This window comes from Bartonella sp. MM73XJBT.G, from assembly GCF_028618435.1.
Taxonomy (GTDB): Bacteria; Pseudomonadota; Alphaproteobacteria; order Rhizobiales; family Rhizobiaceae; genus Bartonella.
The window spans coordinates 115,343-163,862 of record NZ_JAQISW010000004.1 but is presented as its reverse complement, the minus strand read 5'-3'; the positions used below and the strand labels follow the sequence as shown (position 1 = coordinate 163,862).

Here is a 48,520-nt window from a genome sequence, read left to right as displayed (position 1 = left end):
TTGATAAAACAGGTGGGTATACAACAAAAATAGATTGCGAACTTTTTGATAAAGCCCAAGAAGATGCTGCAAAAAACGTAGCAAACACCATACCAGACAAAGACGATACCCTTGATCCAAACGCCCCTCCCAATGCATGCGACGAAGGAGACGGCGTCATCCATATGGACGAAGAGGATATATAAATAAAACTATCTGATAAAGAAATCCAATTTTTATTTTACTATTCCTAAAAATACAGCCAAACAACGTTCAATTTCTACCATTTTATCTACAGGAATGAAACCGAAAGCTGGACTAATTTTTTCACATCTTACCGTCATAATTTTATCAATCATTACTTGCGAAGGCTTTTGTAAACCATTCTTGTCATTTGGCTGAATCGTAATGCGAAGTAATGGAGCATCAATAAGTGTACTTGTAATTGGTAAAACCGTCATGCTTGTATGTTCACTAAATTCATTCGCTTGAATGATCAATGCAGGTCTTGGTTTACCAAAATCACCTTGCATAGCTATTGTTACAAGAGAACCCCGCATTATTCTGTCCAGCCATCAACATCCGTTAAAGATTGATCCATAAATAACTGTATAGATGTATCAGATTTATCCATTTTTGCCACTAAACGGGATTGACGACGGCACTCTTCTGTAAAGTCTGGTCTGCGTGTATCTGGAACCCAAATTTGCATTAAGCGCAAACCTGCTTTTCTTTGTGCATTGCGATGTTTTTGAACCCGTTCATTAACGTTCATTGTACCCATAACAAAATCTCCTTTTGTTTCATGTAACGTATAACACAGAAAAAAGTTACATGAAACGAGATTCTTACAATACGCGATAATTACAATTTTCGATTTTCACTCAGCCTCACCTTGTGTGGGGCTTTTTTATGGAGAATTTTATGCGAAAAATATCACAAGAGGGTCTTACACTGATCAAACAATGGGAAGGCTTGCGCTTAGGCGCTTATAAAGACGCCATTGGGGTATGGACAATCGGTTATGGGCATACCAACAGTGCTGGCAAACCTTTTGTCCACAAAGGCATGACAGTCACTGAACAACAAGCAGAAGAATTGCTTCGCCAAGATTTAAAACAATTTGAAAATGCCGTTGAACAAGCGGTTCAAGTTGCCTTAACAGATGAACAATTCGCGGCATTGGTTTCCTTTTGCTATAATGTAGGAACAACAGCTTTTTGCAATTCTACACTGCTAAAAAAGCTCAATCAAGGTGAATATGAAGCAATCCCGGCCGAATTACAGAAATGGACCAAAGCCGGTGGTAAACGCTTGCAAGGTCTTGTCCACCGACGTGTCGCAGAAGCAGGCTTGTGGGCGAAAGGGGCGTTTGTTTCCTCCAACTATCAAACCGTAGAAACACAAGCACCAACAGGGCTTTTCAAAGCCGAAGCCATTGCACCAATTATTGGTTCTTTCTCAGGTCTTGGCGGCTTACTAGCAGGCAATGGTCCAGTGCAATGGGCTTTGGCAACCATTATGATCTTAGCGGCATGTGCTGGTATTTTCTTTGTTGCTAAACGTTTTCAAGAGCACCGCCTATGATGTTCTGGATGAAAAGAAATCTGCTGTTAACAGGCGCGGCTTTAGCCGCTTTTTTTATGGCTTTGGCTAAAGCTTTTACCCTTGGCAAAAAAGCAGAACAGCAAAAGCAAACAGAAAAAACGCTAAAGGCAGCAACAACACGCCTGGAGGTGGAAAATGAAGTTAATCAAAAAAACGACACTGATGTGCGCACTGCTCTTTCTCGTTGGTTGCGCGACAAATAAGTATGTCTCTTGTGTTGGTTGGTTGCCTATTTATTTAGAGAGGCAAGATGTTAACGTCATCAGTTCAAACTTAGCAAGAGATATCTTAAAACATAACACCCTAGGTGAACGTTTGTGTGGATGGGAACATGGCTAGAAGAAAAACAAGAGACGATATAGAGCTTACAGAAGCGGAAAAAGAAATCCTTCAAGAAATCATTATGACCTATAAAAGTGTAAAGGTGATGTCTCGTTATACGAAATGGATTGTACTGATTATACTCTTATTAGCGCTTGATTTTTCACGTATTATGGATGCATTAGTAAGTATTTTTACACAAAAACCAAATATCCGACTCTAAATACACTTTGAGACGTGCAAAATTTTCTAGCCAATAGATTTTTAATTTTGCACGTCTCATGAAAGCGATCAATAATATTTTTACACATTTTACAGTGTTTTTTTTAAATTTGACACATCAAATTTCCCCTCAAAATAGCTAAAAAAATACGCAAAAAAATTTGTTAAAACTTTGCTCTAAAAAATCTGTTTGCATATAAGCTATTTCTACCTCATACAGCATTTTGATTGTTGATGATCAATGGCAAAACGGAGTGTTGATATTTAAGAGTTTTATTATACCTTTGTTTTTACAAAACGAGCTGTTTAAGCGTCTCTCGACACTTCTCTGAGTCATGACAGAACTCTTAAGAGAATACACCGGAATCCTATCATCTTTACAATTTTCACACCATTTCCCATCTTTAATTTTTTTATGGTGAAATCCTGATTGGATCATACAAGCATGAATTATCGACCATTCATGAAAACCTAATTTGCTATTGGCTATACTACTACTAGAAGGAGATAGCGCACCACACTCTAACAGTGCTTTTCCTACCTCAGTAGAATTTACACCTGGCTTTTCCCATATAACAAAGTATGTTGAAGGAGGCTTTGAGTAACATCCAGCCATATTTAATAAAGCTATGCAGCTTAATAATTTTAAAGTTTGTTTCATTTTTCCCCTTTTTTAATGGATTTATTGACTATGAGAAGGCTTTAAAGCCTGTTGATTAGATATTTGTTAATGACGTCGTAAAAGGGCACTGGGCGCTAACAAATACGGCGATAAGCCCATCCGTTACACTTTCCCTGCAAAGGTATTGTATAGTGTAACCACACCCGACAAAATCACTATATGCTACAAAGCATGTGATGAGTCAAAGTTTTTAAATTTCGGCGGGAAGAGACTATTTCGGTAATCTATCCGCTTATCGTTCGGTGTCTTTCAGGCACCTGATTTGACAATACACATCACAGGAATAATATCAAGTCGCTCCTGTTATAAATGCAGCCCACTGTTCCAAGAGAACATGTCGCTGTTCTAAAAAATCCGTTCGCATATAAGCTTTTGTCACTGAACTCCCAACGGAATGCGCAAGAACAGTTTCGGCAATCTCAAATGGTGTTGACGTTGTTTCTGCTATCCAGTCACGAAGACTAGATCTGAAACCATGGGGGCGATAAGTTAAACCACAAACTGTCATATATTTTGCCATGCTTGCATCAGAAATTGGCTTGCCGGTAAGACCAGAAAAGAGAAACCCTTTTTTCTCAAAAGGGAGAGATTTTTCAATCATTTTCAAAGCTTCATGACTTAATGGCACGCGAAAATCTGAAACTTTTCCCACAATACCCTTCATATTTTCTTTTGGTATAGTCCATATCTTTTTATCAATTTGTTCAAGGCGCAAATAGCGCAATGGATATGACCGTACCCCTGTCAAAATAAGAAGCTTCAAGGCTAAATTTGAAAGGATATTATCATCCAAGCTTTGATAAAATGCCGGAACCTCTTGCCATGGCATAGCAGGAATATTTGTTGATGTAGTACGGGGCTTTCCTAAAAGAGCACGTGCTTTCATACAAGCTTGTAGATCAACATCTAAACCAAGAGCCGCAGCATATTTCAAGCAAATGTTAATACGATTAAGTGCTTTTCGTGCTGTATCTGCTTTTTCATGCCAAAGGGGTGAGAGAACATTGCGAATGATATTGGCTGTTAATTTTTCTATAGATAAGCTACCTATCTGCGGTATGACATGTAATTCTAACGGAGAAAACCAACGCCCATTTTTGCCTTCATTTTTTAATTCGGCTTTTTTACTTTCAAAAGCTGCCTGCGCAATTTCTTTAAACATATTGCTTTGCTGCTTTAAGACAGTTTGTTCTCGAAAGACAATAGGATCATTGCCTTCTTTCAGAATATCGCTATAATATCTTGCAAGTTCTCGCGCTTCTTTTAAAGAGAGTTTCGTAACAGGACCAAGTCCCATTTCTCGGCGCTTATTGTGGTGCGTATAGCGAAAAAACCAAGAGCGTGTATTGTCTTTTCGAACATTCAACCACAGCCCTGCCCCATCACAATATTTACCTTGAGGAGATGCCTTTACGAATGCAGCTGATAATCTATGAATCCCCCTCACTTAATTTACCTTCTCGTCCACCTTTTTGGGTCCACCTTTTAGACCACCTTAAATTTTTGATTTGAGATTTTTTCTTTAATTCTTAATTTTTTTATTGAAACATAAAAAACTATACACATCAATACGCTCTTACACATCTTTATATACTTTGAATCTTGTTGATAAGCCCCTGCCTGCCGCGTCTGGGCACAACTTTTTGTTTTATTAAGTATAATTTATTGTTTTTACTAGTATTTTTAAAGGCTGAGGAATACTAGAATAAAAGTGAGAGAATATGATTTCCCAGCGTGTCTCTTAATTATTGTGTTGTCAAGACTTCTTCTTGAGGTATGTTTATTGATTCGAACACTCAAAATTCTTTTATTTTTAACAAAATGAATTCTTAAAAAATCTTTCTAATTTCATTATAATTATTTATACTTCAACGTTAATTTGGTCCTGAAAATTTTCGATGATATGTGCTATATTAATGGAATTATCTATATCAAAGTTATCCAACGGGATAATGACTTTTTCTAAGAACTAAGAAATACAAAGCCTTCAATAAAAAATTATTAAAAGCATCAAAGAAAGCGATAATGCGTTTTTACAAAAATTTTTTAAATTTATATTAGTCCTTTTAAACATACAATATATTAATTTTCCATAATAATTTATCGTTTTGTCTGTTAAATGAAAAACCTGAATATCATAGATCTCTCATTTTAAATTTATTTATATTCAATCAATTAAAATCTCTTTCTTGCACATCGCAAGGGGAGCTAGCATGTGAATAGAAAACATTTTACGAACCATCTAAGTGCCAAGAGCTATAGCAACATTGAAACTGACAAAAATGTATGATGGTATCAACTTTCTCCTTCATAACTGAGAGATGCTGGTGTCCGAATATTATGATTCGTGGATGCTTTAGCATTATAGCATTCACAAGCATCGTCACAAAATAGGTGTAACGTGTCTTGAGAAATGCCTTTTGAAAAAAAAACTCGTAAATTAACAATAATAAGTAAATCATGTTTGAGCTGTTCTCTTTGCAAGTGAAGGACATAATCCTATTAAAAAACATGAGGCATAAAAGCATAAAGTAATGCGTAATTTTCAATTAAAAAGATATTGATGTGGGTCCTTTTGAAAGTCGGAAAGCCAGATTAAAAGGAAGTGATCAAACGATTGATCATTTTGTACCTATCCCACATCCTTTTCTCTAAAAAATTTATAAACCTTCTTTCAACAAGGTAAAATTTTAAAATCAATTGGTGCAAAGTTCAATAACAATTATTCTCATTGTTTTACAAAAATATCAATATTTTTTAAAACTTATTATAAAATTTTATTAATTAATAGTTAAACATCATGTTATTTATTATATTATGATAATAATTATTTCCTCTCTAAAAAAATTAAATAATCTACCATTTGAATATGGAAAATATTGAAGAATATAAATATATTCCTAAATTGATATATATACGTTTTGCTGTTTGAAAAACATAATTTATATTTTTCCAAAATACACTATGATCACTAGGATGAGTTAGTAAAATAACTTTATTTAATAAATGACTGCTTTGTTTACTAAAAAATAAGTTTGATTTATAAATAGGATTATTAACAGTAACAGACGTTTCTTCTGCTAAAATTGTATATTCAGATGCTTTCACAACAGATAAAAAAATTAATAATATAGCACATATGGCAAATAAATATTTTATAATCATTTTTATAATTTACCTCCATTAATAAATATTCATAATGGAATTAACATAATTATATTTTTGTGTCTATATTATATTTAACAAAAGATGAAAATTATATAATATATTCTATTTTTATAACTAAAAAAATCAGATATTTATAATATACATTAAAATACGATTAGATGTATTTTTTTAATTAATTATATTAAAAATATGTATAACTTTTGTTTAATAATCTATTAAAATTTATGTATAAAACTAAAAATAAAACACGAAAATATTCCTTTATATGAGTAACTGTTTCATATTGATCATTATTAGTTATAATAAATTATTATTTACTGGATATTCTTTTTCATTAAAATGAAAAGAAATTTATCTTATTACTATTTTTATTCTAGCTTTCCCATGCAAGGTAATGCAAAACTGTAGTTAAAATTATAACTATCCTGTCTTGGAATGAATGAGAGGGATGTTTTTTTTAATGGTAAGCGCGACAAAAGATGCAATCAGCACTTTTATAAAAGCACCAATTAACAAACCTAATGAACTTATTAAAACTGTTAGCAAAGAAGCCTGTGTCATATAAGCCACCCAAGGTATTCCAAAAGAATAGACAATTCCAATACCACCCACCATATTTATCAAAAATAATATTATAAAGTTTAACCGTTTCCAAAATAACTCAACCATAAAGCCAATAAAAAATGCTGCAAATGGAAAACTGATTAAATAACCACTGGTGACACCTGAAAACACACTGATTCCACCACGCCCTCCTGGCAATAGAGGCAATCCAATTGCAATAAGAACAAGGAAAAGAAGTGATGCTAGAGCTCCTCTTTTTGCCCCCAGTATAGATCCTGATAACATCGGAGCCATAGACTGCGCTGTGATAGGTACCCCCAGCAAAAAAGGCAGATGAATAGATGGAAAAAGACTTAAAACTGCGTAAATAGCAGCAAATAGAGCAATATAGGTTAGATCTTTTGTATTCACTAAACCATTCCTTCATTATGAAATAATCTTTAGTTATTGTTATCATTGATCTACAACAACATTCTGAGTTAAGAATACACTTTTACAGAACGATAAATGTCTCAAGATAATTCAAATATAATTAATAATATAAATTATATGATATAATAAAAAATCAAAAAATTAATGCCTTTTTGATGCAAAAATAAAATATTACATATATCAATAATATTTCCTATATTTTAAATATATCCAAAATAAAAACTACTCTTCCTTTTTATAAATGAGAGGAACAGATTTTTTAATTGCAAGTGCAACAAAGGATACAATCAGTACTTTTAAACTATCGCCTATCAAAAAAACCGATGATGCTATTAAAGCTTCTAGTAGAGAGATTTTCGTCATATATGCTGTCCATGGAACACCAAAAGCATAGACAACTCCTATACCACCTACAGCATTTATCACAAATAATGTTATAAGATTTAACCGTTGCCAAAACAATTCAACCATTAAACCAATAAAAAAAGCAGCAAATGGAAAACCTATCAGATAGCCACTAGCAATTCCTGCAAAGACACTGATTCCACCACGACCACCAGGTAATAGAGGTAATCCAATCGCAACAAGGACAAGAAAAAGAAGTGACGCTAAAGCCCCCCTTTTTGCTCCAAGTATAGATCCTGCTAACATTGGTCCCATCGACTGAGCTGTAATAGGTACCCCCAGCAAAAAAGGAAGATGGATAGGTGGGAAAAGACCCAAAACAGCGTAAATAGCAGCAAATAAAGCAACATAGGCTAAGTCTTTTGTATTCATTTATTATCCTTTCATTATGAAAAGCTTTGATTATTATTAGATACTTTATCAATAGTATCAGTATCATAAGAACGCGCTTCCAATGCTTCCGCTACTTCTGAAGCCATTCTTATGGTTCGTATAATTAAAGGTATTGCAAGAGCGACAATATTCGTATTCAGTCCACGTGCTTGCTGTGCTTCACGCACTTCATTAAACTTTTCCATCAAAAGAGGAATAAAGCGGATAGCCATAGAGATAACCATACTTACTTTTGATGGATTTATACCAAAATACCTAAATGGCTGAAGCCCTGCTTCAATTGAAGCCACCATATCTGAAACTTTTGTTGTAAATGAAATAAGTGATGATAAAGAAAAAAGAATGATAAGGCGTAATATGACCTCGACCCCTGTAAGTAGACTACTAAAAAGAGTCTGAAATGCAAAGAGAAGAACTAAAAGTAATCCTATCGATTTAAACTGTTTTATCACAGTACGAAAAGGGATCTTGGCGATTCTATAGAATAAGACTAAAAGTAATAAAAATAGCCCAAGAAGCGGCGTAGATGAAACCATTATTATAGTAGTTCCACACACCGTAAGAAATAATAATTTAACCCACGGACTAAGCCTATGAATAAAGGTATCCCTTGGAATATATAAACCGATCATGACATTCTTCTTATATACTCCTTGATAGCAACAAAAGGTACATCATCAATTGCTATCTCCCCTCTCTCAAAAACAAGAACTCTATCAAATTTTTTGAGAAATTCCAAGTCATGTGATACAACAATTGCTGTTTGTGATAACTCTTCTATAACCTGTGCAACACGGAGCTTATTTCGTAAATCAAGTAATGTCGTTGGCTCATCAAAAACAATGTAGTCTGGTTTCATTGCTACTACACTGGAAATGGCTACAAGTTGTTTTTGTCCACCGCTTAATAAATGAACTGGGTGATCTCTAAAAGCTTGAAGATCATAGCGCTGTAAAATTTCATCTATACGCTTTTTAATTTCATCTTTACTCAGTTTTAGATTTTTGAGACCAAAAGATAAATCTTCTTCCACTAATGGTAAAACAATTTGATTATCAGGATTTTGAAAAACAAATCCTACTTTACGCTTTACCGCCTTTGCATCACGCTTTGTATCAAGCCCATCAACGCTTACAGAACCATGAGACGGTAATTGTAACCCATTGATAAGACGAACAAATGTACTTTTTCCAGAACCATTCGCACCAATAACAGCTATTCGTCTTTCGGTAAGCTCTACAGAAATACCCCTTAAAACACACAAATCACCAAAGACTTGTGTCACCTTATCAAATTTTATAATTTCCAAGATTTATTCCAATCAATCCCTTTATATTACCTCTTTTACCGTTAACGCTTAAGCTTATAGCCTAAAAGTAAAAATAAGCACCATAGAGGAATAATAATAACTGCCAAACTCATATCAGGCATCTGTGCAGGAATATATGTTGCAAGAAAAGGTATTCTTATTCCTACCATCTCCAAAAATCGAGCCATTAATCCATTTTTCCCAAACCCACTTATAAACATTATACAAAATAATAAAGCAAGAAAGCATAAGCAAAGATAGTTCGCGTAAGGATATAAACCAAATGCATAAATAAAGTTTCCCTTTTTGTTCTTATGGGACTTTCGGAACTTCAAATGAACAATAACAATAATAGCCCAAGTAATAAGTGCAGCAGCAGTTGCAAGAGCCATAATTCGCATAAAACTATTGTCAGGAACGAAAGCATTAATAACGACGATTATTGCCGTACACAACGATGAAAAAAGAATAGCAACATAAGGAACACGAGCAGCATTCAATTTACTGAAAATATGTGGAGCATTTTTTTGTATCGCTAAACTATAAAGCATACGACCATTCGAATAAATGCCACTATTGTAAACAGAAATAGCTGCCATAATAACCACAAAATTCAAAATATGACCCGCAGCGGGAATTCCTACAGTTTCAAAAATTGTAACAAAAGGACTACCATTTTTTCCAATCATATTCCACGGGCTGATTATCATAATAACGCTGATAGAACCAATATAAAAAATTATAATTCTCCACATAACTTGACGAATAGCCGCCGGAATTGTTTTTTGTGGATTAGATGCTTCTCCAGCGGCAACACCAATAAGCTCGGTTCCTCCAAAAGAAAACATTACTACAGAAGTCGCCAAAACAACCCCTATGACTCCATACGGAAAAAAACCGCCGTTATCCCAAAGATAATGGATATTCGCTTGATTTTCCCCTATTCCAGTGACAATGAGAAAAATCCCAAAAATAATCATACCAATAACAGCAGCAACTTTGATTAAAGCACAACCAAATTCAAATTCGCCATAAAAACGAACATTAGATAAATTAACTAATGTAACAAATAAAAGTACAATGAAGGATGACTTCCAATGATCAATCAAAATCCAATGATCTAGATAAAATCCAATCACTGTAAGTTCAGTCATACTGACGAGAATATAAAGAAACCAATAATTCCAACCTGTTATAAAACCTGCTAAACTTCCCCAATATTTATAAGCAAAAAAACTAAAAGCACCCGATGTTGGTTCTTCTACAGACATTTCACCAAGCATTCGCATAATGAAATAAATAATAATCCCCCCAAAAAGATAAGCTAGAATAGCCGAAGGACCCGCTAATTGAATTGCCTCTGTTGATCCATAAAAAAGCCCCGTTCCTATAACGCCACCCAAAGCAATCATTTGAATGTGGCGATTTTGAAGATTACGCTTTAATTCACTATTCTCATCCTTAAGCATTATCCTTCACTCCCCCTCAATATTGATTGTAATCTTTACACGGAGAGTCAATAATACCTTCGACATATTTTTTTTCAACAGAAATTATAAAACAGAACATAAATCTATTTTTTTTCATAATGCAACTCCTTATATTTCTGTGCATTATGCAAATGTTCCATTAAAACGACAGGAAGAAATATGCTTCGCTCTTTATTCAAATTAATGGCTTTCATTTTTGTTACACTAACAATTATAACGTTTGTTATTGATAATGCACACTCCGTCATCACATCACACTGGACGATAACCCCCCTTAATAAAATTCTAGTAAATCTTCTGAAAACAGATATCTATAGCCTTAAGCAATCTCTCTGTAAGACAATGCCTGACTTTTTATCCTGCATTTGTATTACTCTCACTTATCTACCAGCATGGATTATCTTTGCTGCTTTAGCAATAATATTTTGTATCTTAACTTACGAAAAACAAAAACCTTTTCAAAAAATATCATATACATATAATGGAGAATACATTTAAATTTGAAAAAGGTTTCTCGAGCTCACTGTACTATACACAACCGATGCAGCCTAGAGTCCCTCACTCTATCAACACAACTAAAAGCCATTTGATCATAAAAACGGGTTAAAACGCTTTATTATAGTAAATATATATGTTCAATCATGATTTTTAATCGATAGCGACCTCATCATTTTATTTGCGTAAATTCAAAGAAATTAGCAAATAAATTTAATCCTCACCTATAAGAAAACTCTGCATAGAAAAATTGAAATACATTGAAGCCTCTAGATTTTTCTGTGGCTACATTTTATACTTAAAAACCTTTCTTAAGTTTAGTACTAGAAATCATATATAAAAAGTGTCTTTATAGGAGCATAGACCTCACGTAAAATAAAACACCATTGGGTTACACACTCACACGCTTGTTTTAAAACAACATATCTCAATATGCCCAAGCCTATTTCATGACATCGACCATGAATGATATGATGGTAAACCCATTCAGCACCTCAATCTTTACGCCGGTAGAGTAACAAGCCGACACTCTCACATACTTTGCAAACCTTAAAATGTTGCTACAGCGCTTGGTACTTGGGGTGATTCATAAGAGGTATTTTTAGCCCTTTAGTAATAGTTTTTTATCCACACAAACTCATCCCGCTTGTAACGTAGAAAAGACATGGGTTTGACTTATTTTAAGGAAGATTTGAAATAAGAAAATCTTACAGTATTCAAGATTTTAATTTAAATTGAATAACGATAAATTATTACTAATAAATCAGTATGTTGCTTTATTGAGAAAATGGTAAAACAATAGCTTCAGTAAGGCTTTGCTCTTCTAAATCTGAAAATCGTCTCGCCAAAACATCAACTTTTTTAGAGATCTCATCTAAACTTTTCCATTGATCAGTAACTACGCAAGAAAGTTCCTCAATGAATTTTTCTTGATAAGCTAACTTCATTTCTAATTCTATCAGCCGATTTTCATCCGACATGATTCCAACTCCATCTTAAGTAAAAAACGTGATTAATTTCATTAACTCTACCTCTTTTTTTCTGTAAAATTAAAAAGTAGCTTTAATTCATTTTGCTCTTCTTATTTTCACATTATATAAGGTTTATGATAAATTTTAGTTTCCTGAACACTTATTCAACAAATCTCTTCTTTAGTCTCTGCTAAAATAACCTAAAATCATTTTCTCTCCTAAAAATCTAGGTCTCCAGCTTCATAATTTGAACACTATCATAAATCGGAAAACATTTTATAGCACTACAATCATAAGAATATTGCCTCCATGACTTTTGTACAGTTCTCCTCCTTCAGTTATTATCATATCTTATAAATTATTGAAAAAAATACATACTTGCTTTTATACATACTTTTAGCTATTACTCTTAAATTAGTTTTATCTCATTGACTTACAAGCCTGCGCCGCATTAGCTCAGTTGGTAGAGCACATCATTCGTAATGATGGGGTCGCTGGTTCGAATCCGGCATGCGGCACCGTTTTTTGCTTTTAGTGCATTGAAATATATAGATTTTCTCTTTAATTATCTGTTTCAAGACCACCTCTTGTGGCTTATATAATTTTACTTAATTTGTTGTTATTTTCTCCGTATTTTTTTGAGTAAAGGCTAGCTGCTCTTTTTTCTCCATTTCACTGCTAGACCTTACTTATATGACTCTGGAAGTAACGCTTTGAAGCCTCCAAGTACGTATTGTTTGTGGAGACACTAAAAAGCTGTGCAAATTCATGGGGTGAAACATATCTATCACCATTATCACAAAGCATCTCGTTACCTTTGTATTTTTTATGTTATGTAAATGGCTAAAAATGCTGAGAGGAAACAATTCCCTTTCTAACTTCAAACTTTTACAAAAATCTTTTTTAACCCTTGTGTTATTGCACCTAAAAAGATTTCAACAGCTTGATTAATTGGTTTAAAATGTTGTTGGAAACGTAGCCAATACAACATTAGACAAGATAATATCATTGACCAAAACGCTTCATATGAAGAAGTTGAAAGCGTTACACATATGAAAAAATACATAACCAAAACTACCGTTCAAGTCTGTTACAGTACAATATTCTTTAAAAAATTATTAAATATCATTGATTTATAGATTGAATATGCTCCTCTAATATATTGTTTCATTTAGGAATAGACTATAAGAGAGATAACATATCCATTATGTTTTCATATAGATATATTTTATTTATAAAAAAATTCACGTAACTGGTTCTTCAAAATCCTTTATGAAGGTATTTTTGAAGTAAATTAAGAAGTTAGAGAAAAAAGAAGGAAAACTTAAATTAACTATAGCTTTTTTGATTGAATATATATAATACGTTATGTATTCGATATATTGATTCTAAGATAGTTTATAGGTAGATAGTATTTAATTGTAATATCTCTTTTTGTTTTTATAAAAGTTTCCATGGAGTAGATTATGGATTATAAAATAATTTAAGGATTAATGCCTATTATTTCATTAATTATTATATTTCTTACTTTTTTTGAAAAGAGATTTTTGGTTAAAGGTATTGAAGTTTTTAAGTAATTTTGCTCTAAATTATTCTAGATCAATGTATTTATAGGTGAAATATCTGATTGTAAGTTATAAATTCGTTTGACAAAAATTATTGTATTTAGGCTTAAGAGGAAATTAATTAATACAAAGTGAAATTAATTAAGACGATTTTTCTATAATAAAAATTATATGGTTTTTAATAAAGTTCATTAAGGTGGTTTTGTATCAACTAAACCCTTTCACTTTTTTGTGCTTTAAAATTGAATAGATGTAAGTTTTGAATTTACGCCTTGCTTTATATAGGCTTTTTATAGGATTAAAAATAATGCGCAAAATATCAACAGAAGGGCTTGCACTGATTAAACAATTGGAGGGGTTACGTTTAAAAGCCTATGAGGATTCTGGTGGAATATGGACAATTGGTTATGGGCATACAACTGCAGCTGGCGCTCCAAGTGTCCATAAAGACATGCAAATTACGGAAGAAGAAGCTGAAAAAATCCTTTGTCAGGATTTGAGAGAGTTTGAAGCCGCTGTTGAAAAGGCTGTTACCGTTTTTTTAAATGATGAGCAATTCGCAGCTTTAGTATCATTTTCCTATAATGTAGGAATAACCGCTTTTTACAAATCTACACTTTTAAAAAAGCTTAATAACAGTGAATATGACGCGATACCAACTGAATTGCAAAAATGGACAAGAGTAGGTGGAAAACGTATCCAAGGTCTTGTCAATCGTCGAGCAGCCGAAGCGGGTTTATGGGCAAAAGGAGCCCGTGTTGCCCCTAATTATCATGTCGTAGAATCAGAAGGTGTAACAGGGATTTGCAAAATAGAAGCTCTTGCACCAATTATAGGATCTTTTTCAGGGCTTGGGGGGCTTTTTGCAGGAAATGGTCCTGTCCAGTGGGCTTTAGCAGGCATTATGGTTTTAGCTGCTTGTACAGCTATGATATATATTGCTAAACGTTTTCAGGAACACCGCTTATGATCTTATGGATAAAAAAATATCTGACGACAACATCAGCAATCATAGCAGCTTTTTCTATAGCTTTAGTGAAAGCCTTTTTCCTTGGAAAAAGAGTTGAGAAGCAAAAACAAACAAAGGAAGCTCTTAATATAGCAAAAACACGTCTTGAGGTAGAAAATGAAATTAACAAGAAAAGTGATGCTGATGTGCGCAATAAGCTTTCTAACTGGTTGCGCGACAAATGAACGAACTTCTTGTGTTGGGTGGTTGCCAATTTATTTGAATAGACAAGACATCAATGCCATTAGTCCGAATTTGGCAAGAGATATCCTAAAACATAACGAACAAGGTGAGCGTCTATGTGGGTGGAAACATACATGAAAAGTGAAGTGATAAAAATACAATTTCTCTGAAACATTAATTAATGAGAAAATTTGAAAGAGATGAGTCCATTCAAATTAAAAGCAGAAAGCTCTTAAAGGGCTAAAACATTTTGTGTGGTCTATTTGATTTTATTGGAGTGACAAGAGAGTGTTTGACTTAAAACCAAAGGATTCTACGGATTATATTTGCGTAAAATGATTGAGTATGTCGATGTATTCTAGGGATATCTTATCAAAACAAGAGAAGAAAATATGCTGTGAATTGCCCTGTAATTGTCCTTCAAAGATCTGATGATATAAAAAGTTGTCTTCAGCAAGAGTTATCTCTAAAAATCTGTATAAGCCTAAAAAAACAATAAGATCATTACCTTCTTTGAAAATATTATTCTGATGTCTTGCAAGTTCTTGTCCTCTTTTAAAGAAAGTCTTGTGATAAAATCAAACTCCATTTCATAACGCTTATCGTTATGTGTATAATGAAATAACCAAGGACACATATTATTTTTTCAAACATTCATCCTCCCTGCTCCATCATAATATCTATCTTGAGGGAAAACCTTTACGAATGCTGCTGGTCAATCTACAAAACACTCTTCTAATTTACTTTCTTATCTACCTTTTCACGCATTACTCGTTCGCCTTTTTGGGGCCGTCCTTTAGAATTCCTTTAATTTTTGATATAAAATTTTGCTTTAATTCTTATTTTTAGTGAATTATAAAAGATAAGTAGAAATGTATACTTGTACCTCTTTATTCACTTTTATTCTCATTTCTAAAGCTCTCTCTGTTAATACATTGTAGCATTTTTTATATTTAATATATTTTTAAAGTTACTCGTAGCTTGCTAGAAAAATTTCTCTATTTTGATACAACACCTTCTATCAATTTACTTTTTTCAAAAGATTCTGGAAGAATTCTCAACAGACCTTCGAAATTAAAAAACTTTAATGCATATTGTTTCTTTGTTATAGAAATCAAAATTGGTAATGCCCCATTCGTTAATAACAATTGTATTATTTTAAGAGCAATCTATATAGGTGGTATAATCTCTTTTATGAAGTTAACTAAAAGTTTTTAAAACTTCTAGCATATTATTTAAAGACAAAAGGTACGTTCCTTTTCTTTATGAAAAAGCCATGCCATAATCTGATAATTCTTCAGCTGACACAAATCCTTTCCATAATAACCTTCAATACCACAATAAGGTGAGCCAAAAAACAAGGTATTCTGACGTCTAAAACGTACAATAGAAACAGACCAACTTAAATGTTCAATGTGAACACTTGCTAAAGGGGCGTCAATAAGTTTTAGTATACCTTCAAATTGGAAAAAATTAAACCGAGCGCGACAACGGATTTCAATTCTCATCATATGAGATTGGTTATCTTCTCACTCATACGCTTGTAACGATAAAACCTTTTGTACCCTTCTAAATCCGTAAAAACTTCTGGATCTTACTTTATTAAGCGTTGAAACAATTCACAGCAGCTCATTTGAAACGCTAACCGTTTTCATAAAAGGACAATCATAACATTGTAATATCCTCCCAAAAGTTCACAGCATTACTTGAGAGATTTTTGCCGATTTCAGCGAATAGAATAAATTTCTGTCTAAAGAAAATACTCCGAGGTTTTATGTATATGCTATGAAAAACATCCTCTAATAAATTTTGATGATTGTTTTTGTCAAATTTTTTGTCACCAATATCAGCAGCTGGTATGCAACTAACAGAAGTGTAGTTTTTTATTGTAAAATATATCCAATCATTTTTTATATTTTTTATCTATCGTAGCCATCTTTTCACGACTTAAAATGATAATAAAATAGCCGCGATGTTAAATTGTCTTACATCGAACAAGTTGCTTACAAACTACCTCTGTTACTAGTAACCCACTCTCTATTTAAAAGAGAGAAAAACTTTTCTTTTTTATTTAATGATAAAGTAAGTATTATCCAATTATTTACGTCGTCATCATTCGATCAAATGAAAATCGCAATTCTTTCTACTCTTAGTAATCCCGCTCCCATTTATATAGGTCAGCAAGCACACTATTAAAAATATTCATAATAATGTTTTAAGTAATGCTGCAAAAATCGATATTAGCAAAGATTCTGTTATCAAAAAAGGAAAAGATATTCTCTTATTTGCAAATGGTAGAGCTGTTCAGATTTGTTTTGATGCTATCGCAGAAATCAAAAAATATGAAATTATACCAACAGTTGTAAGTGTAACAACAATCCAATCTTTAGATGATTGCATTTGTATTAAAACTCTGTAAATCTCACAAATCTATCATTGTTTACGAAGAGCATAGCCATTCATGGGGAACTTGGAGAAGCAATTACGAGATTACTTATGAAATATAGCATTGCATGCAAATTTGTATCGTTAGGAATACCGGATGAAGCAATCTATAATGAAAGCCAATGGGGGATTGTTTTGGCAAGTTATAAAATAAGTCAAGAAGGTATAATGAAAACTATGTTAGCAATGACATAAGATACAAAAAAGAGACTGATAAGCACATTAAATTGCATTTTCTTGCTTGCTAGTGAATGGTTTTTTTAAGAGACTATATTGCATTTTTATTATTTAAAAATATATTTTATAAAAACAATACCATGTCTATATAATATATTATTCATTAATATCAGCATAAATAATATAGATGTTATAGAATATATCTTTATTTTTTACGATAATTTATATATTATTAAATAATACACTTTGATTTTTAATTAAAATTAGTTATAAACTATATGTGTTTAATTTTATATTAAATAAATATAGTGTATTATGTTTTTTATAAATAGGAGAGGAAAAATGCTCACAGCATTATTTATATCTATTTTTTCTATATCAACAGTTGTTATTCCTTTGCTCGCAGCGCTTGTTCCTTTTTATCCTTAGAATGCGTTTTAACAAAGTGAATATTTTATGAAGTGTTATTTGTACTTTTTTACTATTATTATAGTCATTGGGTATTTATTGTCATTTTATAGAAGAGATTTTTGACCTTTTTCTTTAACGTTAGCTATCAACATATCTTTAAATATATAATGATGCTCTTTTATAAAAATTTTCTTTTTCTAAAAGCAGTATAAAAACATAACTTTCATTGCTTAAAAACATCTGTATTCACTAAACTTTTGTGCGTAATCTCTTTGATTGTCTGAGTACCGGTCAGTGTCATAGCTACCCGCATTTCATTGGCAAAAAGATCAAGCAGGTGAGTGACACCTTTCTCGCCTGCTGCTGCAAGTGCATAAACAAAAGCACGACCAATCATAACAGCATCTGCACCTTGTGCGATCATGCGTACAACATCAAGACCAGAGCGCACACCAGAATCCACTAAAATAACTAAATCACTCTTTACAGCATCTGCAATTGCGGGCAATGCTCGTGCCGTTGATAAGACACCATCGAGTTGGCGTCCACCATGATTGGAAACAACAATTCCATCAGCACCAGATTGTACTGCTTCTCGTGCATCTTCTGGATCAAGAATACCTTTCAAAATCATTTTTCCTTTCCAAAAATCGCGAATCCATTGTAAATCATGCCAACTAATTGATGAATCAAAATTTGCACCAAGCCAACCAACGTAATCATCCAATGCAATTTTCTTTTTGAGATAAGTGGAGACATTTCCAAGATCATGGGGGCGCCCCATAACACCAACGTTCCAAGCCCAATATGGATGAGTAAACGCTTGTAAAAAACGACGTAATCCAGCATAAGGACCAGACATCCCCGAATGCGCATCACGATAACGTGCACCAGGAACTGGCATATCAACTGTAAAAACCAACGTGCGTACACCAGCTAACCAAGCGCGCTCTAATGCATCACGCATGAATCCACGATCTTTGAGAACATAAAGTTGAAACCAAAATGCACCTCCAACAGCTTCCTGCACCTCCGCAATGGAACAAACTGAAACAGAGGATAGAGTAAAAGGAATCCCTTTTGCCGCTGCGGCACGCGCAGCTTGTACCTCTCCACGACGTGCATACATGCCCGTTAGCCCAACAGGAGCAAGAACAACCGGTAAATTGAGTGTCTGATCAAAAAGTCTGACTGAAAGATCAACAGTACCAACTTGCCTTAGAATCCTTTGACGTAGTGCAAGTGCTTGAAGATCTGTACAATTATGTCGCATCGTTTCTTCAGCATAAGCTCCACCATCAATATAGTGAAAAAGAAAGGGAGGAAGACGACGCTTTGCAGCTTTGCGATAATCAAATGTTGAAGAAATAATCATTGACGGCACCATTGTTCCTAAATGAAAAGACATCCTAAAAAATATAAGAGCCCCAGTATCTCCTATTTGATATCTTCCTAAAACGCTCTATTGAATAGATAGAGGTGAAAAAGATTGCAACTTTCTAAAAAAACTCATTGATAAAAACAACGCCTTTCTTTCTCTATCCCAAATTTTAAACCTCACAGTATGGAATAGGATCAATAATATACTCATTCATGCATTGTTCATGTGCAATTGAAGTTCTATATTTCCTGTAAATAAGTATCTCTTCGAAAATGATTGCTTCTCCCGTTGATTTGGTATGATTTGAATTTGTTTCTCCCTCCAAAGATTTTTTATAGTGTCTTTTATAAGAAGATGAAATCTATACTCATTAAGTATAAGCTATAATTTTCTCCCCCAAAAAGCTAAAAAAATATTTATGAATACTTTAAAAGAAAGCTGTAACGTACATCAAAAAAATTCCTCATATCAATATTTAAAAATCAGACCTGTTACTTGTTCATAAAATTTTAACAGTGTCTCATTCATATAGAATATAAAGAATTTAAGCTTCATAGGAATAAAAGATACTCCTCTCTAATAACTCCCTGACAATAACTATAAATGAATTCCTAAATTTAGAACATTCTTCATTAAAAAACATTACTGAATTGTAGTAAAAATTATTTATTAGCTCTTAATGATCAGTTTTATACGGAATAAAATATGTAAGCTTTAGAAAAATTAAATTAATAGAAGCATCTAATTTTTTCATATCTGTTTTAAAAGCAGAATACATTATTGTTATATCGAATTTTATTAACTGGTCGATTTATTATCATAATTATGCATGATATATTGAGTAAGAATTAAAACTATTGTTTTTTTTATCATAAACGAAGCTCTCATGAATAAAAAACGTTAAAAAAAGAAGTAAAAGTGCTTCTGATATCCTCTAAAACGAAAGAGCAATTATTATAACTTTTAAAATTGAAAATAGAATGCTTAGTACCGGTTTTGTGAAGAGCAACATTTTCTTACTTAAAATACATTTCCTGCATATATTTTATCAAAATTCTCTACTTTAAACTCATTTAAAATGCTTAGACAACTTTAAACCCTGTGCTTGATAATGTGACCCAACATCATGCCCATAAAGAGCTGATGGTCGACTAAGCATATGTTCATAGACCAAACGACCAATAATTTGACCATGCTCTAAGATAAAAGGAACTTCATGGCTCCGCACTTCTAAAACCGCTCTTGCTCCTTTACCGCCCGCTTCCATATGCCCAAACCCTGGATCAAAAAAGCCTGCATAATGCACCCTAAACTCACCCACTAAGGGATCAAAAGGGGTCATTTCTGCGGCATAAAGCGGAGGCACATGAACAAACTCTCGTGAGACTAAAATATAAAACTCATCAGGATCAAGAACCAGCTCCCTTTGACCACGATCAAAAAGAGGCTCCCAAAAATCTAAAATGTGGGCATCAGCACGTTTATCAATATCAATAACACTTGTATGATGTTTACCACGATAGCCTATAAGCCCGTTTTTGTCTCCTTTTAAATTAATAGAAAGTCCAATACCTCCAGCACTAATATTAGGAAGATCATCCGATATCAGCGTTTCTTGCCTTTGCAAAGCATACAGCTCAGTTTCATTTAAATAACTTTGTCCTTTTCTAAATCGAAGCTGTGATAAATGCGAGCCAGTACGCACCAAAATCGGAAATGTTCGTGGGCTAATTTCCAGATAAAGCGGACCATGATAACCAGCACAAATTTTATCAAACTCTTGAGCATTATCCGTGATGACCCGTGTAAAAATATCTAATCGTCCCGTAGAGCTTTTGGGATTAGCAATAGCAGATAAAAATTCTGGTAAAGCCAAACTTTCCAAAAGCGGAACAATATAAACACACCCAGTTTCCAAAACAGCTCCATCTCGTAAATCAAACTCATGCAACTTTAACCGTTCAAGCTTATCCAAAACCTTTGCCTCAAGGCCCGGCATAAAGGAAGCACGTATACGATAAGCTTTCTCCCCTAAACGAAGATCAAGGCTTGCTGGTTGTATTTGAGATCTATCAAACGGACTGTACGCTTTCAGAAAGTTATTATCAATCAAAGCTTGTATATCTCTATCTGCTAAAATACCGCTTAGACGCACCATATATGTTCCCTTCCCTTTTTACACTGTTTCTTTTTTGACTTAGATGATAAATTGGTGCAAGTTATTTTAGGATGATAAAAATTATTTTTTCTATTTTTTCCAAGTAATTTGTTGATATTTCGAACAATGAAAAACATTTAGTATAATACGCTATCGAAAAAATAAGAAGCATGTAGAAATAATACATCTTATATTTTCTCATTCTTGAATGTTACACAAATGATGTTATCATAAATTTCTATAACCTCCTTAAGAGTCCTGTTAGAATTTATATGATTATACGCCATCTTAGCGAAAATATTATTAACCAAATCGCCGCTGGTGAAGTTATTGAACGACCGGCAAATGTTGTCAAAGAACTTGTTGAAAATGCTATTGATGCCGGTGCAACACGTATTGAAATTATTACAGCAAATGGTGGAAAAAATTTTATAAAGGTAAGTGATAATGGTTGTGGGATTTCTGCTGATCAGTTAACTTTAGCCGTTTCTCGCCATTGTACCTCAAAGATTACCGATGACGTACACAATATCTGTTTCCTTGGATTTAGAGGAGAAGCCCTCCCTTCTATTGGTTCTGTTGCTAAGCTCAAACTCATTTCACGGACAAAAGAGGCTGAGAATGCTGCTGAAATTTCCGTGACTGCAGGAAAAATTATAGGACCCAAACCAGCTGCTGCAAATCTGGGAACAATTGTTGAAGTTCGAGACCTTTTCTTTGTCACACCTGCACGGTTAAAATTTATGAAAACTGATCGAGCTGAAACAAATGCTATTAGTGATATGATTAAGCGAATTGCTATCGCATTCCCACATATCCGTTTTTCTCTTTCAGGAACAGACAGAACATCTATGGAACTGTTCGCGACAGAAAATAATACTCAAGGACAATTACAACGTATTACCCAAATTATGGGAAAAGAATTTGCCCCTAACAGTATTGCACTGAATGCTGAACGCGAATCCGTGCGCTTAACGGGGTTTGCTTGTTTGCCATCTTTCAACCGAAATAATAGCCTTCATCAATTTGCTTATGTTAATGGACGTCCGGTGCGTGATAAATTTCTATGGGGAGCAATTAGAGGTGCTTACGCTGATGTCATGACACGGGATCGTTATCCTGTCGCTATTCTTTTTATTGATCTTCCTCCTACTGAAGTCGATGTTAATGTTCATCCAGCCAAAGCTGATGTGAGATTCCGTGACCCAGGATTAATTCGTGGTTTAATCGTTGGAGCCATTCGTGAAGCATTGCAGCAATCTGGTATTCGCCCGACTTCAACTCGTTCTGAAGCAATGCTTACAGCTTTTCAAACACAAAAGCCGTTGATACAACAATCACTGAGCAATTTAAAAAACGCTCACCAATCCTCTTCTTATAGTCCGCAGTCTCATCATTTTGCCGTCGCCTCAATGGTTCACAAACCATTGGATAGTACTAACTCTTTTGGTTTAAAAGAAGATGCCACGCCTATTATGGAGTCCTTAAATACACCAAGTGCTGCTACCTACCCAAGCGCTATACCTTCATCAGAAGAGTTATCTTATCCTCTAGGTGCGGCCAGAGCACAAATCCATAAAAACTATATTATCGCTCAAACTCAAGATAGTTTGATCATTGTCGATCAACATGCTGCACACGAACGATTGGTTTATGAAGCACTTAAAAATGCCCTTTATACCAAACCACTTCCTTCACAATTATTACTGATTCCTGAAATTGTAGAACTCTCTGAAGAGGATGCAACATGCCTCTTAACGCACAAAGATGCTTTGCAAAAATTTGGATTAGGAATAGAACCATTTGGAGCAGGTGCAATTCTTGTACGCGAAACACCTTCTATGTTAGGAGAGATCAACGTGCAAGCCCTTATTAAAGATCTCGCAGATGAAGCCGCTGAGTATGATACAACAAACAATTTAAAAGCAATGCTTGATTATGTTGCAGCAACGATGGCTTGTCACGGCTCAATACGGTCAGGGCGCCTTTTACGTCCCGAAGAAATGAACACATTGTTACGACAAATGGAGGCAACACCCAATACAAGTACATGTAATCATGGACGCCCTACTTATATTGAACTTAAATTAGCAGATATAGAACGGCTTTTTGGCAGAAAATAAACGCTTAACCATTTTGACAAGAAAAATATTTTTAAATTAACTCTCGACTTTATAATATATCTTATGGCACTTTTTTGAATAATACTGTCAAATAAAAAGGAACTAAAATGTTTTCCAATGGTGAACGCGAAGCAAAAGTCCGTTATTCTAATAATGGATATGACATTGTGGAATATGGAACCTATACCATTTGTGCCGTTAGTGGGCAAAAAATCCCTATAGATGACTTAAAATATTGGAATCATCACCGTCAAGAGGCATATGCTAGTTGTGAAATTTCCTATCGCCGTGAACTTGAATGCAACCCACATCTCAAGCAATTGTTAAAAATACAAAAAGAATAGCCCCTTAAAAGCTATAAATTTAGCCTTTGCCTTTCTGATAAGAAAATTCACAGGAACGTTTTCTAAAGCGAGTTATAACCTCCTCAATGAGCATACGACAGAAATCTTTTTGAAAAAAATCGACTTCTACATCAAAAACAATAAGATTTTTCAAATCTTTTTGCGTATGAATTGTCTGTATACGGATATAATCTTTAGCCGTTGTTGCTAGCCATAAATTGTGCATTTGAGCTTTTTGTACAAGGCTTGTTAAATTTTTATGAGTGAAAAAATAGTGATCTGGATAGGTATAAGTTTGTGCCACATGACCAGACAATTCTTTAATGGATTGAAAAAATTTATCTGGATTGCCAATTCCTGCAAATGCTAAAAATGATTTTCCTGAAACCTCATCAGAAGCACTTGCCTTAAGATGAGCTCGATGCAAAGGCTTTCCAGTCTGGGCAACAAGAAAAGCAACATTATCACTCCCATCTGGATGACCAATTAATAAAACGCTATCCATAAAAGAAAATTGCGTTTTTAATGGAACACGTAAAGGTCCTGCTGGAAAGACAGCTCCATTACCCAAACCACGCATCGCATCAACAACAAGTAACGCATAATCCATATAAAGACGGCGGCTTTGAAAACCGTCATCCATTAAAATAAGATCACATCCCTCTTTTTTCAGCCGTTGTGCTGCATCATAACGATTAGGTGATACAGCTACCAAAGCATGCCGTGCAAGTAAAAGGGCTTCATCTCCAACATCGCGGGCAGTGTCATCTTTCTCATTTACAAGATGCACTCCTTTAACATCTCCACCATAACCACGTGATACAACACCAGGAACAAAACCAAGTTCTTTAGCCACTTTGGCAAAAGCAATAACAACTGGCGTTTTACCCGTACCACCGCAAGTAAAATTTCCAATACATAAAACCGGAAGATCAATTACGGGAGGCTGTCTTGCCATAAAACGATGTGCAAAATAACCATATCCCCATGAAATTGGAGCTAATAAAAAACGCAAAAAGCTTTTATTTTTCCACCAAAAATGAGGGGCGTTAATATGCATATCCACCCTGACGCTGACGTAAACCTGTTTGTATGACAAGGGGTTGTAAAAATGGATCTAAAATCTTTAATGTACGCTCAAGTGCACCTGCCATACCTGTTGCCACTTCATGAGCCTTATCAACCATTTCTTGTCGCAATGTTTCATTTATTAAAAGCTTATACACCTGAATCGCAAGCTGTTTTGTATCTTGAACCATATATGCTGCATCACACGTTAAAAATCGTTCGAACATCTCTTGAAAATTTGAAACATGAGGTCCCGTTAAAATAGCGGAATCCAGTAAAGCCAACTCCAATGGATTATGTCCCCCCTTTTCACATAACGACTTACCAACAAAAGAAACTTTCGATAAACGAAGAAAAAGCCCCATTTCTCCAATCGTATCTCCCCATAAAATGTCGGTATTCATATCTGGAATAGCATTTCTGCTTCTCCGAATAAAACATAAACTCTGATTGTCACATTTTTTGATAAGATCTTCTACACGTTCAGGATGACGAGGTACAATAATTGTCAATAAATCTGGCAAATAATTTTTAACAATCTTATGAACCTCAAAAGCTATCTCTTCTTCCCCTTCATGTGTTGAAATAGCGGCCCAAACTGGACGGTTACCGATAGCATTACGGTAACGTGCAAGCAATGCTTGATCTTCAACCAAAAAAACATCAGCCTTGAGATTACCAGAAAACGTAACAGATTTTACGCCAAGTGTATGGTAATAAACGACATCTCTTTCGTTCTGACTAATCGCCAAATCAATATCCTCAAAAATATGTTTGGCAAAAACGGCGCGCTTTTGCCACGCTTTAAAAGAACGTTCAGACATATGGGCATTAACCAGAATCTGCGGAATACGCATTTTGGCTAGTTCTTTAATACGCAGAGGCCAAATTTCTGATTCACAAACCAAAACGAGATCAGGCTTCCAATGACGAATAAAACGTCGCACGACAAAATCTAAGTCCAAAGGTGCATATTGATGAATCAACCGATTCCCAAAATGTTTTTTCACAAGAAAGGAAGATGTCACACTCCCCGTTGTCAATAGTATATTGATTTTTAATGATAAAATATGATTAATAAGTGGGAAAAGCGCTAATGTTTCTCCCACACTTGCTGCATGCAACCAAACTAATGAACCTTGAGGACGTAGAAGAGAGCTTTTACCTAAACGCTCTTTTTTGCGATACCACTCTTCTTTTCCACGAATAGCACGAAAAAACAAATAAAAAGGGATAACAGGATATAAGCAAAAGCCAATCATCCGATAGGTTAAAAGAGCCACATGTGCTTTTAATTCTACCATTTAACATCACCTCATCCTGCTGTTTTGAGATATCTATAGGCTTATTTTATTAAAAAATTCATCAACACTATTGGTTTACATCCATGTTTTTTAAGACTAACCGTATCTTGGATAAAAAAACATTTCTCCCATAAAAAAATTAACGATACCAAGAGAAAAGGAACATAATTTTATCCCCTTTTTCAAAAATTTTCCTATAAGGATGACATATACACATTCATAGCTATACTTTTTTTCTCAGATTTACAGGCATTTCACACGTTAATAATACTCAAACTTTCTCATAAACATAATATGCTGTACACTTTCTATTCCAATCACAATCATGTTACACTTACACTGTTTTGTAAATTCTATATTTGTCTTTGCACAATCAAGAAAAAATAGAGAAAAAATTTCTCAACTTGAGAACAAAAAAATTCCGAGGCAATACTGCTTATGTAAAAAAACGATAACAAATGAGTAACACGCGCCTTCGTGCCTTTGCAATTGTCATCTAAATCTATCTTATAAATAAAGGAATATACCTTATTGCTTTCACAATAAAAACCTGTGCAAACCATCTTGTCATCTGTAAATGCTATATTTTACCAAAGGCACTTAAACGTACCACCTCTTTTTTGAATTCTTTTAAGCACTCTGACATTGAATCTATAAACTTAATCACACGATATTTGTATAATTAGATAGTATATTGATGTATAATGATTTACCATTGCGTAACTTGCCCCTCAATTATTTACAGCCGCCTTATGTTGAAGCAATCAAAACCTTTTGCTTACGCACCACAGGTAGAGGAAATATAGATACAAACATACGGGGAAAAGGCATAGTAATGCCTCTTATGCCCTATCTCAAGTGCAAAAGTCTATTCTAATATTTTAACAAAATGTACAAAGGTGAAAACTTGCATTTTTGTTCATATTTTAAGCGTAAAAGGTAGTGATATATATGGACTTATCCCTTGCGCGAATACCATTATGAAATAGATTTGAGGCCTTGAGAAATATTTCCTTAGAAAATCATATAAGTTACAATAATAATAGCATTTTCTTCTATGGTATTCTATTTTTCTTAAATGACACACCTCTGAGAGAGCATGATAAATGAGTATAAGATAGCGGATATAATGACCAAATATTCAAACTTTATTCTGCATCGCCTGTTTCAGTATCAAAAAACTGATGCAAATCCACGATGTAATAACGTTGTAATGCATTATCTACACTGCTTTGCGCTTTTGCCTGCCATGCTTCTTGAGCGGATTGATAACTTGAAAAAATACCAACCACATCTAAATCATCGGGATTCTTAAATTGATTACTCTTAAGATTTTTTAATTCACCACCAAATACAAGGTGTAAATATTGTTTTTTTTCATTGGTTTTAGTCATATGTGCCTCCATATCATTCAGATAATTTTAGCGTGCTTTTATGTGATTAAACTAACTTTGCTTGATGAACAACATCTATCATATCCTGACAGCAATTATTTTTACCAGCAATTAAAAGTCCATATTGATAAGGTTCAACTCCATAAAATAATAAAGGGGCATCAAGTGATAAAAAACGCCCCCCACACTCCTGCAAAATAAGATCAGCCGCGGCAATATCCCATTCATGACAATTCGGACGAACTAATACGATATCGATCTCATCTTGAGCAACAAGAACAATACGATAAGCAAGAGAGGGAAGATACCGGTAAAGACTGACTCGGTTGCGAAAATCATCGGGTAATTTTTGTGCGAGCGATTTATCAAGAGAAATTTTATATTTTCGATGAGCCTGAAAGGCTAAACGAGGAAGTTTTATCTCATTTAATGTTGCTCCTCCCCCCGTGACAGCTGCATAAACATCTCCTTGAGCCGGACATTGTAGAACGCCCACAATAGGACGACCATTCTCGATAATAGCAACCGAAATACACCAATAAGGGCTTCCAGAAAGAAAACCTCGTGTTCCATCAATAGGATCAACCACAAAGGAACGGTCATAACTTTGTTGTTTTCTATTATCTTTTGTTTCTTCTGAAATCCATCCATAATTTGGACGTGCCCCAAGAAGCTTCTCTTTCAAAAAATGATCAACAGCAAAATCTGCCTCACTGACCGGTGAATTACCCTCTTTCATCCAAACATCCAAGGTGCATCCAAAATATCGCATTGCTAAATCTCCTGCCTCTCGACAAACCTCACGCAAAAGATTTAAATCAGAAGAATGATGCGTGTTATTTTCCTGCAAGTGTCATCCCTTCAATTAACAATGTTGGAGCCGCTGTCGCATAACGCCGATCAATATCATTGGCAGGTGTTAAATGTGCTAACATATGGAGCAAATCAGAACCCAGCGTTACTTCACTCACCGGATAAGCAATTTCACCATTTTCAATCCAAAAACCAGAAGCACCCCGACTATACTGACCGGTAACAAAATCAATGCCATGGCCGAATAATTCTGTCACATAAAATCCATTTCCTAAATCTTTTATCATATCACAAGGTGATACTAAACCCGGTTCAATAGCAAAATTTGTACTTGTCGGCTGCACTAATGACCCCGAACGCACACCGTGTCCATTTGTTTGAAGTCCCAATTCACGTGCTGTAGATGATGAAAGAAGCCAATTTTTTAAAATACCATTTTCAATAATATTGAGTGTTTGCCCCTCTACTCCTTCTCCATCAAAAGGATGAGAAGCATTTCCGCGTAATCGCAAAGGTTGATCGGTTACATTAACGTTAGACTTCATCACTGGCTTGCCTAAGAAGTCCTGTAAAAGACTCGTTTTACGAGCCACAGAAGCTCCATTGACCATAGAAGCGATATGCCCTGCAATTCCGCGAGCTGTACGTGGATTAAAAATAACATCAACGCCTCTTGTTGCAGCACGAACGGCCCCCACACGCTGAACAGCACCAAGCCCTGCATTCTTTCCCACAGTTTCTGCGTCCTCTAACTCAGAAAAATGTAAGGCTGTTGTGTAATCATAATCCCGCTCCATCTGTGTCCCTTCCCCCGCAAGAGCACTGCAAGAACGCGAGAAGTAACTGGAGCGATAGGCGCCACAAAAACCATCGCTGGTTACAAGAGTAAACCCACTACGGCCATACGCTGTTGTAGCACCACCAGAATTGCTTACGCCTTTCACATCAAGAGCTGCCGTTTCTGTTTTTAAAGCATCTTCTGTCAAAAAATGACTGTTTGGTACAAAATCATCAAAAAGATCAAGATCTTTAGGATGTTTAACCAAACATTCTTTATCTGCCAAACATTCAAATAAACTATCGGGAGAAGCTTTAGCCATTGCAACAGCACGTTCTGCGAGTTCGTGCGGATAAAACGCTAAATTAGCAGAAACACTTGCTACTTTTTTTCCAACAAAAACCCTTAGAGTAAAATCATTGCTCTCGGCTGCTTCTGTCGATTCGACTTTCCCAAAACGAACAGATACACTGGTGGAATGTGCATGAATAATAACAGCATCAGCAGCATCCGCCCCAGAACGCCTTGCCGCTTCAACCAATGAAACCGCTTTCTCAATCTGGTTCTTGTCAGTCATTCATAGACTCCCTAAAATACTTTATTATTTACATTGATAAGCACTCTGACAAATTCATACACATCAGAATAGAGTTTTTGTTTGTTCATTCATAAAATTATGCACGTCTTGTGCATTCTTTTTTTAATGCATTAAATCACTTCCCTTTTAGCTTCTTTATGAAAAGAGGTAATATGTCGTAAAATCTCTTTAGTTTCAAGGTTTTTCATGGGCCATTATCATTTTAAAAGCCCAATCTGAAACTCATAATCAGATCAATAGAAAACCTCGTAAATCAATAGAAGACTTAGCAATAACTCTTGGATTTAAGCCAAAATCTTCAAAAATTCAAAAAGCATAAAACAACCTAAACCACACACCTTTTGTCCTCTAGAGTGTCAAATAACTTTCCTCATTCCTATAACTTTCTTTAATTCTCAAGCAAAAATCAAGAAAATGACTTATCTTTTTGGATATTTTCTTACTTTTATAAGCTCTCTCATAAAAAAATAGCAATCTTGTCAATGAAATAAAATATCAACAGCCTAAAAAAATATGGTCTTTTCATTAAATTATTTCAACAAAATGAGCCGTCATAAACTTCTTTATCTATGATAAGTAATGTCATAAAGAACGTCTTTTTACATTTATCCAAAAAAATTACAATTGTAACATTTTTTCTAAAGTTTAGTGCATTTCGTTTAGAATCTTTCATCTTTTTAATAAAAAAATTATTTTATCAACTTTTATATATAAAATAAAATTCTGTAAAATCTTTAGGAAAAAATTAATCCCGTAAGATGATTTGACACGCAATGGCTAACTAAAAAGCTCATTGGTTTGTGATATACTCATAACTGATTTCATTTTAACAAGGCCATGATTTTTTCATCTTTTTAAAAGATCAACTTCTTTATGAAGACACATCAAATGGATTTATTTTCAGTAAGAGCACGTCTGCTCATTTCAATCATAGCCTCGCGAAGATGTAACTTAATTTTTGATCCAATAATCATTCCAAAGAAAGGAGAAAGTAAACCAGACATAGTTACAGTATGACGAATTTTGTTATTTGAAGAACCAGATTTCTTTGAACAAATATATTCATGATTAAAACTCATGCGTGTAAGAGGAAGTTTCGCATAATCAGAAAAACAAACATCTTTTATAATTTTATCAAGTGTAAAAGTTACTATTGGTCCTTTTTTAGGTTTCATGCGTCCTACAGCGCCTTCTTTAAAAGCACCAGAAAATTCTACCCATTCAAGTTCACTATCCCAGCAAGGCCATGTTGCTACGTCTTGCCACATAGACCAAATTTGCTCTGCACTTGCTTGTGTACTAATTTCTTCACTATAGGTCCATTTAAACATGATAATCTCCCCTTTTTTACAAAATCCGGTGTCTTTAGTGACAAAGAGTAATATATCAATTACTCTTAAAACTACATAACGATAAGATATTTAATCTTCTTAACACACAAATGTTCAGTATCAATGAATCTTATTGTCTACCTTAAACAAAAATATCTGTTTTTAAGTCCATACAATAACAAAGAGAGAATTTACACACTATTTAAGATATAAATGCAGACTGTATAGCTTAAAGCTTGCAACTGCTAATGAGAAGTTGATGATTAAGATATAGCTGAAAGAAATTAGACAAAAAAGATTATAACTATAGTCGTGAAATATATATTATATTGGAAAAAAACATTCATCTGTAATAAAGTTCATAATACACGAAAGCTTTGATAATGCGTTACACTTTTAATGTCTCTGAGATTAACAAATTAGCCCATAACTTACAAAAATGAGCAGCAATACATACTGCTAACTCAGGTACAATACTATTTACACCTCAAAGCAATTTTTTGCTGAATAGAAGATCAGATGACCTCTCTATATTCAAAGAGCGTATATCGTAAAAGGCACGCTCTTGAAGCTATCAAAAAACTTCAAAAAATAAGGGATCGAGATAAAAACATAATGAAAGTCAAATTAATCAATTCCTTTAACCTTAGAATCTTTTATTGATTTTCTGCTTTACCTTTAAAGAAACCATATAAAATGAAGGAAACTGTAAAGAAGTATTTTTTCGTCCTACTGGATAAAAAAGAACTTTCTCAAGATGCAAGCAATCGCAATTTATAAAGACGTATTGCTGTCTCACCATAAAAACGTTCATCATCGAGATAAAAAACGTCGGGTAAATGAATGATTGTATCTTTTTTTTCTTCAAGTATAAAGAGTGCATCCGCTTTTGCCCATCCCCCTCGCAAAGCTTCTACAAAAGCCCGTTCACCTAAACAACGGCTATAGGGAGGATCAGCAAAGATAACATCAAATGGAAGCATTGTTCCAATCTTACCAAGTTTGGTTGCATCACGACGCAAAATCCGTCCGATCGACTGTAATTCAAAGGCTTCGATATTTTTTTGAAGTAACCCGCGCCCCTCAACCGAGTTTTCAACAAAAACAGCAGCTTTTGCTCCACGTGAAAGAGCTTCAATACCTAAAGCACCAGTACCAGCAAACAGATCAAGGATGCGTTTATTGGTCCAAAACTGTGCTTCACGGCTAGAAAGAATATTAAAAAGGCTTTCTCGCGTACGATCACTCGTTGGACGAATCGACTGATCAACAGGCGAAAACAAAACACGCCCCGCAAATTTACCGCCGATGATCCGCACGCGGACCTCCAAATCTCTTCAAAGTTTTTGCACCATCTTGATGTGATTTAGATTTTTTCAGAGCACCACTAAACGATTTTACCTTTTTCTTTCTCTCAAAAAAACACTCATCACGACCACCTCTTATCATTTTCTCTTTATCCTTAGAAAAGTGATCTTTCTTATCAAATACACGCGTCTCATCGTAAGATGTCTTGCCACGTTTTTGAATAAAACACTCCCCCTTTTCTTTCTTCAAGTGATTGTCTTTTAATTTTTCTTTGCCTCGATGAAAGGATTTTCTACCAGCCAAATCGCTTTTACGATCATGAGATTTCTCCTCACTATAGGGTAGCTTCCTCCGTGCACTTTGCGGACGTGCACCAGGAGCCATCCAAACATTTGCACGGCGAGAACGCGGTAGAAAACGCTCCGCTTTTCCTTCCTCATTTTTTTCTTTATTCTCATTCTCATAAGGCTTTGTTCTTGACCGTACGCAACCATGCTTAACAGAACGATCTCTCGTGCTGCGCCGTATCGCTCTTTCACTTGAGAAAACCCAACCATCATTAGCAACAGAAACATCCTTGTGTCTTTGCTTTTCCGCAACAACTGCAGAATTTGAAAAAGGTTTCAGAATAGGAGCATCAAAATCGGCATTGGCCTGCATAATCAAACGCTCTCCCAATTGATCCCGTAACATCCGCCCCTTTAACTCTTGTACGGCTCCTTCCTCTAAATCAGAGAGATGAAATGGGCCATAAGAGACACGGATTAAACGATTAACGGATAACCCCAATGCCCCTAACACATTCTTTATTTCACGATTTTTTCCTTCTCGCAAAGCGACAGAAAGCCATATATTAGACCCTTGTTCCCGTTCAATTGAGGCTTCAATCGAACCATAAAAAATACCATTAATTGCAATACCATTTTTAAGGTTATCCAGTACGCTCTGCTTTACTCTTCCATGAGCACGAACGCGGTATTTGCGTACCCATCCCGTTACAGGAAGCTCTAATATGCGCGCTAAGCCACCATCATTGGTTAAGAGCAAAAGCCCTTCTGTGTTAATATCAAGCCTTCCAACAGAAAGAACGCGCGGCATTCCTTTCGGTAAATGACTAAATACTGTAGGTCTACCTTCCGGATCACGGTTCGTGGTGACAAGCCCTGCTGGTTTATGGTAAAGCCATAAACGCGTTCGTTCTATAGGAGGTAAAGGTTTGCCATCAACTTTAATAACATCAGAGCGGCTAACATTAAAAGCAGGTGTTGTCACAACTATACCATTCACAGAAACACGACCTGCAACAATCATCATTTCTGCATCTCGACGCGAGGCAACGCCCGCACGCGCTAACCTTTTAGCAATCCGTTCACTCTCATTATTTTCATTCATTTGCGTTTCAAACCAATTTTTCCCAGTATGTTCAGAAAATTATTCATATGCACCATACCGCTTATCCTGAAAGAGGAAGTAGCACAATCATTTATCTTTTTCTATCCTTTAACAACGATAATGTATCCATTGACTTGCAGGTTTGTTTTAAACATTTAAAAAATAAAGATATTCCTTTCATTTATTATAAAAGCGTAATAAATTATCCATTTCATAGCATTCCTTATCGAGAAATCTTTAAATTCTCTATACCGTCAGTAGAAAAAACATTATGACTTTAACGCCTATGGAAATAGCCCTTTTGGAAGCGCAGTGGGCTGCAAAAAAAGATGAAGTTCCCGTAGGTGCTGTCATTACACATGGAAAAGCTATCATCGCACGTGCTGGTAATTTTATAAAATCTGCCTATGACCCTACAGGACATGCAGAAATGCGTGCAATCCGTATGGCTTGCGAAATATTGCAAAATGAAAGGCTTTCTGATTGTGATCTTTACGTAACACTTGAACCTTGTGCCATGTGTGCTGCTGCCATTTCATTTGCACGCATACGACGTCTGTATTATGCAACAAATGATCCCAAAGTAGGAGCTATAGAAAATGGGCCACGTTTCTATCAGCAACCAACCTGTCACCACAAACCTGAAATTTATTCTGGTTTTAAAGAAACAGAAGCTGCTCAATTACTGAAAGATTTTTTTATACAAAAGCGATGCTAAAAACAATTCTTTATCCATAGCTTTCACTCTTTAGAAACTATTCTATTCCTTAAAAAATATGATTAATCCTTCTAATATAGCGAAAGCTTTTTTGAAGTATTTTCCTCTAACACTTTTTTAACACTGCATAGTGCTTCTATTAGATTGATTCATTCATTTATAAAATATAAAGTCTAAAAGATCGTAGAATACACTCATTTCAAATCTGTTTATGGTGAATCAATAAAAATCTCTTTTTTCACATCACAAAGTGAATTATCTTCTAGATAAAAAACGTTTTAGAAAAGACTAAAAATATCCCTTATAAAGATATTCAAACGCAAAGGCTATTCAACATTAAAGACTAGTAAATACAATGATGATACCCAGTGCTCCTTCATAAGCATAAAGATGGTTGTACACAATGGGTTTTACGTTATATCCTCAAAACAAGCGACGCTGTGAAATGGGTTCGAAAACCTTGATAGATATTTCTTGTGAGGAAAGCACAGCACCACTTTCTTGAAGCTATTGCCATATTGCTATTTCATGCAAATACTCCCCTACCGCAAAGGGAAAGCTCTGAGTGGACGAGGGACTTGGTCTTATAAGTAATAAGAAGAATATCTCACATATTTTAATATTTTTCCTTTTCCCTAGCGAGTAATAGGAGCAGTCTTTGCCGGTTGGCGATAACTTAAAGGCGGTTCCGTGAGATAGCGACGGTATTTTGGACTTCCAACTTGTGCTCTTTGACGACGTAAATATTCTTGCCGTTGTTTAGCCTTCAACTGTGAAGGATTTTCTGAACTAACGCCATTAACTGAAGATCCTTTGTGAGGAAAAGAATGACTTTCTTGATGCTGTTTTGATGCTGCGCCTTTATTGACAGATCTATCTTGTTGTGGCACCGGCAAAAATCGACGTGCACTAGGACTTGGTATCACAAGTTCTGGGCGAGGTTTTATAACAATCTTACTGCTGTTATTTACTGGTGTTAATGAAGCAATATTAGCAACATCTTCAAAAAACTGTATCGAAACCGGTTTATTTGTCCCATAAGTGGGAGCAGATAAATTACATCCCGCTAAAACAAAGCATATACCTAAAATTCCTGTTGGAAATATTTTTACTTCACGTTTTCTCACTGCTTATTCCATTTCCCAAGTATATGGCTGATTAATATTCCCGCTATTTATGAGAGAATGGTCCATACACAAAATTTCCCCCCCTGCAGATAAAACAACGGAATTTACTCTCTACCATAAAAAACGATATTCATCAATATGGGAAATCTCCTTGCGTTTCTTTTCCTTGATCTCAAACTTTAAATCTTGCCAAGAATTTTTAATTCTCGCAAAGCAGCTGCATCACGAGCAGAGACATCAGGATAAGCTGGATCACTCCCAACATCCTGTGTATAACGCCATGACCTAGCACATTTTTTCCCCAACGCCTTCTCTGGATATACACCAACACCTTCAACATCATTCAAAGTAAAAGCATCAGAAGGTATTGGATCCTGCACAATTGTGAGAGCACTGGTGATACAGATTTCTGCCATATCTACATTTTCTAATGCCTCTCGTAGAACAGGATTGGAAATAAAAACAATAGGAGCTGCTTCTAACGAGGATCCAATACGCTTATCAGCACGCTCAAGCTCTAAAGCTCCTGTCACAACTTTACGGACCTGCCGAATTTTTTTCCAATGCTCAGCTAAAGATTCGTTTTGCCATTCTTCTGGTACAAAACGAAACTGTTCTAAATGTACCGATTGGCTTTCTGGATAACGCTCTAACCAAGCTTCCTCCATCGTAAAAGGTAACATGGGAGCAAGCCATATCACCATTCGCTCAAAAATCTCACGAACAACCTGCAAAGAGGCCTTCCGTTTTTGTGATGAAGGCGCATCGCAATAAAGAGAATCTTTGCGGATATCAAAATAAAATGCCGATAATTCAATGATTGAAAAATCTAATAATGCACGCATAATTTTTTTAAAATCAAATTCATCGTAAGCGTGATTAATCAATTGATCAAGTTCAAAAAGCCGATGTAATATAAATTTTTCAAGATCTGGTAGTGCACAATAAGGTATTTCTTCTCCTTCATCGTAGGCTAAAGTTCCAAGCATCCAACGAATTGCATTGCGTAGTTTACGATATGAATCCACATTGGTTTGAAGGATTTTTTTGCCTAAACGCTGATCTTCCCAATAATCAGTTGTCATGACCCAGAGACGAAAAATATCAGCTCCAGATGTTTTAATGATCTCTTGGGGAACCACCGTATTGCCTAAGGATTTAGACATTTTCTTACCATTCTCATCCAAAGTAAAACCATGTGTGATCACTGTCTTATAGGGAGAACAAGCACGCGTACCACAGCTTTCCAATAGAGAAGATTGGAACCATCCACGATGTTGATCTGAACCTTCAAAATAAACATCTGCAGGCCATTTTAAATCAGCCCGATCTTCCAATACAAAGCTATGACTTGCTCCAGAATCAAACCAAACATCAAGAATATCATAAACCTGGACCCAAGGCTCATGCGCACGATCCCCTAAAAAACGTTCACGAGCTCCTTCAGCAAACCATGCATCTGCCCCTTCTGCTGCAAAAGCCTGTAAAATACGTTCATTTACATGCTGATCTTTGAGAACAACACCATCCTCATTAGCAAAAATACAAATAGGAACGCCCCAAGAGCGTTGACGAGAAAGAACCCAATCAGGACGATCTGCTATCATAGAAGATAAACGGTTTTGACCAGAAGATGGAACAAAACGCGTCTTCGAAATAGCTTCCAAAGCCCGACTGCGTAAAGTTGAACTGTCTCCCAAGTCTTTATCCATTGAAATAAACCATTGTGGTGTATTACGGAAAATGACCGGCTTTTTTGAACGCCAACTGTGAGGATAGGAATGCTTTAAACGCCCCCGTGCAAACAGCCTATCTGCTTTTATGAGAGCGTTAATAACCTCTTTATTGGCATCACCCATTTTGCCATGATCATCAATAACACGTGCAGGTCCCCCTTCACGATCCGGTCCCAAACCCGGAACATCTCTCGTATAGAAACCCGCATCATCAACAGGAAAGGGTATTGATGTATCAATCCCCGCTTGCTCTAATAAGAGCCTATAATCATTCCAAATTTCAAAGTCCTCACGCCCATGGCTTGGTGCTGTATGGACAAAACCTGTCCCCGCACTCTCTGTCACATGGGCGCCATCAAGCAGCGCAATCTTATAATTATACGCTCCAGCCAAACCTTTGAGCGGATGAGAAAGAACAAGAGCTTTCAATTCGTCAGCAGAAATAGCACGCAAACGTTTTAAAACAAGTTTGGCTTTTTCTGCACAGCTCATGGCTAGAGCGTCTGCAAAGAGAAGCTTTTCTCCCACTTGAGGACCAAAATCATTTTCAGCACTTTCAACTTCGTAAAGACCATAAGAAATTTGCGAAGAATAACTCACGGCGCGATTGCCTGGAATTGTCCATGGTGTTGTTGTCCAAATAACGACATAAGCACCATATAAATCATCAGAGCTTGCTTCAAAAATCGGAAACTTAACCCAAATCATCTCTGATTCATGATCATGATATTCAATCTCTGCCTCTGCCAAAGCTGTACGTTCCACAACAGACCACATCACCGGCTTAGAACCACGATAAATCTGATCTGACATCGCAAATTTTATCAATTCACTCGCAATGCGTGCTTCTGCTTGAAAAGCCATTGTGGTATAAGGCGCCTTAAAATCTCCCACGACACCAAGGCGTTTAAATTCTTCACTTTGAATGGTTACCCAATGTTGTGCAAATTCACGGCATTCTTGACGAAACTCATTAAGAGGAACCTCGTCCTTATTTTTCCCTTGTGCGCGATATTTTTCTTCAATTTTCCATTCAATTGGAAGCCCATGGCAATCCCAACCGGGGACATAATTTGCATTAAATCCCCGCATTTGAAATGAACGGACAACGACATCCTTTAGAACTTTGTTTAAAGCATGCCCGATATGAATATGGCCATTTGCATAAGGGGGGCCATCATGAAGAATATAAAATGGACGATCTTTTGCTTGTTGGCGCAATTGTGCATAAAGCCCTATATTTTCCCAATGCGCCATTAACTCAAGCTCTTTTTGCGGAAGCCCTGCACGCATAGGGAAATTTGTCTGTGGGAGATAAAGAGTTTTTGAATAATCTATTGTTTCATTTTTCACAGTCATTGTGAAATATTCCTGTCCACTTTTACGATTTCATTTTTGCATAACTTCCCTGAACTCTGCAACTCTGGTTTTTATCTATAGGGAAAGCCGAGCTTATCATTCGTTAAACAGCGATCAAGAAAATATATCATCACACTTTATGGGCTTTATCATGAAATTTGCAAAAAAAGAAACTAAAAAAATAAGCTTAAAAAAATAAAGGCTCCACCGATAGTGGAGCCTCTTTTAAAATTTACTCTTATAAAATAGATTAGAATTTATAAGCTACACCAACGCGAAAATCATTGGTTTTGTAGTTAATTTCAAATTTTTCCTTTGCAAATTTCTTTTTACCAAAATCGGAGTAACGGTATTCTGCACGCACAATCACATTATCCAACACAGAGAAATCAACGCCACCACCAAGAGTGTAACCAATCATGGTTTTAGTTTCATCGGTTAAGTTCCTAGAAGAAACAACGCTTCCATCCTCATCCTTAACAGATACTGATACAGTGTCTTGAAACTGACCATAAGCAATACCACCCGCAAGATAAGGCATAAAACGATCAGCAGCAAAACCAATACGTACCCGTGTAGCACCACCCCAATTCTGCTTGAAAGTATGATTTAAAGTTTCAACTTCATCTCCTTGTTCAAAACCAAGTTCAGAAGCCATCTTTTTTATTTGCTCTATACCATATACGCTGGTATCGTTCTTATCCACTGCTTGTTGACTTTGTACTCCATGAGGACGGGAAGTATGTGGATGAGCACTATGTGAACCGTGTGGGTTAGCGCTAGAGCCATGCCCAGCTGCGTGAGACGCACCATGCGGATTAAAATGTCCACTACCATGGGAAGAACTATGATGAGCTCCATGCGCTCCGCTTGTTCCAGAGGAAGTTTTTGTCTCTGTTCCATTGGATGATCCTGATCTCGAGAGTACAAGAGTTCCGCTCGGCACTGTTCTTGCTACTAATGATGATTGTCCTGATGTAGATGCTTTTACTGCTGGCTGACTTGTTTCTGATTTTGTTGATGGTACAGAAGAGACTGGCGCTTTTTCAACCGCTCTAGCAGATCCTGCTTCTGCAGATTTTGCAGACATAGCTGCTCCACTTGTCCCTACTTTTGATGCCCGACTTCCTGTATCTGATTTTACCGATGAAGACGATGATAACTGCCCTGATACTCCTGTACCTGCTGATTTATTTGTTCCCGTTAACACTGATTCTGTTTGTGATCTTCTCACTGGGGAAGAAGAAAGTGTTGCTGGAGATGATGGCGTTAATGATGATGTTCCGGCTTGTGGTTTTGTCACTGAGCTGGAGGAAGTTGTTTGAGCTAATGCGTTAGGTGCCCCCACTGTAGATGCTCCTGTTGCGGGTTTTGATGGCTCAGCAGACTTTACTGCTTGAGTCCCTATTGTTGTTGTTCCTGAATCCGCGTTTTTTCCTGAAACGACTTTTGGCTCTTGTGTCTGCGTTGTTTGTGATGAAGTTTCTGCTGATCTACGGGATCTTCCCACTGCATTTTCTACTATAACGTTATCAGCTGCACTTATGGTAATGGTCTTTGTGTGTTTTTTTCCAGACAACATTAAATCCGTATCAACGCCAAAAATAAAGTTATCACCTAGATCAATATTAGATCCTCCATAAAAACCACCAGCAAAACCTGAAAGTTTAGGAGAGAACTCTTTATCCAGTGGAAAACTCTTTTCTTGACCGACAAGAGCCATATCAGCCTTGCTCGAAAAGCCACCAGCCTGAACACCTAAATAAAGCCCCGTCCATGAAAAAGTGGGCGCAACAATAGTAGAAGAAGGAGTCGATGGTGCTGTCTGATGAGGAATCAGTACATCAGCAGCTAGCGCTGTGGATGCTGAAATTAAAGAAAAAATAGATGCCGTTATTAAACGTTTTGTATTCATAAAATCTCTCCAAATATCCAAAATGAAATGTATATAGAGCATCTTTTTTGAAAGATCTGTAGCAAAAATGACACACTCACAAAAAAATAAAGAAATTATGAAAACAAGGCTTCTTAACTATTTAATTTTGCACTTAATAAAAATTTATCAACTAAATCATACTAAAATTATGTGTCTTAAAGTTGGATTCATTTTCATTCAATTTTCGTATAACTGTTAATGATCATATTTTTTATAATTTTCTTTTATCGAAATCTCACTAACAGTATTCTGCATACAACAGAATATTGCTTATCATTGAGAAATCAATGCCAGTGCAAATAGTAAAAAAACAATCATTGGCTTTTTTACCCAAGGACCATCAAAATTTCATCTATTTACTAACATGGTCTATCTTTGATGTTTTATTTGTATCTGAAATCACAAAAAACAAAAACGCAAAAAACGTGTCTGACTTTTTATGCTTGACGGCACTCCAGAAAATACTGGAATAACTGGCATCAAGAGAAATCATGCTCCCTGAAAGCTTGACATTCACTGTCCAATCGGAAAGCTGTTCATTCATGACAATAAATTGATTTATAATGATAATTTACTGTTTTATATGTTGAATGAGAATTTCAAATATCGTAAGATTCTCTTATTTCAAATCTGTTTATCTTAAATCAATAAAAACCATTTTCTTGCACGTCAAAAGCGAGGCTAGCGTGTAGGAAAAACTATATAAGAAAAGGCTAAAATAGCTCTTATGAACCGTCTTAATGCAAGGCCTGGCAACATTGGGAGCTAGAAAATATAACGATGGTGCCAGCTTATAAAACTATACAAAGGTTGTGCAAAAACACGACCATAGTCCAAACCCACATAAGGGCGACGTTTTCCCAAAAACTTTTTTAAGAACCCCGTTGTTGTTGTGCCACAGAATGGTACGCAGCATCAAATCATTCCGACTAAAAAAAACGTTATTACCAAAAAGCAAACTCTCACGCGTGCCACGAACATTGGAAGCCCCCAAAGATATCTGCTCTGTCGCTAATAAATTATGCGGTGAATATTGACCACTCAAAAGATTGCTCAATATGAAGTCAAAGCCCCTTACCTTAAAAGGCGTCATGACACTGATTGTACCGGTAAATTTGGCAAATTGAGGCTCTGCATCCCCCGCTCCTGGCGCATGTTTCTTGACTGAATGAAAAAAGGGAAGTCCTTGCAAATAACTGGCATCAAAAGTCCAAGTTCCCCCTAACATCTGGCGCGAATGCGAAATCCCAAAATTGGCAACACTATATTGACGACTCCCCACTTCAATCTTATTCCCAAGAAGGTAATTGTTGGTTCTTTTGTAGGAAAGCCCTAAATTCAAAGTTGTCAAGGAAACACTATCGCGGTGGAGAACCCTGCTTATACTGGCGTGTAACTCACTGGAATCCCCTGTCGTCTCAATATCTGTAAAATTGCCTTGGATAATGCTTTGGTAATTATAAACAGTGCCATTTAAACCAAAGGTCCAATAACCGTACGGAATACTTACACTTGCTGAAATGTTATTGCTGTGGCCCTCTTGCTTGCTTCCACCCCAATAATCTGTTTGACTCCGTTGATAACCAAAATCCCACGCATCATTCATCCCTAAAATATTTTCTAGCTTTAAACCCGCATGATAACGTGCATAACCCGTTGAGGATTGTCCTAAATTATCATGGGAAACAGTCACTTTGAAAGCTTTACCAGGTTGATTGCTAATATTCACAATGGTGCTCCCCTATTCACGCCCTGGTAAGAGTTCACTTTTAGCATGCCCTGAAATCAGCCTGTTGATTTGATCAAGCCCCTGTTCAATATCACGCATATTGAGAATATGCCCTTCCAAACCCGGAAAAGCACTCCACACAACATAATTGTAAGGAGAAGCCGGTGAACCATTGTAATAAATATCCGAAAGCTTCCCCTCAACAACAACAAACTTTAGCGTCTTACTGTTTTTGATGTCTTGATCAGGAATATAAAAACGCGCTGTGACATAGCCTTTATCTAAATAAACCGTGGTCAATTGCTTGATCAAGAGCTGGATATCGACAAGACCTATACATTTTCCAACATAAGGATCTGTTACTGCTGTTATGGAGCGCTTTTTTATATGCATGACCCCATCAACAATAATAGCATGAATGGTAAAGCAGTATCCACTCCCCAAAAGTGCTCTCTGCTTTCCTTCAGAAGGCGTTGTAATGCTTTTAGGCGTTAAGGCGCTTGAATAAGAATATTTCTCATCTTATAAAAAGCAAAAATTTAAAAAAATACACAAGCCATTTATAGAAAATTATAGCTATAAAAATTGATAGATAAAACTGACAAAAATAGAGGGCATTTTTAAGCTATCGATTTGAAAAAAATATTTAAGAAGTGCATAAGTTAATTGACAATAAAACAGCATAGTAACGGACTATATGTCATGTTTTCTAGCACCAGCAACTCTTATAGAGGCTTAATGGGAAATTTAAATCACGACAATGATTTCGCTATGAAAACTATATCAAAAAACACTAAAATGCCTTCCAACATAGTAAATAAAACTATACCTGTTAATAAACAAGAGTCTGCAAAAATACCAATTTACGAATGAAACCCTTACTTTTTATGGCATTACTTTACACCACTTTCGTGCCTTAAGTGATTTTGGTTATATCAAGGCTGATGATCTAGGTGGTTATATTGAAAAGAAGAAAACTATCTTATAATGATAATTACTGAGAGTATGATTATGCTCGTGTTTATGATAATGTAAAAATACATCTTTATTCTAAATTCTGTGGTCAAGTTTAAGGAAATCCTGAAGTCTACGTAAAGTTAAGATTTCTAGATATACCGAGATTTGTAGATTAACCTATATTTGCGAAAATACGAGAATCCCTGAAGACATCCCTCCTCTTTCTACAATAAAAACAAATATTTAAGAACAAAAGTGTGATTTCGCTATAGGGAAATTGCACATGAAATAAAAAACAATAATGATAAATTTATAATTGCTACTATAGCAAAAAATATGTTTTTTCTTATGACGAACTTCAAAAAACTATGATGAACACTTGTATTGGTAATAAAAGTGCCGAAAACATCTCTTTTGAAGAGATTTGCTATTTTTCTTTTTATTGCCAATGCGTACGACTTTAATCCTCTAACTAAAAAAATCTACAAGCTCTCTCCCCAAAGCGGTGGCATGATCCCTTTCTTTTCTATCGGCAGATGGGGTAAGAACATTAAATCTAAACTTGAATTTGATCGCATAGCCTCTCTAAATTTACCAAAAGATAGAGAGAACTCATTCTGATGTACAATAGGCAATATTTCATACCAAGTAATTAATAAGAGATGTATTATAGTTGTTGGTATTGAGCATCGTAAAGAAACACCAGCAATAGCTAAAAACTTTCTTAAAGATCTTAATGGATTTTTTAATTGGGTAATTATTTATGAGCACTGTGTTATAAGTTTAAATGAAGAAGCCTTGTCGTGAAATAATATAATCATAAAAAATGGAGAATGATCCAAAATAAAATCACTGCATAGTTTTATTTTGTATAAGAAATTGTATGTTATAAACATAGATAAAATGTTGATCTTACAGCGGAATTATTATCTCTTGTTTATGAGAAACTTTTAAGAAAATCTGAAGAGTATCTTTTTACATCCGTAAATAAAATATAGGATGTGTAATAATATAGCAAAAGAAAAAACAGAGGCTCTGTCTATGACAGAGCCTCTGAGAAGTTTATTTTGTGTTTATAATTGCATTTTTATGAAATTAGAATTTGTATGCAACACCAACACGGAAATCATTGGTTTTGTAATTGAATTCACGTGTATCGTTTGCGAATTTCTTTTTACCAAAATCGGAGTAACGGTATTCAGCACGCAACAGAATATTGTCTGTCATTGCAAAGTCAACGCCACCACCAATAGTGAAACCAACCATTGTCTTCGTGTCATCAGCCCAAGTACCACCTGTCAAATCTATAGTTTGCTTATTTACTTCTGGTAACTCTTCACCCCCATCAGCTTTCTGCTCAACTTTAGCTCTCTCTCCTTTTCCAGCAACGGATTGAATACCCTGCACTTGCGCATAGGCAATACCTCCAGCAACATAAGGCATAATGCGGTCAACCGCTGCAAAACCGATACGAACGCGGGTAGCCCCAGACCATTTTTCTTTGTAACTGTGCGTTTCCGTTACTTGGTCATCCTCTATAAATTTTTGCTGTCCTGTTAGTTCAACCTTAGCTTTTGTAAGGGCATCATTAAAAAATGTTGCATCTTTTTTAGTAAGAGTCGATTCACGAGCTGTTTTTGATTCTCCACGGTCTGCCCAAACAGCATCGGTTTCAACACCAAGAATAAGACCATTTCCAAGATCTACGTTAGATCCTGCATAAATACCCCCCATGAAACCAGAAGGACTTGGTGTATTATCTTTTTTGAAAAGCTCTTTGTCTTCTCCTGGAATAGTTACTTTGGTTTTACTCGAAAAATTGCCAATTTGACCACCGATATAAAAACCTGTCCAAGAGAATGATGGGGCTGTAACCACTGCTGGTGCAACTTCATGAGGAATTATAACATCAGCTGCATTTGCTGCAGAAACTGAAACCAACGTGACAACAGAAGTTGCCATTAAAAATCTTATATTCATAATTTTGCTCCTAAATTAACTATAAATGATCTTACAAAGTTACAGAGCAAAAAGCTGTAGTAAAAATGTCACAATTATAAATAAAAAGCCCAGAAAACAGCGGTTTTATTAAAGGTAAAAACTTCTTGGAAATTTAATTTTTTATTAATACTTTGTATTCATAATTGCTCTTTTGACGAAATTAGAACTTGTAAGAACTCCAACACGGAAGTCATGGGCTTTGTCGCCTAGTTTCGGATAATTTTTTACAAATTGCTTCTTACCAAAATCTAAGTGACGGTGTTGTGTATGTAGCAAAACATTGTCTGTCATTGTGAAGTTAATGCCACCGCCTATAATGTTGTAACAAACTATCGTCATCGTTTCAGTGATTCATATTCTGCTTTAAAGAACAGTGTAGACTAATTCTGTCTAAAAATATTCCTGTGACTCATGGAAAGATGCCTCCTAAGTCGAGATGACTCTAGAGGCAAGCTCTACTCAAGAATATTCATCTCACATAAACACCTCATGTGGGAAGTTTTATATGCGCCTATCGCTTTTAATACTAGAGCTTTTACAATATAATAAGATAAATAATAAAATAAAGGCCTCGTTAAACGAGACCTTTATATTTCTTGTATTAATTACGTTATTTACGAAATTAGAACTTGTATGCAACACCTACGCGGAAATCGTTGGTTTTGTATTGAAGTTCAGCTGTGTCTTTAAAGTATTTCTTTTTACCATAGTCTGAGTAACGGTATTCAGCCCGCAACAGAACATTGTCTGTCATTGCGAAGTCAACACCAGCACCAAGGGTGAAACCAACGAGAGTCTTTGTTTCATCATATACGTTACCAGAAGCAATAAGTTTACCACCATTGTCCTCTGCAGACAACAAACTATTTTTTTTCACTTCAAGTGCTGAGATGCCCTGCATCTGCGTATAGGCAACACCACCAGCGATATAAGGCATGATACGATCAGCAGCAAAACCAATGCGAACACGGGTCGCTCCAGACCACTTTTCTTTCATAGTAATACTTTCGACGTATTCATCCGAACCTGCAACTGTTAGACCATTTTTCCTTTCGATCTTAGCATCATCAAGGAGTTTATTAATTTCATCAACACTTTTTCCAAATCCAACAGCCATTGTAGGGGAGTTAATTGTGTCTTTTTTACCAATAAAAGAGACATCTGTATCCAAGCCGAAGATCACACCATTGCCGAGATCAACATTGTAACCTGTGTATAGGCCGCCGAGCATACCGGAAAGCTTAAGATCGTGATAACCTAAAGTGCTAGAACCTTTGTCAGTTTTCATTGAACGACTACCAATCTGAGCACCAAGATAAAAACCTGTCCAAGAATAGGCAGGGGCTGCTGTAATCACTGCTGGGGCTGTTTCACGAGGGATGATAACATCAGCAGCTTGTGCTGCAGAAGCTGCAGCTATAGCGATAACAGAAGTTGTTACTAAAGATTTTATATTCATAAACTTTGCTCCTAATTTATTATGAGCACAGTGCTACAAGATAACACGGAGAAAAGCTGTAGTAAAAATGACACAGTCACAGGAAATGGAGAGTTTGCCGAAGATACAATCACTTCATAATTTTGTTTTGTACGGGAAACTATAAACTGTGAATATAAATAACTTTTTGATTTTAAATATAATTTTTGTTTTTTTGTTTATAATTTTTTTTAATAAAATCCTAATAATACTTTTTCATATCTACGATAAAATATGGAATGTGTGATAATATAGCAACATTAAAATGATAGGGGCTCTATCAGAGATAGAGCCTCTTTGTTATTTAATTTACCATCTGTTAGAATTTGTAAGCAACACCAACACGGAAATCATTGGTTTTGTAAGAAGTCTCATATTTATCATTTGAGAATTTCTTTTTACCAAAATCGGAGTAACGATATTCCGCACGGACAATAATATTATTGGTCATGGCTAAATCAACACCAGCCCCAAGGGTATAACCAACAAGAGTCTTTGTCTCATCAGACAGAGTACCAGAAGCTATGACTTTGTCTGAATCTTTGTCTGTTATTGAAATCGATGCAGTATCTTGAAGCTGTGTATAGGCAATACCACCAGCAACATAAGGCATAATACGTTCAGCCGCAAAACCAATACGTACCCGCGTTGCACCAGCCCACTTTTCTTTAAAAGTGAAGCTGTGTGTTCGTTTAACACCTGCTTTAAGTGCATTTTCACCAATATTAATTGCAGCGTCTTTTAACATCTTGTTAATGTAATTGATATGACCTGGGACAATGACATATGTTTTTCCTGTCTTTGTGTCATCTTTATTAGACCACATGATATCTGTATCGACACCTAAAATAAGGCCGTTGCCGAGATCAATATTGGAACCTCCGTAAATACCACCCATAAAACCAGATAGTTTAGGCAAATAATCATCACTTACTGGAATCTTTTGTCCTTTAGCGAGAATATCCATCTTCGTTTTACCCGAAAAACCACCAATCTGCCCACCAATATAAAAACCAGTCCAAGAAAAAGTTGGAGCAACAATAACGGGAGCAACCGGTGTTGGATTTGGGGGAACAATAACATCTGCTGCTTGCGCCGCTGAAACTGAAACAAAAACGAAAGCAGAAGCTGTTATTAACCATTTTATATTCATATTTTTTCTCCATAGCTGAATATTTATTTGAACACGTCATTCCATATAGAGCTCAAACTTCAGATATCTGTAGCAAAAATGATACACTCATAAAAAAAACAAAAATCCAATCAAAGTGCTCTTAATTACTTGATCTGTCGTCAATGAGAATGAAGCGATGCCCATGCATAAATGCGTTCCTCTCGCTAAATTTTTTCTTCTTTATGAACTTTTCAAAAAAAACTATGTCATCACCGTAGAAAGCATGTGCTATTGTCTATGGAAAGATAGCCTCTTGATTATAATGAAAAAATTATCTTTTCTTCTGTAATATTGAAGATGCTCTCATCTTCAATCATTTTATTGAAAGTAACCCAAATTACCCACCTCCATACTAGAAACGAGCACGTGTGTGTGTAGAATTATTTCAGAAAAATTAAAAATGACTTCTTATGAGAGTTCTTAATATCAAGGACAGTGAGAAAACTATTACGATCTTGAGAACAAGCCAAATGCAACTGAGCCAT

40 protein-coding genes, 1 tRNA gene and 2 pseudogenes are annotated in these 48,520 nt (G+C 35.5%); 15 read left to right on the top strand and 28 right to left on the bottom strand.

Going from position 1 to position 48,520, the window contains the following annotated elements; genetic code table 11:
* Positions 1-185, top strand: a pseudogene (locus PVV59_RS03985) (late control protein); the annotation flags it as partial.
* Between the two features lie 30 nt (positions 186-215).
* On the opposite strand, the gene PVV59_RS03980 reads toward PVV59_RS03985, so the two are convergent.
* Both PVV59_RS03980 and PVV59_RS03975 read right to left on the bottom strand, forming a co-directional pair.
* A complete protein-coding gene (locus PVV59_RS03980; RefSeq protein ID WP_273754715.1) occupies positions 216-539 on the bottom strand; it encodes a type II toxin-antitoxin system PemK/MazF family toxin in 324 nt (107 codons plus the stop codon).
* The gene (locus tag PVV59_RS03975; RefSeq protein WP_273754713.1) at positions 539-763 is read right to left on the bottom strand and encodes an antitoxin MazE family protein; all 225 of its coding nucleotides are present in this window, start codon (positions 761-763) and stop codon (positions 539-541) included. The genes PVV59_RS03980 and PVV59_RS03975 overlap by 1 nt, the downstream gene beginning before the upstream one ends.
* A 140-nt stretch (positions 764-903) precedes the next feature.
* On the opposite strand from PVV59_RS03975, the gene PVV59_RS03970 reads away from it, so the two are divergent.
* Genes PVV59_RS03970 through PVV59_RS03955 form a run of 4 tightly spaced genes read left to right on the top strand, consistent with a single transcriptional unit; the run spans position 904 to position 2,131 of the window.
* Positions 904-1,566: a lysozyme gene (locus PVV59_RS03970; protein WP_273754712.1), complete on the top strand. Its 663-nt coding sequence runs from the start codon at positions 904-906 to the stop codon at positions 1,564-1,566.
* Positions 1,563-1,790, top strand: coding sequence for a hypothetical protein (locus PVV59_RS03965; protein ID WP_273754710.1), 228 nt, complete (start codon positions 1,563-1,565; stop codon positions 1,788-1,790). Before PVV59_RS03970 ends, PVV59_RS03965 begins: the two co-directional genes overlap by 4 nt.
* On the top strand, positions 1,723-1,926 hold the full coding sequence (locus PVV59_RS03960) for a hypothetical protein (RefSeq protein ID WP_273754709.1): 204 nt from the start codon (positions 1,723-1,725) through the stop codon (positions 1,924-1,926). The genes PVV59_RS03965 and PVV59_RS03960 overlap by 68 nt, the downstream gene beginning before the upstream one ends.
* Positions 1,919-2,131, top strand: a complete 213-nt coding sequence (locus tag PVV59_RS03955; RefSeq protein ID WP_273754708.1) for a hypothetical protein — start codon at positions 1,919-1,921, stop codon at positions 2,129-2,131. The genes PVV59_RS03960 and PVV59_RS03955 overlap by 8 nt, the downstream gene beginning before the upstream one ends.
* A 237-nt stretch (positions 2,132-2,368) precedes the next feature.
* Here the strand turns inward: PVV59_RS03955 and PVV59_RS03950 are convergent, their stop codons facing one another.
* The 7 genes from PVV59_RS03950 to PVV59_RS03920 all read right to left on the bottom strand — a co-directional run bounded on the left by PVV59_RS03950 (position 2,369) and on the right by PVV59_RS03920 (position 10,552).
* Entirely contained in the window at positions 2,369-2,791 is a 423-nt protein-coding gene (locus PVV59_RS03950) for a hypothetical protein (RefSeq protein WP_273754706.1), read from the bottom strand.
* 310 nt (positions 2,792-3,101) lie between these two features.
* The gene (locus PVV59_RS03945) at positions 3,102-4,259 is read right to left on the bottom strand and encodes a site-specific integrase (RefSeq protein ID WP_273754704.1); all 1,158 of its coding nucleotides are present in this window, start codon (positions 4,257-4,259) and stop codon (positions 3,102-3,104) included.
* 2,141 nt (positions 4,260-6,400) lie between these two features.
* Complete coding sequence (locus PVV59_RS03940; protein ID WP_273754703.1) at positions 6,401-6,955, bottom strand: biotin transporter BioY; 555 nt, start codon at positions 6,953-6,955, stop codon at positions 6,401-6,403.
* Positions 6,956-7,198: 243 nt separating this feature from the next.
* Entirely contained in the window at positions 7,199-7,753 is a 555-nt protein-coding gene (locus tag PVV59_RS03935; protein ID WP_273754701.1) for a biotin transporter BioY, read from the bottom strand.
* Positions 7,754-7,767: 14 nt separating this feature from the next.
* The gene (locus tag PVV59_RS03930; RefSeq protein WP_273754699.1) at positions 7,768-8,406 is read right to left on the bottom strand and encodes an energy-coupling factor transporter transmembrane protein EcfT; all 639 of its coding nucleotides are present in this window, start codon (positions 8,404-8,406) and stop codon (positions 7,768-7,770) included.
* Positions 8,403-9,083, bottom strand: a complete 681-nt coding sequence (locus PVV59_RS03925) for an energy-coupling factor ABC transporter ATP-binding protein (RefSeq protein ID WP_273754697.1) — start codon at positions 9,081-9,083, stop codon at positions 8,403-8,405. Before PVV59_RS03925 ends, PVV59_RS03930 begins: the two co-directional genes overlap by 4 nt.
* Positions 9,084-9,124: 41 nt before the next feature.
* Positions 9,125-10,552, bottom strand: a complete 1,428-nt coding sequence (locus tag PVV59_RS03920) for an amino acid permease (RefSeq protein WP_273754694.1) — start codon at positions 10,550-10,552, stop codon at positions 9,125-9,127.
* A gap of 180 nt (positions 10,553-10,732) precedes the next feature.
* Here PVV59_RS03920 and PVV59_RS03915 point away from each other — a divergent pair, with 180 nt between their 5' ends.
* Positions 10,733-11,071, top strand: a complete 339-nt coding sequence (locus PVV59_RS03915) for a hypothetical protein (protein ID WP_273754693.1) — start codon at positions 10,733-10,735, stop codon at positions 11,069-11,071.
* A 773-nt stretch (positions 11,072-11,844) separates the two neighbouring features.
* On the opposite strand, the gene PVV59_RS03910 is transcribed toward PVV59_RS03915, so the two are convergent.
* Entirely contained in the window at positions 11,845-12,048 is a 204-nt protein-coding gene (locus tag PVV59_RS03910) for a SlyX family protein (protein ID WP_273754692.1), read from the bottom strand.
* Between the two features lie 436 nt (positions 12,049-12,484).
* On the opposite strand from PVV59_RS03910, the gene PVV59_RS03905 reads away from it, so the two are divergent.
* The 4 genes from PVV59_RS03905 to PVV59_RS03890 all read left to right on the top strand — a co-directional run bounded on the left by PVV59_RS03905 (position 12,485) and on the right by PVV59_RS03890 (position 14,934).
* Positions 12,485-12,557, top strand: a tRNA-Thr gene (locus PVV59_RS03905).
* Positions 12,558-13,911: 1,354 nt separating this feature from the next.
* Entirely contained in the window at positions 13,912-14,574 is a 663-nt protein-coding gene (locus tag PVV59_RS03900; protein WP_273754690.1) for a lysozyme, read from the top strand.
* Entirely contained in the window at positions 14,571-14,798 is a 228-nt protein-coding gene (locus tag PVV59_RS03895) for a hypothetical protein (protein ID WP_273754689.1), read from the top strand. The genes PVV59_RS03900 and PVV59_RS03895 overlap by 4 nt, the downstream gene beginning before the upstream one ends.
* Complete coding sequence (locus tag PVV59_RS03890; RefSeq protein ID WP_273754688.1) at positions 14,731-14,934, top strand: hypothetical protein; 204 nt, start codon at positions 14,731-14,733, stop codon at positions 14,932-14,934. The genes PVV59_RS03895 and PVV59_RS03890 overlap by 68 nt, the downstream gene beginning before the upstream one ends.
* 1,097 nt (positions 14,935-16,031) lie before the next feature.
* Here PVV59_RS03890 and PVV59_RS03885 read toward each other — a convergent pair.
* Positions 16,032-16,307, bottom strand: a complete 276-nt coding sequence (locus tag PVV59_RS03885; protein ID WP_273754687.1) for a hypothetical protein — start codon at positions 16,305-16,307, stop codon at positions 16,032-16,034.
* Positions 16,308-16,987: 680 nt separating this feature from the next.
* Here PVV59_RS03885 and PVV59_RS09845 point away from each other — a divergent pair.
* Complete coding sequence (locus PVV59_RS09845) at positions 16,988-17,215, top strand: transketolase C-terminal domain-containing protein (protein WP_342753237.1); 228 nt, start codon at positions 16,988-16,990, stop codon at positions 17,213-17,215.
* 77 nt (positions 17,216-17,292) lie between these two features.
* A complete protein-coding gene (locus tag PVV59_RS03875; protein WP_273754686.1) occupies positions 17,293-17,436 on the top strand; it encodes a hypothetical protein in 144 nt (47 codons plus the stop codon).
* A gap of 616 nt (positions 17,437-18,052) precedes the next feature.
* Here PVV59_RS03875 and lldD read toward each other — a convergent pair.
* Together lldD and PVV59_RS03865 are read right to left on the bottom strand one after the other, a co-directional pair.
* Positions 18,053-19,204, bottom strand: a complete 1,152-nt coding sequence (lldD, locus tag PVV59_RS03870) for an FMN-dependent L-lactate dehydrogenase LldD (RefSeq protein WP_273754685.1) — start codon at positions 19,202-19,204, stop codon at positions 18,053-18,055.
* 1,075 nt (positions 19,205-20,279) lie between these two features.
* Positions 20,280-21,368: a 2'-deoxycytidine 5'-triphosphate deaminase gene (locus PVV59_RS03865; protein ID WP_273754684.1), complete on the bottom strand. Its 1,089-nt coding sequence runs from the start codon at positions 21,366-21,368 to the stop codon at positions 20,280-20,282.
* Between the two features lie 272 nt (positions 21,369-21,640).
* Here PVV59_RS03865 and mutL point away from each other — a divergent pair, with 272 nt between their 5' ends.
* Both mutL and PVV59_RS03855 read left to right on the top strand, forming a co-directional pair.
* Entirely contained in the window at positions 21,641-23,491 is a 1,851-nt protein-coding gene (gene mutL, locus PVV59_RS03860) for a DNA mismatch repair endonuclease MutL (RefSeq protein WP_273754683.1), read from the top strand.
* Positions 23,492-23,598: 107 nt separating this feature from the next.
* Positions 23,599-23,835 carry a DUF2093 domain-containing protein gene (locus PVV59_RS03855; protein WP_273754681.1) on the top strand — a complete coding sequence of 79 codons (237 nt, stop codon included), beginning with the start codon at positions 23,599-23,601 and terminating at the stop codon, positions 23,833-23,835.
* Between the two features lie 19 nt (positions 23,836-23,854).
* On the opposite strand, the gene lpxK is transcribed toward PVV59_RS03855, so the two are convergent.
* The 8 genes from lpxK to PVV59_RS03815 all read right to left on the bottom strand — a co-directional run bounded on the left by lpxK (position 23,855) and on the right by PVV59_RS03815 (position 33,821).
* Entirely contained in the window at positions 23,855-24,895 is a 1,041-nt protein-coding gene (gene lpxK, locus PVV59_RS03850; RefSeq protein WP_273754680.1) for a tetraacyldisaccharide 4'-kinase, read from the bottom strand.
* Positions 24,885-26,207, bottom strand: coding sequence for a lipid IV(A) 3-deoxy-D-manno-octulosonic acid transferase (gene waaA, locus PVV59_RS03845; RefSeq protein ID WP_273754679.1), 1,323 nt, complete (start codon positions 26,205-26,207; stop codon positions 24,885-24,887). Before waaA ends, lpxK begins: the two co-directional genes overlap by 11 nt.
* A gap of 1,148 nt (positions 26,208-27,355) precedes the next feature.
* Positions 27,356-27,601, bottom strand: coding sequence for a DUF4170 domain-containing protein (locus PVV59_RS03840; RefSeq protein WP_273754677.1), 246 nt, complete (start codon positions 27,599-27,601; stop codon positions 27,356-27,358).
* A 46-nt stretch (positions 27,602-27,647) separates the two neighbouring features.
* Positions 27,648-28,451 carry a 3'(2'),5'-bisphosphate nucleotidase CysQ gene (locus tag PVV59_RS03835; protein WP_273754676.1) on the bottom strand — a complete coding sequence of 268 codons (804 nt, stop codon included), beginning with the start codon at positions 28,449-28,451 and terminating at the stop codon, positions 27,648-27,650.
* Entirely contained in the window at positions 28,438-29,769 is a 1,332-nt protein-coding gene (locus PVV59_RS03830) for a TldD/PmbA family protein (protein ID WP_273754675.1), read from the bottom strand. Before PVV59_RS03830 ends, PVV59_RS03835 begins: the two co-directional genes overlap by 14 nt.
* Before the next feature lie 905 nt (positions 29,770-30,674).
* Entirely contained in the window at positions 30,675-31,121 is a 447-nt protein-coding gene (locus PVV59_RS03825; RefSeq protein ID WP_273754673.1) for a hypothetical protein, read from the bottom strand.
* A 752-nt stretch (positions 31,122-31,873) separates the two neighbouring features.
* On the bottom strand, positions 31,874-32,440 hold the full coding sequence (gene rsmD, locus PVV59_RS03820; RefSeq protein ID WP_273754672.1) for a 16S rRNA (guanine(966)-N(2))-methyltransferase RsmD: 567 nt from the start codon (positions 32,438-32,440) through the stop codon (positions 31,874-31,876).
* The gene (locus PVV59_RS03815) at positions 32,421-33,821 is read right to left on the bottom strand and encodes a pseudouridine synthase (RefSeq protein ID WP_273754671.1); all 1,401 of its coding nucleotides are present in this window, start codon (positions 33,819-33,821) and stop codon (positions 32,421-32,423) included. The genes rsmD and PVV59_RS03815 overlap by 20 nt, the downstream gene beginning before the upstream one ends.
* A gap of 271 nt (positions 33,822-34,092) precedes the next feature.
* Here PVV59_RS03815 and PVV59_RS03810 point away from each other — a divergent pair, with 271 nt between their 5' ends.
* Positions 34,093-34,539: a nucleoside deaminase gene (locus PVV59_RS03810; RefSeq protein ID WP_273754670.1), complete on the top strand. Its 447-nt coding sequence runs from the start codon at positions 34,093-34,095 to the stop codon at positions 34,537-34,539.
* A 635-nt stretch (positions 34,540-35,174) separates the two neighbouring features.
* Here PVV59_RS03810 and PVV59_RS03805 read toward each other — a convergent pair.
* The 7 genes and pseudogenes from PVV59_RS03805 to PVV59_RS03770 form a co-directional block, all read right to left on the bottom strand.
* Positions 35,175-35,666: a hypothetical protein gene (locus tag PVV59_RS03805; protein WP_273754669.1), complete on the bottom strand. Its 492-nt coding sequence runs from the start codon at positions 35,664-35,666 to the stop codon at positions 35,175-35,177.
* A 179-nt stretch (positions 35,667-35,845) separates the two neighbouring features.
* On the bottom strand, positions 35,846-38,761 hold the full coding sequence (gene ileS / locus PVV59_RS03800) for an isoleucine--tRNA ligase (protein ID WP_273754667.1): 2,916 nt from the start codon (positions 38,759-38,761) through the stop codon (positions 35,846-35,848).
* A gap of 250 nt (positions 38,762-39,011) precedes the next feature.
* Positions 39,012-40,676 carry an outer membrane beta-barrel protein gene (locus tag PVV59_RS03795; protein WP_273754666.1) on the bottom strand — a complete coding sequence of 555 codons (1,665 nt, stop codon included), beginning with the start codon at positions 40,674-40,676 and terminating at the stop codon, positions 39,012-39,014.
* Between the two features lie 816 nt (positions 40,677-41,492).
* Positions 41,493-42,927 (bottom strand): annotated as a pseudogene (locus tag PVV59_RS03790) (ShlB/FhaC/HecB family hemolysin secretion/activation protein); the annotation flags it as partial.
* 1,551 nt (positions 42,928-44,478) lie between these two features.
* Positions 44,479-45,363, bottom strand: coding sequence for an outer membrane protein (locus tag PVV59_RS03780; protein ID WP_273754665.1), 885 nt, complete (start codon positions 45,361-45,363; stop codon positions 44,479-44,481).
* 643 nt (positions 45,364-46,006) lie between these two features.
* Positions 46,007-46,843 carry an outer membrane protein gene (locus PVV59_RS03775; protein ID WP_273754664.1) on the bottom strand — a complete coding sequence of 279 codons (837 nt, stop codon included), beginning with the start codon at positions 46,841-46,843 and terminating at the stop codon, positions 46,007-46,009.
* A gap of 337 nt (positions 46,844-47,180) precedes the next feature.
* Positions 47,181-48,014, bottom strand: a complete 834-nt coding sequence (locus PVV59_RS03770; RefSeq protein ID WP_273754663.1) for an outer membrane protein — start codon at positions 48,012-48,014, stop codon at positions 47,181-47,183.
* Positions 48,015-48,520: the final 506 nt, after the last annotated feature.

Coding starts and splice junctions, on each gene's coding strand:
- PVV59_RS03910 (WP_273754692.1), bottom strand. CDS start 12,048: ATGTCGGATGAAAATCGGCTGATAGAATTAGAAATGAAGTTAGCTTAT.
- waaA (WP_273754679.1), bottom strand. CDS start 26,207: ATGGTAGAATTAAAAGCACATGTGGCTCTTTTAACCTATCGGATGATT.
- PVV59_RS03960 (WP_273754709.1), top strand. CDS start 1,723: ATGAAGTTAATCAAAAAAACGACACTGATGTGCGCACTGCTCTTTCTC.
- PVV59_RS03815 (WP_273754671.1), bottom strand. CDS start 33,821: ATGAATGAAAATAATGAGAGTGAACGGATTGCTAAAAGGTTAGCGCGT.
- PVV59_RS03950 (WP_273754706.1), bottom strand. CDS start 2,791: ATGAAACAAACTTTAAAATTATTAAGCTGCATAGCTTTATTAAATATG.
- lpxK (WP_273754680.1), bottom strand. CDS start 24,895: ATGCATATTAACGCCCCTCATTTTTGGTGGAAAAATAAAAGCTTTTTG.
- lldD (WP_273754685.1), bottom strand. CDS start 19,204: ATGATTATTTCTTCAACATTTGATTATCGCAAAGCTGCAAAGCGTCGT.
- PVV59_RS03935 (WP_273754701.1), bottom strand. CDS start 7,753: ATGAATACAAAAGACTTAGCCTATGTTGCTTTATTTGCTGCTATTTAC.
- PVV59_RS03920 (WP_273754694.1), bottom strand. CDS start 10,552: ATGCTTAAGGATGAGAATAGTGAATTAAAGCGTAATCTTCAAAATCGC.
- PVV59_RS03965 (WP_273754710.1), top strand. CDS start 1,563: ATGATGTTCTGGATGAAAAGAAATCTGCTGTTAACAGGCGCGGCTTTA.
- PVV59_RS03810 (WP_273754670.1), top strand. CDS start 34,093: ATGACTTTAACGCCTATGGAAATAGCCCTTTTGGAAGCGCAGTGGGCT.
- PVV59_RS03980 (WP_273754715.1), bottom strand. CDS start 539: ATGCGGGGTTCTCTTGTAACAATAGCTATGCAAGGTGATTTTGGTAAA.
- ileS (WP_273754667.1), bottom strand. CDS start 38,761: ATGACTGTGAAAAATGAAACAATAGATTATTCAAAAACTCTTTATCTC.
- PVV59_RS03840 (WP_273754677.1), bottom strand. CDS start 27,601: ATGACTAAAACCAATGAAAAAAAACAATATTTACACCTTGTATTTGGT.
- mutL (WP_273754683.1), top strand. CDS start 21,641: ATGATTATACGCCATCTTAGCGAAAATATTATTAACCAAATCGCCGCT.
- PVV59_RS03930 (WP_273754699.1), bottom strand. CDS start 8,406: ATGATCGGTTTATATATTCCAAGGGATACCTTTATTCATAGGCTTAGT.
- PVV59_RS03895 (WP_273754689.1), top strand. CDS start 14,571: ATGATCTTATGGATAAAAAAATATCTGACGACAACATCAGCAATCATA.
- PVV59_RS03955 (WP_273754708.1), top strand. CDS start 1,919: ATGGCTAGAAGAAAAACAAGAGACGATATAGAGCTTACAGAAGCGGAA.
- PVV59_RS03915 (WP_273754693.1), top strand. CDS start 10,733: ATGCTTCGCTCTTTATTCAAATTAATGGCTTTCATTTTTGTTACACTA.
- PVV59_RS03900 (WP_273754690.1), top strand. CDS start 13,912: ATGCGCAAAATATCAACAGAAGGGCTTGCACTGATTAAACAATTGGAG.
- PVV59_RS03890 (WP_273754688.1), top strand. CDS start 14,731: ATGAAATTAACAAGAAAAGTGATGCTGATGTGCGCAATAAGCTTTCTA.
- PVV59_RS03780 (WP_273754665.1), bottom strand. CDS start 45,363: ATGAATATAAGATTTTTAATGGCAACTTCTGTTGTCACGTTGGTTTCA.
- PVV59_RS03775 (WP_273754664.1), bottom strand. CDS start 46,843: ATGAATATAAAATCTTTAGTAACAACTTCTGTTATCGCTATAGCTGCA.
- PVV59_RS03875 (WP_273754686.1), top strand. CDS start 17,293: ATGAAATATAGCATTGCATGCAAATTTGTATCGTTAGGAATACCGGAT.
- PVV59_RS03855 (WP_273754681.1), top strand. CDS start 23,599: ATGTTTTCCAATGGTGAACGCGAAGCAAAAGTCCGTTATTCTAATAAT.
- PVV59_RS03865 (WP_273754684.1), bottom strand. CDS start 21,368: ATGGTGCGTCTAAGCGGTATTTTAGCAGATAGAGATATACAAGCTTTG.
- PVV59_RS03885 (WP_273754687.1), bottom strand. CDS start 16,307: ATGATGAGAATTGAAATCCGTTGTCGCGCTCGGTTTAATTTTTTCCAA.
- PVV59_RS03970 (WP_273754712.1), top strand. CDS start 904: ATGCGAAAAATATCACAAGAGGGTCTTACACTGATCAAACAATGGGAA.
- PVV59_RS03975 (WP_273754713.1), bottom strand. CDS start 763: ATGGGTACAATGAACGTTAATGAACGGGTTCAAAAACATCGCAATGCA.
- PVV59_RS03770 (WP_273754663.1), bottom strand. CDS start 48,014: ATGAATATAAAATGGTTAATAACAGCTTCTGCTTTCGTTTTTGTTTCA.
- PVV59_RS03830 (WP_273754675.1), bottom strand. CDS start 29,769: ATGACTGACAAGAACCAGATTGAGAAAGCGGTTTCATTGGTTGAAGCG.
- PVV59_RS03825 (WP_273754673.1), bottom strand. CDS start 31,121: ATGTTTAAATGGACCTATAGTGAAGAAATTAGTACACAAGCAAGTGCA.
- PVV59_RS03795 (WP_273754666.1), bottom strand. CDS start 40,676: ATGAATACAAAACGTTTAATAACGGCATCTATTTTTTCTTTAATTTCA.